Below are 57671 nucleotides of genomic sequence, written 5' to 3' on the forward strand. Positions count from 1 at the left end.
CGTGCCCGGTTATTTCTTGCCGCGATCCCGGCAAGGAGCTAAAGCATATCCTGGAAGCTGCCGATATCATTCTCAGCCGTCGGAACTTTTGATCCAGAGCAGGTTGTCTGCGCTTCGTGAATGGTCGGAGATGCCGTCTTGAAAAAGTTTATCGCCAATCGTGTCAAATTGATCAGCAGAATGGACCGGGATATCGGCGTTCTGATCGACAACTGCCTGGGGTTTCTCTATTCCATCGATCTGGGGCACGACATGCGCAAGGAGACCGCCCGGATCGAATCGGCGCTGTACGACATGGTTTACCTGGGCCGAACGCCAGCCGGCTGTGAGTTCAAGGAAAACCTTTTCAGAACGCGGATACTGCCGCTCATGAAGGTCCTTGCACCACCCGGATATTACTTCGGGATCGATCCGGATAATCAGGGCCTGCTGGGATACTGGCGACAGGCCGATGTCGACGCCGATGACAGTCAGTCGTTGCCGATCGGCTCCGGTACTGCCGGTTGAGGCCGTTTCCATCCCGCGGCAAATTTCTTGACACGCCGTTTTGTCCCATTGTACGTCTAATCGAGGCTGGCCGCTGCCAGAGTCCTTCTTCACCGTCATCGGTTACCATCTGAAAATGGTCAGCAGGAGGTTCACGTCGTGTTCGCCCTGCGGTGTCTGCTTTTTCTAACGGCGACCGTTTTCCTGGGGTGTCTCATCGCCCCCCCGGGGGTAAGCCGTGCCGCTGTGCGTGAACCCGTCTGGGCCGGCAGGTTTTATCCGGCTGACCGGCAGGACTTGCTCCGCTTGATTCGACGCCTCACCGACACGGCCGAACGCCATGCGAGCACCGCTAAACGTCCGCATACCCGGCTGCGCGCCCTGATGATGCCCCACGCCGGATACGCCTACTCCGGTGCAACTGCCGCCCATGCCGCCCTGGCCATTGACCCCGACCGGTTCGACCGGGTGGTTCTGCTCGGGCCCGATCACCGGGTGGGTTTTCGCGATGCTTCGATCACCGGGGCCTCCCACTGGCGAACGCCTTTGGGAACGGTCCCTGTCGGTGATTTCCGCCTCATGTTGAACGACCGGCCGCAACGCTTCGCGACCCTAGCGGCCTCTGATCGGCAAGAGCACAGCCTGGAGGTGGTGCTGCCTTTCTTGCAGTCCCGCCTGACCCGGTTTGAATTGATTCCTGTGGTGCTGGGACCCTGCGATGCCCATGAAATGGGCCAGGCCATAGCGACCCTGCTCAGCAATCCGCGGAGCCTGCTGGTGGTCAGCGCCGACTTGTCTCATCACCTGCCCTATGACGAGGCCGTCAGACGGGATCGGGAAACGCTGGACCGGATCCTTTCTCTGGATCCCCGGTGGCAGCAGGATCAGGACAACCGCACCTGCGGGCGTTATCCCGTAGGGGTGCTGCTGGAGCTGGCCCGGAGGCAACAGTGGAAGCCGGTGCTGCTGCATTACAGCAACAGCGGCGATACCGCCGGTAGCAGGGAAGCCGTGGTGGGATATGGCGCCGTTGCCTTCTATGGAGATGAACCGATGCAAAACCCAACCGATACCCGTCAACCGCTGACCCCTGAGCAGGGGGCCGCCCTGGTGACCCTGGCCCGGCAGACCCTGGTCCGGCATTTCGGTGATACGACCCCATCGGCCGATCGGCAACGACTGGAGACAACGCTTGCGGACCAAGCCCTTCAGTCCCGTTGTGGCACGTTCGTCACCTTGAAAATCGACAACCAGCTGCGGGGTTGCATCGGCAGTCTGTCGGCCACCGCCCCCATCCTCGAGGGGGTGTGCGACAATGCACTGAATGCGGCTTTCCACGATCCGCGGTTCCCCCCGTTGAGCAAAAAAGAGCTGGAACGCGTACAAATCGAGGTGAGCGTGCTTTCCGAGCCGGTCGCCCTGGCCTACAGCGATGCCGATGACCTGCTGGCCCGGTTGAGGCCCGGTATCGATGGGGTGATCGTCAAAAGGGGGGCCGCCAGTGCCACTTTTTTACCCCAGGTGTGGGAGCAGCTGCCCCGGCCGGAACCGTTCCTCTCTCACTTGTGCGCAAAAGCCGGTCTGCCCGCCGAACAATGGCGGAAAGGAGATCTGGAGGTGCAGGTCTACCAGGTTCAGTACTTTGAAGAGGCCCGATGACGGCGGCGTGCGCAGGGTGGTGGTCTCCACGGGCATTGCCTCGGTGGCCGTTCAACTGGTATGTGTCCGTGAGTACCTGGCTCAATTCCAAGGCAATGAGATTGTCATTGCCCTGATCTTCTTCTGCTGGCTGGTTTTCGGCGGTCTCGGCACCTCAGCGGCCAAGGGTTTCGGGAGCCGGGTCGTTCAGCCGTCGCCAACCACCCTGGCCATTTTCTCCTGCCTGCTGGTCATTTTCTCCGTGTGTCAGGTGGTTGCCATTCGCTGGCTGCGGGACCTGGTTTTCATTCATGGCCGGTCAGTGGGGTTTTATCCCACCCTGGTTTATGTCGCCGTCACCCTATTCCCCTATGCGCTGCTATTGGGTTTCGTGCTGCCGTACAGCCTGTCGGTGGCCCGATACCGGTCGGCCCGGTATCCCGGCAACTGGATTTACATGGCTGACAATGCAGGGGATGTGGCCGGCGCGGCGATTTTTTCTTTTGCCCTGGTTCATTGGCTTACCCCGTTCCAGGTCCTGCTCGTGGTCCACCTGCCGCTGCTGGCCTGCCTGCTTGGGTTGGAATCGGCGGTCTCCCGCTGGAGCGCATCCGCCGGCGCCCTTGCAATAGCGGCCCTGGTGACGGGGGCTGTGTTTGAAGACCGGCTGCTGCCGGTCCGGGAAGGCCGTCGAATCCACTATGCGGAGAGCCGCTACGGCCGTATCGAGGTGCTCGACTCGGCAGGAGAGGTCTCTATTTTCAGTGACGGCGTGCCGAGTCTTTTCTCCCAGGACCCCGCCCTGGCCGAGGAGATCGTTCATTTCCCGCTTTCCCAGGTCAACCGTCCCCGGCGCCTGCTGCTGGTCTCCGCCGTGGGGGGCATGATGGCAGAGGTCGCCAAATACCGCCCCGAAAGGGTGGATTATGTGGAGATGGACCCATTGGCGGCCCAGCTGCAGCTTCGTTATGATCTGCTGACACCCATACCCGGTCTGACCGTCATCAACCAGGATGCCCGTGCTTACCTTGCTCGTGCATCGACGCGCTACGATGCCATCCTGGTCAGCCTGCCGGAACCGGAAACCTTTCAGGTCAATCGGTTCTATACGGCCGGGTTCTTCGCGCTGGCAAAGGCGCATCTTGCACCGGGTGGTGTGTTCTGTTTCGGCATCGACCCTGTGGCCAACTACATATCGGACATCCGGCGGCAGAAGTTGTCGTCGCTGGCCAACACGGCCGGTGCCGTTTTCAGCCATGTCACGCTCATGCCGGGCCAGCGGCTGCTGTTTGTCTGCCGTGACCGGCCGATTCGGACCGACATACCGGTGCTTCTGGAACAAAAGGGAATCGACACCCGCCATATCCGCCGGTATTTTGCCGGCGACCTGACCGGCCAGCGGATCCGCCAGATTAACGATGCCGTGGATCCCGGTACCGGCCAAAACCTGGATCTGTCTCCCCGGTTGATGCGGTTGGCGTTCGTTGGATGGCTGGCGCGCCACGGCGAGTCATCCCGCTGGTTCGCCCTGGCACTGGCTGTCGGGGCGCTGGCATACCTGACCCGAATCAACCGTCCTCAGTGGGTGCTGCTGACCACCGGCTGTGTCAACATCGGCGCCGAAATGGTGACCATCTTTACCTTTCAGACGCTTTATGGGTATGTTTATCTTCAGATCGGGGTGCTGGTGACCGTGTTCCTGGCCGGACTGCTGCCCGGTGCCTGGGCGGGCGGGCGGTTTTGCGGCAGCCGTCGCCGGGCATTGATGATCGGTGATCTGCTGCTGATGGTGCTGATGGTGCTGTTTGCTGTGATGTTGGCCGCTGCCCGGCAGGGGATGCCGGCGGCTGTTTTATACGGCTTCGGCCTGGCCGTTTCATTTTGCTGCGGATTCCAGTTCCCCCTGGCCCTGACCCTGTCAGGAGACACCGGTGCCGCCGCTGCGCAAAGCTTTTCAGCGGACCTGGTGGGCGCGGCCATCGGCGTCCTGCTGGTGAGCCTGGTGCTGATTCCTTTTATCGGGCTCCTGTGGGCGACCCTTAGCCTTGCCGGTTTGAAGCTTATCAGTTTGCTGGTTTCAGGATCGATCCATGAAATGCATTAGCCGGCGACAATTCATGCTGACCACCGCGGCCAGCCTGTGCAGCGTGGCGACCAGTCATGCCCGGTGGTCTTTATTCGGCTCCGATGACAGTCCGTTGCCGGACATCCGGGGCACTATCTTTCAAAAGGATGCACCCGCCGCTTTGTGGAAATGGTCCACGGCCGCCTATCATTTCAACCGCCTGGACCAAGGCGCCGTTATCTGTACCTTGTGCCCCAACCGCTGCCGGCTCTCACCGGGAGACCGCAGTGTCTGCCGCAGCCGGGTGAACCTGGACGGCACCCTCTACAGCCTGGCATACGGAAATGCCTGTTCGGCCAACGTGGACCCGATCGAGAAAAAGCCCCTGTTTCATTTCATGCCGGCTACCAGCGCTTTTTCCATCGCGGCCGCCGGGTGCAACTTTCGCTGCCTCAACTGTCAGAACTGGGAAATTTCTCAGGTCCGTCCCGAGGATGTACGCCACATCGACCTGTTTCCCGATGCGGTGGTGAATGCCGCCGTGAAAAGCGGGTGTCGATCCATTGCCTACACATACAGCGAGCCGACTACGTTTTATGAGTACATGATCGACACGGCGCGTATCGCCAGACCCCGTGGCCTTTACAATATATGGGTGTCCAACGGCTTTATCAATCAGGAGCCCCTGCTGGCCTTGTGCCGGGTGCTGGACGGGGCTAACGTGAACCTCAAGTCCATCAGCGATGACGTCTATCGCAAGCTCAATGGCGGGCGGTTGAAACCGGTGCTGGACACGTTTGTCACCCTTCACCGGCAGGGGGTCCATTTCGAGATGACCCACCTGGTGGTACCCGGCTACGGGGACAGCGATCGGATGGTTCAGCGAATGTGCCAATGGATACTGGAGAACCTGGGGCCTGACTATCCCCTTCATTTTCTGCGCTTTTTTCCCCGTTACCAGCTCGACCGCCTGGCGCCCACACCGCTGGCCACCCTGATCCGGTTCCGGGAACTGGCCATGGCCCAGGGGCTCCGATATGTGTATCTGGGCAACGTGCCGGGCCATGCGGGCAATCACACCTTCTGCCACCACTGCAAACGGCTGCTGGTGGAGCGGCAGGGCTACCACATACCCACCTTCCAAATCATCAATGGACGCTGCCGATTCTGCGATACCCCCATCCCCGGCGTGTGGCCGGCAAGTGAAGTGTGATCGGTCGATTGGATCAATGCAACTGTTGGGTGGCGTGGTTGCGGATGAACTGATCGATCAATTCGGTTTGCAGCGTGGTGAGGCTTTCGAAGCGCACCCCGCGGCGGGACTGGCCCGCTTCGGGCAGGGGAAATCCGGGGATGCCGCTGTCGGCGGGGATATCGGAAACACCGTGGCAGTGGATGCCGCTGACGAATATTTCACCGTCTGGCGTCATAATGGCAAGCTGGTCAGATGGATTGCCCGGACCCGATTTCATCTCGTGGCTGTACGCCAGTCCGGACACGCCGATGTCTACCAGGCTGAATCGCTCGTAGGGGTGGGTGCGGGAGATGACGAAGGTACCTTCCGGCGCTCCGAATCGCGGGTTTTTGCGACGCTCCGTTGATGCCGGTGTCAGCACGCTGCGGATGGTATCAGCCAGTTGCTGCATACCCACGGGCTTCATGATCAACGCCTGGATACCCAACGATTGGGAACTCTCCTGGCTGATCTGTTCGTTGAACCCGGTGCATAAAATAATGGGAAGGTCATTGCGCACGGCCTTGACTGCTTTGGCCAGGCCGGTGCCCGTCATCCCCGGCATGGTCATGTCCGTGATCAGCAGGTCATAGAGCCGGGGGCAGTTGAGAAACGAATTGAGTGCCTCGGCACTGTCGGTATGTGCGCTGACCGTGTATCCCAACTGCTCGAGCACCTGCCTCATCATGTCCACGAGCATCTCCTCATCATCCACGATCAGGATATGCTCATGGCCGCCCGGCAGGTGCTGCTGGTTGAAAATTGCCGGTTGCGAGTCGATGGTCGCGTCCACCCTCGGCAGATAGAGGTGAAACTCCGTGAACTGGCCCGGTCCGCTGAAGGCCCTTATGGCGCCGCCACTGCCCTTGATGATGCCATGAACGACCGAGAGGCCCATGCCCGTGCCTTTCCCGGTTTCCTTGGTGGTGAAATAGGGGTCGAAAATCCGATTGATGATATCCTTTTCGATGCCATGGCCGGTGTCGGCGACCACCAGCCTGGCGTAACGGCCCGGGGAGAGATTCGACTCGGCTGCAGCGGCGCTGTCCAGTGTTACGGGATCCAGCCGGATGGTCAGCACGCCGCCACCGGGTTCCATGGCGTGGGCGGCATTGGTGCACAGGTTGAGCATGATCTGGTGAATCTGGGTGGCGTCGGCGATGGTGATGCATTCGGTTGCGCAGATATTGCGTTCGATGGAGATGTTGGTGGGCAGGGAGGCCCGCATCAGCTTGAGCGACTCCATGATGACGCTGTTGAGACGAATCGGCTTGCGGCCGGATTCCTCCTTGCGGCTGAAGCTGAGCAATTGCTGAATCATTTCGCGGGCCCTCAGGCTGGCTGTGAGAATCCGTTCCAGGTTCAGGTGGGCGGCGTGTTCGCCGGGCATGTCGGCCAGGGCCAGTTCCGCATTGCCTAAGATGATGCTCAGCACATTGTTGAAGTCGTGGGCGATGCCGCCGGCCAGGGTGCCGATGGCTTCCATTTTCTGGGACTGGCGCAGCTGGTTTTCCAGTTGCCGCTTCTCGGCTTCGACACACATGTGCTCGCGTTTCATCTGCCGCTGACTCAGCACGTTCTCCACGCGAATAAGCAGTTCGTCCGGCTCGAAGGGTTTTCTCAGATAATCGCTGGCTCCTTTGCGGATGGCCTTGATGGCCGAATCGACGGAGGCCTCCCCGGTGACGATGATGAAGGCGGCATCGCAGCAATCTCGGTCAACGGCGTCGAGCAATTCAAAACCGGTCATTTCCGGCATCATGACATCTAGGATGACCAGGTCGGGGGATTCGGCATGAATCAGCGTCAGGGCATGGCGCGAGCTGTTGGTGGTTCGAACCCGATAGTCGCCGGCGTCCAAGACAGCCTTGATGCTCGCAGTCATCAATGGCTCATCGTCGCAGATCAAGATTCGCGGGCGGTTCTCCATGAAATGCTCCTAAGTGGCTGAGTCAAGAGCCGTTCTGTTTTCCGATTCATTGTCGCTGGCGGGCAGTTCAATGTGAAAACAGGTCCCTCCGCCCGGGGTACTTTCGCACAACAGGGACCCCTTGAGGATGGTTACCGCTTCATGGACAATGGCCAGGCCCAGTCCGTCGTGACCCGTTTTCGAGGTCACGTTAGCTTTAAATAGGTCATTTTTAATCGCTTCGTCAATACCCGGGCCGTCATCGCAGACACTGATTTTGACATGGCCCGCTATTGCTGTGTCGCCCACCGATCTGGTAGGGGCTGTCAACATGCGGCTGATCACCTGAATGGTTCCGCCATCGGGCATTGCTTCTATCGCATTTTTCAACAGGTTAATCAATGCCTGCTTCAGCCGGTCCCGATTCGATGGGATGGCGGGGAGGCGTGCATCCAGATCCTGGGTCAGGTGGATGGACGTATTGGCGGGCAGGCCTTCACGGAACAGCCCCAGTATGTCGGCGATCGTGGCATTTACGTCAACGGGTTCAAGGTCGATGGGCAGACTTCCTGACGGTGATGTCAGGGACTTTATCAGCCTGGATACTCGGTTGATCTCCTCATCGATAATGCGCAGCTCATTCCTGGCCGATGAGTGGTCATCGGTGCGCAGGGTCAGGACCTTGAGATAATTTTTGATGACGCTCAACGGATTGTTGATTTCATGTACGATTTTGCTTGTTTTTGACATGCGCGATGCTTCGCGATCCGCCGCCCGGCAGTCGCTCTGATCCTCGCGCTGTCGTTCTCGGGCCAGGGACCCGGCCACGGCAGCGACAATGGCCTTCAACAGCGTTGTCTGCTTTTCGACCCATGGCCAATCACCGGCCTCGATTCCCAGGAGCAACATCGCCGTGCCCTCGCCGCTATCCGATCGAACCGGCATGCAGACGATGCCGTCTGTCTGCATGCCGGCCATGAGCTGTCTGTCGACGATCGTCAATTTACTCCTTTGGACGGCTGAGAATGAATTCACCATTTCACCGCTGCCATGGCTGATGGCTGGCAGGCAGTCCGATGCCGTCAGGGGGATGCGCAGTCGATCGATGTGGGGCGGGGTGATGTCTCCCGCGGCGAAACATCCGATCAAGAGATTGCCGACGGGGTCATGGTCAAGCATGATCAGGGTGTCGATACCCATATAGACGCTGAGGCTCTGCTGCAACACCCGCAAGACGGCACTGCGGCCGGTGGCCGTCAGCAAATCCCGATATACGCCGGACAAGATGGTGTTGGTTCTGATCGCCTGGCCCAGGGGAATGGTGACTGTGTCGGTGGACCGGCCTTTTTCCGGCACTTCAGGATTGTGGCCGAGTTCGTTTGTCACTGCCAGGGCCTGCTCTTGGACTGCCTGTGAAAGGCGGCTCAGGTGCTGCGCATCTATTTTCAAAAGTGTGGCAACCGCCTGGCAGTCCTCGGATGACGGATGCGGCTCAACGGCCAATCGGTTGGCCGACCACACGATCTGGACCAGAGGGAGGGCATTGACGACGGCTGCCGCCGTGGCCGTGTGGTACTCGGCTGTATCTCCGGCAAACCCGGCGCCGGTGTAGCGCCGGATCAACTGCGCCCCGATTTGGCCGTGGTCTGATCCGGTAACCTGTTCCTCTGCATCGAGCAGTGGGGTCGCCTGAGCCGGGTCGATCAGCATGGGGGCGCATGCTGCCGGGGTTTGGGCAAATAGTGCCAGTTTGCCGATGTCGTGAAGCAGACCGGCGGTGTATGCATCCTCCACGGGACGGTAATTCAGCGCCAGCGCCAGCTCCCGGGCCAGCAGGGCCGTGGTGAGACTGTGCCGCCACAACCATCCAAGTGCCAGCCCCTGCCGGTGATGGATGCCGTTCAATGCCTGATCGGCCAATGCCTGGGTCGTGATGGCATCGATGCCGGTCATTCCGATGCGGCTGACCACGTCGTCAATGCCGGGCGGGTCAACCTTGTGAACTCCGGAACGCATGGATCGGTCGAGGCGCATGGCCAGGAAGCAAAGCGCCGGGTCCATCCTGAAAAGTCGGGATAGGTCGGGCAGGGCCATGGACGAATCATGGCGGACGTGGATGAGACGTTCTAAAAGACAGGGGAAAACGGTAAGTTGCAACCTGCCGGTGAATTCTGAAGCGATGTGCACAGCGACTGCCAGTCCCATTGAAATATCTCATCTGTTCAGCAGGCAAAACCGCGTTTAAACTATGACGATCATGCGCATTTGTCAAAGAGACCCATGTGTGACCCCGGGCGGCGAATAGCCGGCCTTCGAGCGGGTTCAGGACTTCCTTGCCCTGAAAAACTGCCGTCGTGAATGCAAACATGGTTTTCTTATACTGACCATGCTTTCATCGGCGACCGTATACGGTCGCCCGAGATCTGACCCTCACCCTTGTCTCCTGAACCACTCGCGCCGGAATCCAAATATCGAATAAGTATCTAATTTTTATTAACTCTTTTTTAATAGAGCAATGAAGGTGCCAACGAAAGAATACCACCGGTCTTTTTAGTCGGCATGAAAAATATAAAAATAATAACAGTAATTTATATTTAACTGGTTGTCCTTCCGACGGTATTGCGCCCCTCCATGCCGGGGGATTTTATCGGAAGCGTTGTGGTGCGTACTTCACAACCGTTGTTTTACTATGTAATAATTTACATAGGCGATGCATCCCGGCACATGGCCTGCCCATCCCGGGCCAGTGCCCTCAGAATCTTCCGGCTTGCGACCGGTTCAGACTGCACCGAGAGGCAAGTTGTCCAATACGGTCAATGGTGTGGGGTGATGGGTGAAAGAAGGCCAGTTGCGTCCAACGCGGAAAATGAAAAAAGACTCGGTCGAACAAGGGGCGGGAAGGTCAAACGCGGTGCAATCAGTCGGCGTTTTTCTTCACCAGGTCGAATATGGCGCCCCTCAATTTCAGGGAAAAGGTCTCCGGTACCTGACGGCGTTCGAGGTTCCTGCACAAATCCACTGTTTGTTTCAGCGTCTCCAGGCAGACCTGGCAGGGTTTGCACGCCTTGATGTGTGCTTCAATGTCTTCGCAGGTGGGGGCGTCGAGTTCTCTGTCGATGTACTCGGAAAGCCTTTCGAACAGTGCCAGGCAGTTTTCGTGGGAGTGGTGCGGGTCAGTCTGTTTCATAATATGATTTCAATGCGTCTCTGAGAAATAGCCTCGCCCGGTGCAGGCGTACCTTGATGTTGGTGGGGGTCAGGTCCAGGATCTCAGCCGTTTCCTGAGTCGTGAACCCTTCCACGTCCCGCAATACAACAACCAGCCGGTACTTTTCCGGCAGATCCAGCATTGCTTGTCGGATGACGCCTGCCAGTTCCCCGTCAAGCACCTGGTCCAGGGGCTGGGACGCCCAGCGAGGCAGGTCCGTGGCTACGGCCGATTCGTCTGCCGGAAGAAATTCGTCCAGAGAGAGCTCTCTGTCGGGTGCATACTTGGATCGGCGTTTTTTTTTCAGGCAGGCACTGGTGGCGACCCGGTAAAGCCAGTTCCTGAATTTGGTTTCATATCGAAACCCCTCGAGATATTTAAAAACATTCAAGAAGGTGTCCTGCACCATGTCTTCGGCGTCGCTGGGGTTGTCGCACATCCTCAGGCCAAAGTTGTACAGGCTTTTCTCGTAGCGATTGACCAGTTCATAAAAAAGATCCTGGCGGCCGCCGTTGATCGCCCGGACCAGTTCGTTATCCTTATCGTCGTTTTTCGTTTTCTCCGACGGGTTCGGCATGGGTTTTCTTGTCTGTCACCTGACAGGCATCGCTCATTCATGTAGCGATACCCAGTTTTGGCAGGATATAGGCCTGGAGGAGGATCCATACGCCGACCACCGCCAGTAGAATCAATATCTCCCTCATCTTTTTCCCTTTCATATGTGTTTATAAGAGTGATGTCCATTGGTTTTTTACCCCAGGCCTAATGAGACGCGGGGGGTAATTCGGTTACAGTGATCATCGGTCAACGGAATCTTGTGGCTTCGCCGCATGATTCAGGATGATCGACGACATGATACACAGCCACGCTTCACGCGTCGGCGGGCATTCGGTGATGCCGGTAAATTGAACCCTCCCCGCGGCTTGCCGCGGGGAGGGTTCATCGTAAGGAAGATAATCGATTCCCCGTTCGCTCGCTATCGCGGTTAAATATACCGGCGACCGTGGTCTGACCCCCAACTTGCCATTTATGGGTGGATACGACCGGGTTGGGGAGCAGGACCCGGGAGCGGGTTTCCGGGTGGCGGGGAAACGGATTGGTACGAGGGTCAGCGCCTGGCTTTGATGCTTCCGGCGTCGATGCCATATTTTTTGATTTTATAGTGGATGGCCCGCCGGCTGATGCCCAACACCTCGGCGGCCTCTTTCTGAATTCCCCCGGTTTGTTCAAGGGCCCGGAGGATGGTGTTCTTTTCGCTTTCTTCCAGGGAGAGGCAATCGTCGCCGGCCGGATTTTCTGCGCAGGTTTCCGTTATGCCTGCCACATGAAAATCCTCCGGCCGAAGCACATGGTCCCGGCACATGACGATGCCCCCCTCGATGGCGTTTTTCAATTCACGAACATTGCCGGGCCACGAGTAGTCGCAAAGCCAGTCCATCGTTTCTTCAAGGACACGGACCATTTCCACATTGTGCTGGCTGCAGTATTGTCGAGTGAAGTGGTCGACCAGCAGGGGGATATCCGCCTTTCGTTCCCGCAGCGGGGGAATGGTCAGGGTGACCACTCGAAGTCGGAAAAACAGGTCTTCCCGGAATCGACCGGCCTTGATGGCTTCACCCAGATCGGCATTGGTGGCCGCGATGATCCGGCAATCCACGGGGGTCCCCTTTAGCCCGCCGATTCGCCTGATGGTCCGGTCTTCGATAAACCGGAGCAGGCGGATCTGCATTTCGTGGGAGATGTTGCCGATTTCGTCAAGGAACAGGGTTCCGGTATCCGCCGTTTCGATGAGTCCCTTCTTGTCGCTGACGGCATGGGTGAATGATCCCTTGACGTGGCCGAAGAGTTCACTTTCCAGAAGACCGGCGGGCGTGGCCCCGCAATCGACCACGACAAACGGTTTTTTCCGGCGATGGCCCAACTGGTGAATCCGGTTGGCGATGCGCTCCTTGCCCACCCCGCTTTCTCCGAGAATCAGGACATTGACGCTGCTCCGGGCCACCTTTTTTACCAGACCATGCAGATTTTTCATGGCTGGACTTTTGACCTGGTCGTCGGTGTCTGCGTCCGGAACCGGATCGACATCCTGGACCGGTTCTGTGTCCTGGCACTCCTGGAGCATCAGCTGGATCTTTTCGGTCAGGGCTTTGCCGTCAAAAGGCTTTTCAACGTAGTCCACGGCACCCGATTTGACCGCTTTCACCGCATCGGGAACGTTGGCGTAAGCGGTCAGGAAGATAACCGGGAGGCCCGGCTGGATCTGGATGATCTCCGACAACAGCGCCATGCCGTCCATTTCGGGCATTTTTACATCGGAGACCACAAGGTCGATTCGGCGGGTCTTGAGAATCTGCAGCGCCTTGCGTCCGCCATCCGCCTTGTAAACGGTCAGTCCGCAGCTGGACAGCCGGGCATCCAGCACCTCCAGTACATTGCGGTCGTCGTCGACAACAAGGACAGACTGTGGGATGGGTTCATTCATCATTGTTTCATTCACTGGGGGCGGCCATTTCGGTTTTTTTCTTCTGGATGTTCTGGTCAATGGCTTCCAGCGCCTTGATTTTTTCCTTGAGTGATCGGTTTTCGGCTGTGACCGCATCCAACTGGCGCTGCAGTTGAGCCGCATGCGCCTCCTTTTTCTTCAGTGCGGCTTTATCGGCCCGAGATGGCTGGTCGCTCTGTTGCCGTTCTTCCCGGGGCGGGTCGGCAGGCGCTGTGGTTTCGGAGGAAGTCTGCGCCGCAGGGGGATGGATCTCGATCACCCGGATGGTGCTTCTGGGTGTCATGCGAACAATCAGCGGATCGAGCAGGTCCATATCCCAGGCATCATCCTTTTCAGGTGCGGATTTGCCGAATTCATGCCACAGGCCAACGGCGGCGGTGTAGTCCGCCTGGGTGTCCGCCAGCATCAGCCGGCAGCAGATTTCCCCCAGCCAGGCCTTTCGGGCCAGTTTTTCATGGGTCCTGGCCGTCGACAGCGTCCTGAACAGGACCATGGCCTGTTCGTAACTGCCATCCTTATAGACTGACAGCGCATTGTCAAAGGCCGTATAGTCCGACATGAACCGCTTGCGGTTCATCGCGTCGTCAAAATCAGTTAAAACGGACGCACAGCCCGAAAGCAGGCCGCTGACGATGATCAGAACGATCATCAGCCGGTATGGTTGGCTCCATGCAGTTGTCATGTGTTCCCTATATGTATTCAACCACCGTCTTTGAGTAATACCGCCCCTATTTAATCATCATCGCGCGAAAATTCAAGAAAATTCAACGATTGCCGTTATCACACCGTCAAGCCGGCACCATCATTCGGGTGCACTGGGCAGGGTGAATCCGAAGGTGCTTCCCTTGCCCACCTGGCTGCTGACCCACACGGTGCCATGGTGGGATTCGATGATATTTTTGACGATGCTGAGACCCAAACCGACGCCTTCCAGGCGCTCGCGTTCCCGCTGACCGCGATAGTATTTGTTGAATAAAAATGCTTGATCCTCTTCCAGAATACCGGGGCCGTTGTCCTTGACGAAAAAGGAGAGCATGTTTTGCGAACGGTGTTGACGGACACCAACAGTGATACGGGTGTCGGGTTCGGAAAATTTCACCGCGTTGGACAGATAATTCAGCATGGCCTGTTGCAGCTGTTGGCGGTCACCGACGATCGGAGGCAGTTGGGAGGGAACCTGAAGACGCAGATCGATGCTTTTTGCCTCGACGGCCAGCTTGATACTGTTGGCGCATTCGGAGATGAAGGTGTGCGGATCGATGGGCTCCAGCTGCATGTTCAGCAGACCGGGCTCCAGCCGCGACGCCTGCATCAGATGGCTCAGCAGGTCGCTGATCCGGCTGATTTCCGCGCCGGCGATTCCCAGGAATTTTTCCTGCCGGCTGTTGATGGGCCCCATGACCTCTTCCCGGATCATGTTGACCGATTCGCGGATGGATGTCAGTGGCGTACGAATCTCGTGGCTGAGCATTGAGATGAAATCGGACCGCATGCGCTCCTCTTTGCGCAGGCGGTTGGACATTTCGTTGAAGGCGTGGGCCAGCTCGCCGAATTCATCCTGGCTGCGTACCTTGAGGGGTTTGCTGAGCCGGTCCGAGGAGATTTCCCGGATACCATCCATCAGTTCCCGCAATGGGCGGATCATGGAATACGCCAGGTAGCAAATTCCCAGAAAGCCCACCAGGCTGGAGACCGCCAGGCCGATGAGTCCGTTCTTGGCGGAAAGCCGGCCTTTGCGATTGACTTCCCGCGTGGCCTGTTCGATTTCAAGCTCATTTTTAAGCCGTTCGTCGGAAATTTTGCTGATCCAGCTGTTGACGATCGGTTCGGGGATCCAGAAGGTGTTCACGGCCTCAGGATCTTTGACCTTGCCGCTCAGATATACGTAAACTTCTGCCGCGTTGGGATAGGTGTCGTAATCATGACTGATGTCCCGCCACACATCGGAAATGTCATGGCCGAAATCGGTCAGCCGGATCACCTGGGCCAGGTTTTCTTCAAAGGCCCGCTGCGCTTCATTGAAGAAGACCAGGTAGTCATTTTTTTTGAGCAGCAGGTACTTCTGTTTATTTTCCTCCATGCTCAAAAGCGTTTCCATCATCTTTTTCGTCCCCGAGGCAAGGGCATAATTTTTTGCCACGATCGATCCGGACAGTCTGACCACCTGTTGGACATTGATGTATAGGACCAGGATCGTACCATAAAAAATGGCGATGATAACGAGAAACCAGACCAGCAGCTTCCCGGTGATTCCAAATCTCAGATTCATTGGCGCAGGTGCTTTCCAATAAAAAGTGGACCATCTCTTGTGATGCCTGAGGTAACCGTTAACACAACTCACCGAGGCAAATCAAACATCGACGGGTCCCCACGAAAAACGTAATCCGGTGCGCAAAATTCGTAACCGAAGGAAGCCTTCGTGCCACACGGATCGAATAAACGCCCGGTGGACGGATGCCGATAATCGTGGCACGGCCATTGCTCTGAAAAACTGGACAACCCATGATCGCGCGCAAACCCACAAACCCATCCTTGCGCAGTTGTCAGATGAAAGGAAGGTTTAATATGACGATGAAAAGAAACGCTCGTCTGGCCAAAGCCGTTCAGGGAGAGCTTCGGGTTGCCTTTGAGCAGCGACGGTTTTCATATGCCGGCTTCATTCCAGAGCGACGATCAGGCAAGGACCGAAGGGGCGCCGTTGCGTTGGTCCGCTCCGGCGACGCTTCTGCCGCGGTATCTGACCGGAATTGATCCCGATCGGCAACCGTGAAGGGGCCGACGGTCCTTTTTCGTTTGATCCTATCCGGGTCGGTCCACCACCGCTTCCTCCGGGGTCGAGGGCGTCGGTCACGGCGTTCCGGACACCCGGGAGGCGGGGATGGCCGTCAATTCGAGTCGCTCAGGCTTGCCGGTATTCGCGGAAGAATGTCACCGCAAGACCCGGCTTAGCGGGGTGGGGGTGTGGTTTTATTTTCCGGCCTTTTAAGCAAGCGATGATCCCAACCCCGCCGATCCTGCATGAATCAGCAGCGCCAACGGCTAAAGACCGGTCGCTTACTCCTTCGTGATGTTGTCAGGGTGGGGCAGGCATCTGGCCACGATAAATTCAGCGATTGCTTGGATGTCGGCGGTCGCGAACTGGGGAACCGTCACCTCCAGGGGCGTGTCGGAAACCATGGCCATCAGGGTTTCGTCCTTAAGGCAGGCGGGCTGCTGATGTCGTTCCGCCCTGAAAACCTCAATTTTTGGAGCATGGTCGGTTTTAAATCCTTCCGTGATCAGCAAGTCCATATCTTCGAAATAAGGGACCAGATCGTCCAGGCACTCGCCGACCACATCCTTGATCATGGCAAGCTGACCGGGAGAAGCGATCATCACCGTATCGGCACCCGCCTGTCTGTGGCGGTAGCTGTCTTTCCCTTTCCGATCCATATCAAATCCGTGATGGGCATGCTTGACGACGCCGATATGATAACCCCGGCGTTTCAACTCGGGGATCAGCCGTTCGATGAGCGTGGTTTTGCCGGATTCCGACTTGCCCACGATGGAGATAACAGGCGGCAAGGTATACTCCTTTTCCATTCAAATTGCGCAAATGGTCGGCACTCCGGCCATTCGCCCGGAAAAATTAAGCCGTGGGATAGCCAAAGTCAAGACAATTCAAGTTAAGACACCGGTCTGAAAAATGACGGCTGGCCAGCGGTATCCCCGCAGGCAGGAGGCTTTTGGGTGAGTAGAGGATATCCTTGACCAAACTTCCGGATCACGTTACATTCGTTGTACCGTAGGATGCGCAGCAGCTCTGGACCGGGACGATAATACGATGATTACCTGCAGGCATCCCGGGGTTTCCAGGGGCGTTAAGAACCGGGGTGCATTGAAAAAGACGTGAGGTGGGCGATCATACCCAACGTTCAAATTGCTGTGGTGGAAGATGACCCGCTGGTTCGGGATTTTGTAGTCGATACATTTGAGTTCAGCGTAAACCGCAAAGTCCACACCTTTGACAACGGATTTGCGGCCTGGCAGTACATTCAGACATCCAATCCCATTCACATTGTTTTTTCCGATATTCATGTGCCCGATATCGACGGTCTTGAATTGACCGCCCGAATCAAGGCGGCCCGACCCGAAATCGTCTGCATCCTGGCATCGGGCAACCCCGCTGACGAAATGCGGGCGACCGCGGCCGGTGCTGACGCCTTTGTTCTCAAGCCCTATGGTGTCAGTGACCTTTTCGCGCTTGTGCAAACCTTTGTTGTGGCCGACAAGAGGCGATGAGGTTGAACCGCGACAACGAGCGCACTTCCTGCCGCTTGCAACTGGGTTAGCGAGCGAACGGGGAACCGATATCCATCCTTAACGGTGCTGTGCAGCGCTGCCGTTACCGGCAGTACATTCCCCCTTTTCAAAACCGGGTAAGCCGCGGTTTTCAGTGCCGGGGCCCGAAGGCACCGTGAAACGGTCTCGATGAGGATGAACGGCTTGCGGAACAAAGGGGTGCCGATGGCCCTCGGCGGGTTTGGCCGCACCGGTATGCGTGAAAGCGTGTGGCGGGTCGGTCAGACAGGACGAGATGCGTTTTTTCCGGAATCGGCGGGTTCGTGGGTATAGTGCTGGATAATGTCCCTCAGCTTGCGCTTCTGGACCAGGCTCAGACCGTTGAACTGAATGCCCTGGCGGTTGATTCGCCTGTTTTTAAAAGGCAGCGAACCAGTTTCCCTGTCAGACACAATCGTAAAGGGAATATGGTTGATGCCGGTGGGGTCGTCTGTCGTTACTATCCGCAGGGCATTGGCGCGCATGCCCATGGTGAAGCCATGATCCTCGTAGTAATAGGACAGGCCGCGCATATTGATATCACCGATCTGGTTTCTGGAAAGGGTGTTGTCAAATGTCACGTAAAGGCCGGTGCGCGCCTTGTGCCGCCGCCGCTTGCGAAACTTGAACTGTATCAGACGCATCAACCATTCTCTCATGAAAGTACCGTCCACAACATTCCTGATCCGGGTATGGATCGACGGGGGTTCAAATCGCTAACCGGGCAAGATGGGGTAACGGGAGACGTCTGTGCGGGAGATTCAGATCCAGTGCGATAACCGTTTATCATTTAAACCCCATTTCGCGCGGATTGGCAACCTTTTTTTATGGCGCGCCGGTCGGTGGATCGAAGTACAGACGCTAGTATAAAAAAAGTCAGGGAGCGGGCTTTTCACGGGCCGGGCGTGTATCCTCCCCTTCAGGCAGATGGCGGCGGCAGGCCAGGGCAAAATCTTCCGGGTAGTGCCCGTTGATCCAGCGCAGCTGGGCTTCGCTGAATGCTCCGGGGGAATCGGGCAGCCGGGGTAAAAAGGCAATCAGCAGGCGATGGTCCGTATCGCCGCTGACAATGGATTTGGAATATTCGATGGTGGAGATCATGCGGGCCCCCATGGCTGCCAGGACCTTGACGGCCGTCAACATGGCCCGGTCAAGGGAGCTGCGCATGGGCGTGTCGGCCTCAAGGATGCTGCCCACCGGCGTTTTGGGCATCAGGTTCAGCTCCCACTGGGATGTCTGGGCCTTGGGCGCGAACAGAATTACCCGGTCGTCTTCGAAAACCACCAGACTTTGTTCGCGTCGCGCGTTACCATCCATCCGCCGGTTATGCATGATCGCCTGCTGGTAGCATTCAAAAAAGCCTCTCCCTGTTTCATGACGGAATGCCTTTACGAAATCGCCTACCAGATCTCCGCACGCGTATGCCAAAAGGGTCCCTCCGTCCTCAGCCAGCGGGACCTCGGCCGGAATCAGGGCGAACTGCTGGTGGATCTGCTGGTGGGATGCATGCAGGCGGTATCCGCTGGGAGCGTAGTCGAACCCGTAATTCCAGCCCCACAGGGTCCGGTCAAACGCAATGGTTTTTCTTCCCTTCAACTCCCTTAAGATTTTCAACCTGAGCGTCTCCAATTCATCGACGGCCAGGGGGCGCCCGACGGACGCGGGTGGCATACCCAACAAACCGGCCAGGCGGGAATAGCTTCGCTGATAGTAAAGGTGGCGCATACCGGTCATGTCTGGCATCGTCAGATCCTGCAAGCGGTACCGCACGGTGTCGTCGGCCATGTTGGCGGCATAGTGTCCCCAGGGGATGTAGGAGTTTCTGCGCAGGTACTCGAACACATGGCTTTGCGGGCCCGAATGGCTCCATTCACCCACGATCTCGCTCGCTCCCTGGGCGCCGGGGCGAAGCACCATGGCCTGTTGATACGCGTGGGGCAGATAGCGGTTGTTGGCCACGGCCTCGAACAGGCCCTCATCCACAATCACCGCCATGATTCGTCCGTCGGCTCGTCGCTCATAGGCCAGCCCCCAGGGGCGACCGCTGTTTTCATCCATACATAGGGTGCAGGCCATATGGGCCAGGGTACACAGGTCCCGGGCATCGGTGGATGTTACCGCCAGAGCCAGCTTCAGCGGGCGGGGTAATTGGCGGATAGCCTGGGTGGCCGACCGTTCATCGGAATGATCGTCAAAGAAGGAAATCTGCGGTGCTTCCGGCAACGCGATGGCCTCGGGTTTAAGTGCACGGGCATCCGCCCATGCCTTGCCGATGTAGGTGGTGCCCCGGAAGGGGAAGGCGTTGGGAACCTCGAAGATCCAGTCCGCGGCCGGTTCGTGGACCGGGCCGCAAGGAAAATTGGCGTTATTGCGATGACGGGTACCGTCCGGCAGCGTGCCCAGGTCTGCCAGTGCATCCGTCTCACGAAAATTGTCTGCAGTGAAATGGGGTCGGTGCAGACCGACCATAAACCGACCCGCCGGTGAAATACAGGTACGCAGCTTCATGCCCGTTTTCCTATTCCCCGAATTAAAACCGTGTTCCTTAAAAGATACACCGATTGTCAACACGTGTGCCGACGCCGGCCGACAGTGCGACTATTTTATCTCACAATCGCGACCCATTTGCGAGTGCCTAAATCCGGATGGATTGGAAACAACGCTGCCGTTGGTTGGTGATTCGGTCATTTTATAACGATATCTGCTGGTTTTGAAGATTTGGCATGGAAATTTCATGGTTTTATGTGTCTGCATCCATCCGAATCGCCGAGAAGCGCATCAGGTACTGCCTAGCCGTTCGATACAAAATGTAAACGAGAAAGTGAGGGGAAAATGACACACCGGTCATCGCCACCAGCAATTGCTGTGATAGGACTGGCCTGTCGATATCCAGACGCAGCCACGCCCCGACAATTGTGGGAAAATATATTGGCCCGGCGGCGGCAGTTCCGGCGTATTCCGGACTGTCGGCTGCCGCTTGCGGATTACTATGATGCGGACAAAAAAGCGCCTGATAAAACCTATGGGCGCCAAGCGGCCGTCATTGACGGCTTTGATTTTGACTGGGCTGAAAGGCGCATTCCGTTTTCAACCATGCGCACCACGGATATCGTACACTGGCTGGCCCTGGAAACCAGCCTGGCGGCTGTGACCGATGCCGGCTACACCCGTGAGACCCTTCCCGGCGAGCGCACCGGCGTCATCGTCGGCAACACCCTTACCGGCGAGCAGACCCGGGCCAACACCATGCGATTGCGCTGGCCCTTTGTCCACCGGGCGTTACGGGTCGCCGCCCGGGCCCAGGGAATGGATGAGCGACAAATCGACCTGCTCTCCCGGACGCTGAAGGATCGCTATACCGCCGTCTTCCCGCCGGTGGACGAGGACACCCTGGCCGGCGGGCTTTCCAATACCATCTCCGGCCGCATCTGCAATTATCTCAACCTCATGGGCGGAGGATTCACCGTCGACGGGGCCTGTTCTTCCTCGCTGCTGGCCGTGGCCCATGCCGCCTCGCGCATGGTGGACCAGGATCTGGATCTGGCCATCGTGGGGGGGGTGGACGTCAGCCTGGACCCATTCGAGCTGATCGGTTTTGCCAAAACCGGTGCACTCACCGACGGGGATATGACGGTCTATGACCGCGGCGGGAAAGGCTTCATTCCCGGCGAGGGCTGCGGTTTCATGGTGCTTAAAACCCTGGCCGCAGCCCGGCGGGATGGCGACCGTGTCTATGCAGTCATTCACGGCTGGGGCATCTCTTCGGACGGCGGCGGCTCGGGCATTACGGCTCCGAGCGTTTCCGGCCAGGCCTTGGCGCTGGAACGGGCATACCTGCGTGCACCCCATGGGATCGAAGACCTGGATTTCATCGAGGGCCACGGTACCGGCACCACCGTGGGAGACCGCACCGAGTTGGAAGCCATCGCCCGGGTGCTGGGCCAGACACCGGTCCCCCGCGGCCAGTTGCGGCCTTGCGGAATCACCTCCCTCAAATCCATCCTCGGCCACACCAAGGCCGCTTCGGGCATCGGTGGACTGCTCAAGGCCGTGATGGCGGTCAACCGCCGGGTGATCCCCCCAACCGCCGCCTGCACCGAAGCCCACCAGACTTTCGATGCGGAGGCCAGACGTCTCTACCCCGTTCGCCTGGGCCGGCAGGAACCCGCCGACAGGCAACTGTCCGCTGGTGTATCTTCCATGGGCTTTGGCGGCATCAACTGCCACATCACGCTGGTCTCCGGTGACCCACCCGACGACCGACTGGCGTCTCATCTGGATGAAGGGTCACTGCTGGCGCATGCCCAGGAGAGTGAACTGCTGGTGATCGGTGCCGACAACAAGGCAGACATGCTGGAAAACGTGGCGGATCTGATCAAGATTGCCGACGGTGCGAGTATGGCTGAACTGGCCGACCTTGCCGCCGACCTGAGCCGGCGGGTGCCGCCCGACGCGACCATCCGGGCTGCCATTATTGCCGGCCGTCCCGACGACCTGACCGCCCGGCTGAACCAGTTGGAAACGTTTCTTCGGCGAGATGAGGCCGACAGTGACACCGGATCGGCCGTGTCCCTGGGGCCCGACATCTGGCTGGGAGTGGGCCTCGCCAGGCCCCGGATCGGATTCCTGTTTCCCGGCCAGGGCTCCCAGCAGCTCAATATGGCCCGGATCCTGGTACAGCGGTTTTCGTGGGCCCGATCGCTCGTGGAACGGGCAGATCAGATTACCCGCGACCTGACCGGTTTACCGGTCAGCCGACTGATATTCCGGGACACCGACCGGGCACCCGGTCCCGAAGATCGGGATCACTGGCTCAGCGCACTTTCCCGAACGGAAAACGCCCAGCCGGCCATCTGCCTGGCCTCCATGCTGTGGCTTGCCTTTTTCACCCGGCTGGGAATTCACCCCGAAGCCGTTGGCGGACACAGCCTGGGAGAGCTGACGGCCTGTTTTGCCGCCGGAGGGTTCGATGCGGACACGCTTTTGGAATTTTCGGCCCGTCGCGGAATGGCCATGTCCAGTCAAAGCGGTGTCTCGGGAGCCATGGTCGGCCTTAGCTGTGACGAGCCGGCTGCCCAGAACCTGATATCGCAGGTCAACGGGTACCTCACCGTAGCCAACGTCAACAGTCCCCGCCAGACCGTGCTTTCCGGTGACACGGAAGCGGCTCAAGCGGTGCTCCGAATCGCCCGGGAAAACGGGATCAGTGCACGGATGCTGCCGGTTTCCGGCGCGTTTCACAGCAGCCTGTGCGCGGATGCCGCCCGTCAGGTGGCCGATATGGCCTTGCTTTCCAAGGCGATGGAAACAGCGGCATGCCGTTTTTTTTCCAGCGTCGAGGGCGCTGACCTGGAATCGGGGCAACTCCTGAATGAACACTTCTCCAGCCAGATCAGGTCCCGGGTTGATTTTATTCAACTGACCAGAAACATGGCGCAATCATGTGACCTGATCCTCGAACTGGGGCCGGGCCGGGTGCTGAGCGGGCTCACCGGAGATATTCTCGGTGAAACGGGGCCGCTATGCCTGCCAGTGGAGGGAACGGCCGGCGGCACCTCGGATCTGAACCGCGCCATCGGTGCCATTTTTGTCCAGGGTCTGCCGGTCCATTGGGAAATGTTTTTTGAAAACCGGCTGATCCGTCCTTTTGTCCCGGCCGATCAAAAATCATTTGTTGTCAACCCCTGTGAAAACCTGCCGCGTACCGACGGTGAGGACGCCGGAACAGAGAGCGCGCCGACCGATGAAATCCACACCATCCTGGCGGAAGCCTTCACCGGTGTTCCCGAGGCGCTGGTGGGTCGCTATCTGGAATCGCGGGGGGCATTTTTAAATCGGGTGGTGCAGGCGGATCTTGCCTTTTGGGACCCCGACGCCCGGCTGGTGGATGCCGATTCGAGAGGAAAAAGGGAAGTGGCGGACGGACGTTCCATGCCCGTGCCTGTTCAGGCGGCTTTATTCAAACTCGTCGCCGATGTGACGGGTTTTTCTTCCGAGACCCTCCGCAGGGAGTCCCGTCTTCTTGACGATTTGAACCTGGACTCCATCAAGGCCGGCGACTTGATTGCCCGCTTTGCCAAGACCTGTGGTGTGACGTTTCCCGATCCGGCGCTCCTGGCCAATGCCGCTCTATTCGAACTGGCCGACGCCGCCCAGCGGTTGCGTGGCGATGGCCCGGGGACGGATGGTCCTTCGGCCGTTGACCGTACCGAACTGAGCGGGCGGCTGATGGGATTGGTGTCGGAGATCACCGGTTTTCCCAAGGCGAGCCTGGATCTGTCCATGCGGCTTTTGGACGATCTGAACCTGGATTCCATCAAGGCGGGTGACCTGATCTCCCGCCTGTCTGCGGAGGCAGGGGTTTCAGGTCGTGTGGATGTGTCGTCGCTGGCCAATGCCAGTCTGGATCAGGTCGTCGATCGGATCACTGCCGGGCTGGAGTCGATACCGGTCGCGGCAGCAGCGCCCCCGAATGCACTGGCCGAACTGATAGACCAGGCTGCACGCCTCACCGGGTTTTCCGGTGAGGCATTGGATCAGGACCTTCAGGTTGAGCGGGACCTTCATCTGGGACCGGACAAACTCAAAACGCTGGTCCAGCGCACGGCATCGGCCTTGGAAATACAGGCCCATTTAGACTTGGATCCCCTGCGCACACGCAGTTTGCGGCAGATCGGCGAGATCCTGGACCGGTTGGTCGCGGAACAGCACGACACGGTTGCCGGGGTTACCGCAACCGGGCCGGCGATGGCTGCCGGCCAGCCCACCTGGGTGCGCCATTTCAGCATGGACGTAGTGGAAACGCCTTACCCGCCGTTTCCCGACACCTGGCGGATGCGGTCGGAAAACGACTGGCACAAAGCCCGGGTACTGATTCTGCACAGTGAAGATACGGCCGATGTAGCTGACGTACTCGGTGGACATTTTTTTCAGCGGGGAGCCTTTACCCGTGTGCATGCTTTCGACGCTGAAGGCGCGGCAGAAGATGTGCTCGATCCTTCATTTTCCCACCTGGTGGCCATTTTGCCTAAAAACGGTCACCATGAAAAAAATCGATCGGCACTGCTGCATCGGCTGATTCGCATGCGGGCGGGCCTGACATCGGTTCCGCCGGCGGCCAGTGCTCCGAGACGGCGCACCACCGTTGCCTGGATTCAGTTCGGCGGCGGCTTTTTCGGTCGGGACCCGCGCTTTTCTCGGTTGGATCGCTGCGGGACCGTGGCCCTGGCAGCCAGCCTTCACCTGGAACGGGCAGACCTTCGGGTACGGGTGGTGGATTTTTGTCCGGCCCTTTCCGCGGAGACGATCGCCTGGGAGACCCTGGCCGAGACCATCACCCAAGACAGCTTTGCCGCCGTGGGATACGATCTGGACCGTACCCGCCGGACGTTATCTCCACGGCTGGTTCAGCCGGCAACTTTTAGTAGAAGAAACATCCGGTGGTCGGGCGATGATGTAGTCCTCGTCACCGGCGGTGCCAAGGGGATCACGGCTGCCTGCGCCCTGGCCGTGGCACGCGAAACCGGCGTGCGCATGGCCCTGGTGGGGCGGACGCCGCATCCGGACCAAGTGCCGCCGACTGCAGCTTCGCAGGAGATCCGCACCCTTTTGGACAAGTATACCGCCCTGGGACGGATGGCCGATTATTTTTCCTGTGATGTGGCTGACCGCGATGCGGTGGCAAAGATGCTGACCGCAGTCACCGATCGCCTCGGCCCGGTTACCGGGATCATCCACGGCGCCGGCCTCAACCGGCCGCGGCTCACCGGCCAGGTCAAGCCCGAGCAAGCGTATGCCGAAACCGCACCCAAGGTACTGGGTATGCTGCACCTGCTAGACGCCCTCGACGCGACCCCCCCCAAGCTGGTTGTGGGGTTGGGGTCGATCATCGGCATCACCGGCATGCCCGGCAACGGCTGGTACGGATTTTCCAATGAGATGATGGACATCGCTCTGCGCGGTTTTGCTGCCGATCACCCCGATACCGCCACGGCAAATGTGGCTTACAGCATCTGGCGCGATGAAGGCATGGGGGCCCGCATGGGCAGTGTGGACCTGCTGCGCGACAGGGGTATCGACGCGATACCCACAGACGAGGGCGTCAACCGGTTCCTTGCCCTCTTCACCCACGATGCGGGCAGCCTCCAGACCGTGGTGACCGCACGCATGGCGGGATTGGATACCTGGAACCAGGTGCTGCCAGATGTGCCCGAGGGATGGCGATTTTTGGAGAATCGGACCCATCTGACCCCGGGGGTGGAAGCGGTCTTCTCGACGCATCTGTCCCTTGGAAGCGATCCTTACCTGAGCGACCATCATTTCCAGGGGTCCTATCTTTTCCCCACGGTCTTTGGGCTCGAGGCCATGGCGCAGGCCGCCGTTTACCTGTGCGGCGATACCGGACTGTCGCAGGTGCAGGTCCGGGACGTCCGACTCCTGCGGCCGATCACGGTCGATCCCGAAACGGGCGCCGACATAACGATCCGCGCGATACTGGACGAAACACACGCCGACGGGCAATGCGTGGTTCACGCCGGCATCATCAAGCAGGGATCCGGGGTCGGGTCGGACTTTTTTGCGGCCACGCTGATCTTCGGCGCGACAGACCCGGCGCCAATGGAAACCGTTGCCCGCCCGGACACGCCCATGCCCCTGCTGCCCCGGACCGACCTGTACCGGCCCAGTCTGCTTTTCCAGGGATCTCGATTCCAGGGCATCCAGACCATCTGGGACATCCGGGAAACCGGTGAGAGATCAGGGACAGCGCTCTTCACCACCCGCCTGACGCCGGCAGACCAGCTGTCGGTTGCCGCCTTCGGCGAGGAGAACCGCAGCGGCCTGTGCCTGGGAGATGCCTTTTTTACCGACACCCTGCTGCAGAGCGCGGCCCTGCTGGTGCCCCAGGACACCAGCCTGCCTGTGTCCATCGACCGCATGGACCTGTTCCCTGAATTTTTCAGTGCATCCACGCCGGCCACGGTGCGCGTGGAACTGGTGGGGCAGGAGGATCGGGACCTGGTATACCGCGTGGCGGCCATGGGCGAAAACGGAGTGGCGCGCGCGGTGCTGCAGGGTTATCGACTGCGAATTCTCAAGCACCATGACGATTATCCGACGGTGGCCGATCTGGTGTCTCCCGGGGATCGGGATCGCCGAATGGTCCGTCAGGCGCTGGACGAGGCGTGTCGACTGTTATCGCTAACATCACCCCATCTGGAACTGGCCTGTATCCCTGACATCCACGGCAGGAATAAACGGGAACGGCGGGAGGCGGAGGGACCGATGCTGCAGCGGGCCCTTTCTGCCGCAGCCGAGCGATACGAGGTCTCCGAATCACCGCTGTCGATCCAGTGGCAGGATAACGGCAAACCGGTTGTTGCCGATGTGGCAGCGTCCGTTCTGGATGTTTCCGTCACCCACGAGGACCGCACCTGTCTGTGTGTCTGCGGTCCCGGTCCGGTGGGTTGTGACCTGGCTGCCGTCACCGCCAGGGACCGCAAGGGCTGGAACGGGCTGCTGGGAGATGGTCGAACGGACCTGCTGGACAGCCTGATCGACAAGGGAGAGACGTTGGACAATGCCGGCACGCGGGTCTGGGCGGCGGCCGAAGCCCTGGCCAAAGCCGGCGGCCGGTCCGGTGCAACCCTCAAGATGGTGAGCAAGAAGGAAAACGTGGTGCTGTTCGCCGGCGACGTTGCCGGCGGGCAATCCATTCAGATCCTCACCCTGGCCATCCGTCTGACCTGGGGGGCGCCCCAGATCCTGGCCGTCACGGTTGCCGCGCAGGCCGTGCCACGGGTTCCGGCACATTTGTTGACCTCGGACTATCCGGGATACGAACCCTTATATGACACCCGCCCGTTCGAGATGATCGAAGGGGGCCCGCAGGGCCAGCTGGTGTTCGTCCAGCGATTGCCGGTGACCTTCCAGCCCAGCGCCAACTTGAGCCGCACGATCTACTTCTCCAATTTCATCAAGTGGATGGGCAACACCCGCGAGGCATCGGCCTGGCCGGTCTTGGCGGAGATGTCTGACCAGTTCGCCAGCGGACGCTGGGGCGGGGTGACCAACTACGGTCACCTGAAGATCCTCGGGGAAGCGGGCACCAGCGACCAGGTTGAAATTCTCATGTGGGTGTCGGACAACAGCGGGCCGGAGAATTCCACCATGACCCTTTCCTACGATTTCCGCAAAATGGTCAAGGGCGGCGGGTACCAGCGACTGGCTTTCTGCCGGCTCCAGACCACCTGGGTGGAAATCCTGGGGCCGGGGGTGGCCAAGGTGGCTCCCTATCCGGCTTACTACGGCCAGTTCATCGAAGACATGTGCCCGCAGTTCGACGCACCGGACACGCCCGAACCCCTGCCGGAATCCCTGGGCCACCTGTTCGACGTCGAGGATGATCCCGTCCTTTACCTTGCACCGTCCGGGCCCGTGGTGCACCCCATCGTTCGTGAGCAGACCTTTGAAACCACCCTGGCCCATGCCAACCTGGTGGGCAATATCTACTATGCCAACTACTACGAATGGCAGGGCCAGATCCGCGACCGCTTCTTCTTTGAGTTGATTCCGGAGTATTTCTCAGGCATCGGGGAGAAAGGCGAACTGCTGGCCCTGGAGAGCCGTGTGGACCACCTGCGCGAGGCCATGCCCTTCGACCGTGTCGTGCTCACCTTGGCCGTCAGGGAACTGCGCGCCTGCAGCGTGGTCTTCCATGTGGACTACTTCCGGCTGCTGCCGGACGGCTCGCGGGTGAAAATCGCCTACGGCCTGCACCGGGCCGTGTGGACCTTGCGCGATGATCAGGGCCGGCCGGCGGCTGCGCCATTCCCAGACAGGGTTCGGGCGGCCTTTGATGCCGCAGTTGTCCGAAAGGGTTGAACCGCGATAGCGAGAGCCCTCCCCGCGGCTTGCCGCGGGGAGGGCTCAATTTTACCTCTTTTCCTCAAACAAAAAGGGGGACGATCTCAAATCGGGTGACGTCCACCAGCCCTTTGTCCGTCAGTTTAAGGTCCGGGATGACCGGCAGGGCCAGGAAACCCAGGGTCATGAAGGGGTCGGCCAGGCCGGCGCCCAGGTCTCTTGCCGCGGCGATCATTCCGTCCATCTGCCGACGGACGGCCTCCACCGGCTGGTCGGACATCAGCCCGGCCACGGGTAGTGGCAGGTCGGCCAGCACCCTGCCTCCGCCGACGGCCGCCAACCCTCCGCCCATGTCGACCACGGCCGATACAGCCGTCTGCATCTCGGCATCCGAGACGCCTGCTACGATTATGTTGTGCGAGTCGTGGGCCACGCTGGAAGCGATGGCACCGCGTTTGAGCCCCAGGCCGGTTACGAATCCCTTGCCCGTCTGGGCTTGTCCCGAGTAGCGGTCCACGACGCACATTTTGATCACATCCCCGGCTGTATCGGACACGGCAAAACCATCTTTTTCCGTCACGTCCATGATTTCGCAGCGGGTGACCACCTGGTCGGCGACGGCCCGGATGACGCGCATGCGTCCGCCCTTGGCGGGTATCGAAAAATCCAGATCCCGTGGATCCAGGCGCATGGACGGCGGCACGCTCACCGGGGCCGGCCGCTCTATGCCGGGCAGAATGCGTCCGTTTTCAGCAACCGGCCGGCCCATGTAGAACACCTGTTCCGCGCGGATGTCCGCCAAGTCGGAGAAGATCACCAGGTTGGCCTTGCGGCCCGGGGCGATTGCCCCGGCATCCTTGATGCCGAAGTAGTCGGCCGGGTTGATGGTGCCCATGCGGATGGCCGTCAGCGGATCCAGCCCCATGGCCACGGCCTTGCGGATCACCGCATCCACGTGACCCTCGGCCAGAAGGTCGTGAGGGTGGCGGTCGTCGGTGCACCACATCATCCGGCGCCAGGTATGTTCGTCGATGACGGGAAACAGGGCCTCCAGATTGCGGGCGCAAGTGCCCTCGCGCACCATGATGTGCATGCCCAGTTCCAGTTTTTCAAGCGCCTCACCGGCGCTGGTGCATTCGTGGTCGGAAGCGATGCCGGCGGCCGTGTAGGCGAACAGCTCGCGGCCGGAAAGCCCCGGGGCATGGCCGTCCATGGTTCGGTGGTGGCTGCGGGCCAGGGCCAGTTTGGCCATCACATCGGCGTCGGTGAAGATCACGCCGGGGTAGTTCATCATCTCGGCCAGGGCCACGATGCGCGGATGCGCGAAAAAGGGCGCCAGGTCCCCGGCATTCAGCCGCGCACCGGCGGTTTCCATGTCCGTGGCCGGTACGCACGAGGGCAGGGCGAAGAGGCAGTCCATGGGCTGGCCCTCGGCCGACCGAAGCATGTAGTCGATGCCCGCCGCACCCAGCACATTGGCGATCTCGTGGGGATCGGCCACCACGGTCGTAGTGCCGCAGGGGGCCACGGCCCGGGCGAATTCGGCGACGCAGGTCATGGAACTTTCGATGTGGACGTGCGAATCGATGAACCCGGGAGCCACGTAGCGACCCTTGAGGTCCACCGTTCTCGCCGCGTCATAGTCGCCGAAACCGATGATGGTGCCGTCTTTGATGGCGATGCTGCCGTCGATGACCCGGCCGGAAAAAACGTTGACGATCTTGGTGTTGACCAGCAGCAGGTCCACCGGGTCGTCGCCCCGTGCCGCAGTGATGATTTTCGTAAAATCCATTTCTTTTTCCTTATCTTGAAACCTCAAGCATTAAAGGCTCGATCGAATGTTCCGGGCGATAGCGTTAACACGATCGATTACGGCCTCGATGTCGATCGTCAGCAACTGCCGATCCTTCACCACCAGTCTGCCGGATACCAGGACATGGCGCACATCTCCGCCGCCGGCGGCATAGACGATGTGGGACTCCGGGTGGTACATGGGCGTCAGGTGGGGGTGGCGGGGATCCAGGACGATGATGTCCGCCTGTTTGCCGATTTCCAGAGAGCCGGTGCGATCCGCCAGGCCGATGGCCCGGGCGCCGTCGATGGTGGCCATTTTCAGCACGCGGGTTGCATTCAGGGCTGTGGGGTCAAAGGTGGCGACCTTGTGCAGCTTGGCGGCCGTGCCCATTTCACCGAACATGTCCAGGTTGTTGTTGCTGGCGCATCCGTCGGTGCCCAACGACACCGTTACCCCGGCTGACCGCATCCCGGTCACCGGTGCGATGCCCGAGGCCAGCTTCATATTGCTCTCCGGGCAGTGAGCGACGGCGCAGCCGCGATGATTGATGGTGGCGATGTCTGCATCGTCGACCCAGACGCAATGGGCCATGAGCGTCCGCTGGTCGAGGATGCCCAGCCGATCCAGGCGGGCGACGGGGCTGAGTCCTTTTTCCTTGATGGATTGATCGCGCTCGAAACGGGTTTCAGCCACATGTATCTGAAAGATCAGGCCCAGGTCGTCGGCGGTCGCCTTGGCCGCCTTGAGGGTGCCGTCGCTGCAGGTATAGGGCGAATGGCAAAAGATGGACGGCGTGATCAGCCGGTTGCACCCCTTCCATCGTTGGGCATAATTCCGGGCGTGGTCGATGTTCTTCTCCGGATCCGGTACGCCGGGGGCCGGAAAATCGATGACCCCTTGGGCCAGCAGGGCTCGCATACCGGTCTCGGCGACGGCCCGGGCCACCGCGTCTTCGTGGAAGTACCCCCCGCAGCAGCAGGTGGTTCCGGACAGCAGCAGTTCCGCGCAGGCGAGCAGCGTGCCCCAGCGCACCGTTTCGGGATTGACGAAGCGGGCCTCGGCCGGAAAGATGTGGCCCTCGAGCCAGTCCTTCAGGGGCAGGTCGTCGGCCAGACCTCGGAACAGGGTCATGGGCAGGTGGGTGTGGGTGTTGACCAGGCCGGGCATGACGATGCCGCCCTTCGCGTCGATGGCTATCTTGGCTGTTGGCGGCGGCGACTCCGCTGCGGTGGCTCCGATGGCCCGGATGACGTCCTCATGAATGCCGATCCATCCGTTATCGATGATTCGCGCCCGGTCATCCAGGGTCACCAGGGTCCCATTGTGGATCACCACATCGATGTCCATGCTAGTGTCCCCGGATCGCTTTGGCGATCTGCCGGGCGTCGGCCAATATCTTTTCCAGGTCCATGTGCATGAGTCGGCGGTCTTTCATCAGCATCCGGCCATTGATTACAGTGGCGCACACATCACTGCCGCCGACCGCATAAACCAGGTGGGAGGCCGGATGGTACATGGGGGTCAGGTGGGGTTTGCGGGTGTCGATGACGATGATGTCGGCTCGCTTGCCGGTCTCGATGCTGCCGGTGATTCCGTCCAGCCCCAATGCGCGGGCCCCGTCGATGGTGGCCATGCGCAGCACGGTGGCGGCGTCCATCACCGTGGGGTCCAGGCGGCTGGCCTTGTGCAGCTTGGCGGCCATGTCCATTTCGGCGAACAGATCCAGGTTGTTGTTGCTGGAGCAGCCGTCGGTGCCCAGGCCGGTGCACACCCCCCGTTCGACCAGATCGGCCACTGGTGAAACACCGGAGGCCAGCTTCATGTTGCTTTCCGGGTTGTGGGACACCTTGACTTGGTGAAGCTGCAGCATGTCCATGTCAGCGTCGCTCAGCACCACGCAATGGCAGGCCAACAGGTTGGCGCCCAGCACGCCCAGGTTGGCCAGGTGACCCACCGGCGTGGCGCCGTATTTATGCTGAATGTCGTGGACTTCCTTTTGGGTCTCGGACAGGTGGATCACCAGGGGAAGGCGGTACTTCCGGGCGATATCGGCGGCTTCGGTCAACAGCTCCGGTGCACACAGGTAAGGGGAGTGGGGTTCCACGGCGATGGTGACCAGCGGGTCGTCGCGCCAGGCCTCGATCAAGTGGCGGGTGTAGTCGAAGCCTTTCTCGATGGGACCGTAGTTGGGCGAGGGGAAGTCGTAAAGCACTTCCCCCACCACCGCCCGCATACCGGCGCTCTTGGCGGCGCGGGCCACGGCCGCTTCGAACAGGTACATGTCGCAAAAGCAGGTGGTCCCCGAAAGAATCATTTCGGCACAGCCGAGCAGCGTGCCGGCATGCACTTTCTCCTCGTCCAGCAGGGCTTCGGCCGGGAAGATATGCTCATTGAGCCAGGTCATCAGCGGCAGGTCGTCGGCCAGGCCCCGGAAGAGGGTCATGGCGGCGTGGGTGTGGGTGTTGACCAGCCCGGGCATGATGATGCCGCCGGCGGCATCGATCGTTTCCCTTGCGGCCATGGACCCAATCTCGGCTGCCGACCCTACCGCCGCAATGGTATCCCCACAAACCGCTACCGCACCATTTTCAATAACGCGGCCCTGCGGATCCATGGTCATGACGATACCGTTGGTGATCAGCAGGTCGACGGCCGTCGTCATGGCAGCGCGCCCTTTTGGATCTGTGCCACCACGGCCCGGATCAGTCGGTTGAGACTGGGGGCGGCCTGTTTGGCGGCGGTCACGATGGCCTCCACGGATGCCGGCGCCGGACGGTCCGGGTCGTTGATGTTGGTGATGGTGGACAACCCCAGCACCCGCATGCCGGCGTGCACGGCGACAATGGATTCCATTACCGTTGAAAACCCCACCGCATCGGCACCGATGGCTTTCAAGTAGCGGATTTCCGCCGGTGTTTCCAGAGACGGCCCTTTCAATCCGGCATAGACGCCGCTTTTCAACGCAATGCCCAGACTGTCGGCAGCCCGACGGGAAAGCTGGACCAGGGATCGATCGTAGGCCGCCGTCATGTCCGGAAATCGGGGCCCCCATTCGTCAATGTTGGCCCCGACCAGCGGGTTGTCGCCGGTGAGGTTGATGTGGTCGCGGATCACCATCAGATCCCCCTGGCGAAAGGCGGGGCTCATGCCGCCGGCCGCATTGGAGATGATCAGGTGCCGCACGCCCAGCGCCTGCATCACCCTCACGGGAAAGGTCACGGCCCCGGGGGAATACCCTTCGTACAGGTGGACGCGCCCCTGCATGACCATCATCGGATGCCCGGCCAGCGTCCCGGCCATCAACCGCCCCGAATGACCGACCACGGTGGATACGGGAAAGTTTGGGATCTCTGCATAATTGATTGTCAGCGCGTCATCGAGAGGGCCGACGGCTTCGCCCAGTCCGGTGCCGGTGATCACTCCGGTGTCAGGAGCGTGGTCCAGTTTCGATTTTAAAAATACAGCGGTTTCGCGGACTTTTTCCTTCAGACGGTTCAAGGGCGGCCTCCAGTGTCTGCTGCGCGGGTTATCCAAACCATTTCGATCCGTGTACCAACAATGTTATCACCATCCCGGCGTTTGGGTTATAGACCAGCTATTGCAGCCCCGTCAAGCGCTGTCAGGCGCGGGCGGACGGCCATGATAGCGTTGACATTTATATATAATTATGAAATGTTGCCACGCGGTCACCGGTGATCCATTGCCATTGCGTTACAGGCAGCCGATTCGTCCATTCAACGCGCATTCAAAGCCGCTGCATTTTTACGATTCAAGGAGCGTTTCAGACATGACCCTGATCCACCACCCGCACCATGCGGACATCAACGACGACATGTGGTCGCAGATCGACGCGGTCATCCAAAAGAACAGGACCATATCCGGGGCCGTCATCACGGTGCTCAGGGAGTGCCAGGACATCGCCGGATACCTGCCTGTGGAATTGCTTGACTACATCAGCCAGGGCCTTAACCTGCCCGCCAGCAGTGTTTACGGCGTGGCTTCCTTCTACTCCCTTTTTTCCATGGTGCCCAAGGGCCGCCACACCATCAAGATGTGCCTGGGGACGGCCTGCTACGTCAAAGGCATCAAGGAGGCCCTGAGCCGAATTGAAAATGAATACCAGCTGAAAGAGGGCGGCACTACCGACGATCGGCGGTTCAGCCTGGAAGCCGTTCGCTGCCTGGGTGCCTGCGGCCTGGCACCGGTGATGGTGGTGGATCAGGACACCCACGGCGACGTGAGTTCGGACAAGGTGCTTGAACTGCTCGAGGCCTATCTATAATCGTAATGGTTGTAAATCCCGTAACCCCTTTTGCGTTTAAGACAGAGCGATCATGAAAATCTCCGAAATCAAGGACATCCTCAAAGGTACCATGCTTTGCGGTGAGGACCAGATGGACACGGTCATCCCCGCCGGTGGTGCGTCGGACCTGATGGACGATGTGCTGGCGGCCGCGGCCAAAGGCTGTGTCCTGTTGACGGGTGTCACCACGGACCATGTTATGCGAACGGCAAAAATCGTCGGTGTCGGTGCCATTGTCATCGTCAGGGGCAAAAATCCGCCTGCGGCATTCGTGGAGATGGCCAAATCTTTCGAAATCCCGTTGATGGTCACCGACTATTCGTTGTTTGTGGCCTGCGGCCGACTTTACATGAATGGCATCAGGGGGCTGGACGGTTCCTGGTAAAACCAGCTGGAGACGGAATATGGCGAAATTGACCACTCAGGACCTGGAAGGCATCAGACGTGCGCACCAAAAACGGCTGGCATTCAAGGACAAGACGTATCTGCTGATCTGCGGCGGCACCGGCTGTCACGCCACCGGCTCCATCCGGGTTAAGGATGCCCTGCTGGCGGCCATCGAAGAGAAGGGCTTGGGCGATGCGGTCCAGGTGATCGAGACCGGCTGCAACGGCTTTTGCGCCATGGGCCCCCTTTTGGTGGTTCACCCCGGCGACGTTTTCTACCAGAAGCTCAGCGTTGAGGATATGCCCGAACTGGTGGAATCGCACTTGATCAACGGCAAGCCGGTGGAGCGGCTTTTATACAAAGACCCGGTGTCGAAAGCCAAAATCGCCGTTCAGACGAAAATTCCCTTTTTCGCCCACCAGATGCCCCGGGCCCTGCGCAACAAGGGGCTGATCGATCCCGAGTCCATCGACGAATATATCGGCCGGGACGGGTATATCGGCGTGGCCAAGGCCCTGTTCGACATGACCCCCCAACAGATTATCGAAGAGATGAAAGCTTCCGGCATGCGGGGGCGTGGGGGCGCCGGGTTTCCCACGGGTGTGAAATGGGATTTTGCCAGCAAGAGCGCCGGCGATGTCAAATATGTGCTCTGCAACGCCGACGAAGGTGACCCCGGGGCGTTCATGGACCGCAGCATTCTGGAGGCGGATCCCCATGCGGTGCTGGAAGGCATGATTATCGCCGCCAAGGCCATCAACGCGCACAAAGGATACATCTACGCACGCACCGAATATCCCCTGGCCATCAAGCGGCTGGCCCTGGCCATCGAGCAGGCCAAGGATTACGGGCTGCTGGGCGACAACATCCTGGGATCGGAACTCTCCTTTGATATCGAGATCTACCAGGGTGCGGGCGCCTTCGTCTGCGGCGAAGAGACCGCCCTGATGCGATCCATCGAGGGCAAGCGAGGCATGCCGCGTCCGCGACCGCCGTTTCCGGCCCACAAGGGGCTGTGGGAAAAACCCACCATCCTCAACAATGTGGAGACCCTGGCCAACGTGGCCCAGATCATGGTCAAGGGCGGCGCCTGGTACGCCGGTGTGGGCACCGAGACCAGCAAAGGCACCAAGGTGTTTGCCCTGTCCGGCGATGTGAACAATATCGGCCTGGTGGAAGTGCCCATGGGTACACCCCTGCGCACGATCATCTACGACATCGGCGGCGGCATTCCCAACAAACGTAAGTTCAAGGCGGTTCAGCTGGGCGGCCCGTCGGGCGGGTGCATTCCCGAAGCCTACCTCGACACGCCAGTGGACTACGAGGCTATTGCCAAGGTGGGTGCCATCATGGGGTCCGGCGGCGCCATCGTCATGGACGAAAAAACCTGTATGGTGGATATGGCTCGTTTTTTCATGGAGTTCATTCAGGACGAGTCCTGCGGCAAATGCACGCCCTGCCGGGAGGGCACCCGCCGCCAGCTCCAGATTCTGGAGAAGATCTGCGAGGGTCGCGGAGAGCCCGGCGATCTCGACATCCTGGTCGAGCTGTCGCAGACCATCCGCGAGACCGCCCTGTGCGGCCTGGGCCAGACAGGCCCCAACCCGGTGCTCTCCGCCCTGCGCTACTTCAGGGATGAGTTCGAGGCGCACATTCACGAAGGGCGATGCCCGGCCAAGCGTTGCGTGGCGCTTCTGCGGTTTGAAGTGGAGCCGGACGCCTGCACGCGCTGCGGCATGTGCTTCAGGGCCTGTCCGGCCGATGCCATCGTCTGGAAAAAGAAGGAATTGGCCCGCATCGACAAGGAAAAATGCATCAAGTGTCTGACCTGTTATGACAAATGCAGGTTCGACGCCATTTTTTAACAGGAGCATTGAGATGACTATAGCGATTATCCTCATGGGCGGGTTGGGACTGGTGGTGGGCATCGGCCTGGCGCTGGCTTCCAAGGTCTTTTACGTTTACGTGGACCCCAAAATCGTATCCGTCGAAGAAGCCCTGCCCGGAGCCAACTGCGGCGGCTGCGGTCTGCCCGGCTGCAGTGCCAATGCGGAAGCCATCGTGGCGGGCAAGGCCGCACCCAACTCCTGCGTAGCCGCCGGCGAAGACGTGGCCCTGGCCATTGCCGCTATCCTCGGCGTGAGCGTCGAAGCCAAGGAGCCGGACATCGCCCTGCCGGGGTGCACCTACGGAGTGGCCGACGCGGATGTCAAATACAGCTATGACGGCATGAACGACTGCCGGGCCGTGGCCCTGCTCTCCGGAGGAATGAAGGTGTGCAACATCGGCTGCCTGGGTCTGGGAACCTGTGCCGCCGCCTGCCCCTTTGACGCAATCGTTATGGGGCCGCAGGGACTTCCCGTGGTGGACGAGGTCAAATGCACCGGTTGCGGGACCTGTGAGCGCATCTGCCCCAAGCACATCATCACCTTGTCATCGGTGACCCGCAGGATCCTCAAGGAGTACACCACCGAAGATTGTACGACGCCCTGCCAGCGCGCCTGTCCGGCGGGGATCAACATCAGCCGGTACATCCAGCAGATCGCCGAAGGGGACTTCCACGGATCGGTTCAGACGATCAAGGAGCGCAATCCCTTTCCCACGGTGATCGGCAGAATCTGCCCCCGACCCTGTGAAAACGACTGCCGGCGCAAATATGTGGACGAGCCGGTGGCGATCAATTTCCTGAAGCGGTATGCCGCCGACTATGAACGCACCCAGAAGGAACGCATCCAGCCATTCAAGGCGCCGGATTCCGGCCGCCGCATCGCCATTGTCGGTGGCGGGGTCCAGGGACTTTCCGCAGCCTTTTTCGCGGCCCGATTGGGCCATGGGGCCACGGTGTTCGAAGGCACGGACCGACTGGGCGGCCTGCTCAATACCGCCATCGCCAAGTGTCGCCTGCCCGAAGCGATCCTCAAGTGGGATATCGACGGTATCCTGGAAATGGGCGTGGACGCCCGAACCGGCCAGATGCTGGGCCGCGACGTGACCGCGGCCGGCCTGCTGGAGGATGGATATGAAGCCGTGTTTCTCGCCTCGGGCGGCTGGGACAGCCGGTTGGCCCGAGGTGCCGAGAAAACGGTGGAAACGCCGCTGCCCGGCGGATATCTGCTGCTGGACCTGCTGCGTTCCGGCAAAAAGGGACACGGTACGGTGGCCTGCGCGGGTCACACGGTGATTGTCGGCGGCGAAGGACTGGCCGGCGAGACCCTGGCCAAGGCCCGCTCACTGGGCGCCGAGACCGTTACCTTCATATTCCGCGACAGCCTCGACAACGCCACCGTCTCGGCGCTGACCGAAGCCGGCGCCAACGTACTTTTACGAGCCGGCGTCACCCGCCTGATCGGTGAAGGGGAGGCACTTTCCGGAATGGACGTGTTGAATCTGGACACCGGTGAAACGCGGCTGCTTGAAGCCCGGACCCTGGTCTTCTCTTCGGGAAGATTCCCCGAGCTGATTTTTACCCAGCCCAAGGGGGAGGATGACGCTGAAAACCGCCCGGGAGCCTGGACGGCCGTCCCCCCCTATAAACAGCCGGAGCATGCCGAGGATGCCGGTTTGTTTGCCAAGGGTGACGCCCTGACCGATTTCAGCGGCGCCATCAAGGCCATCGGCGCCGGGCGACGCGCCGCCGCGGCCATCCATCGGGTCATCTATGATATTCCATTGGATCTGCCGGAAAACGTCCTGAAGCCCGATGCGGCCATCCAGAACGTGGACCACGTGGAAGCCGTGGCGACCAGTCAGCGGCGAATCATGCCCCTGGCCGACAGCCGGGACCTGGCACAGCTGATGGAACTGGAAAAGGGATTCGACACGGAGGCTGCACTGGCAGAGGCTTCCCGGTGCCTCAATTGCGGTCTTATCTGCTATAAGAATGCAGAAAACCAGCGGCCGCTGGAAAAGATCAGGGACGCTGTCAACGCCTGATCCAACTTCCTGCGGACCGATACAACGATATGCTGAGACGTGCCAATGGCTACTGAAGAAGGTGTCGTGTTTAAAATGGGACGTCCAGGTGAGGGGACGGCATGGGTTAAAACGACCCGCTCCAGCGCCTGCGCCTCCTGTTCATCCAAGGACGCCTGCCAGGGTGGCGGTGCTGGCAAAGAGATGGAAGTGGAAGCAATCAACTCGGCCGACGCCCGGGTGGGGGATCAGATCGTTTTGAATATCAAGACGGCCTCCTTGCTAAAAGCCACCTTCCTGCTTTATGTCTTCCCGATCCTGGCCATGATTGCCGGTGCGGTCGTCGGGCAGAAGGTGGCTGTCATGCGCGGCACCGATCCATCCGGTCTTTCCGCCCTGTTCGGTTTCCTGTTTTTCGGGCTGGCCTTCATCGTCATTCGCATCACGGGCCGGCGCCTCTCCACCCATGCCAGCTACAAACCTGAAATCATCAAGGTCAGGGGGCACCATTCGCCGCCGGGAGATGCTGTGGTGATGCCTCAAACAGAATGGTAATATTATGGAACAGACCGTTTTCATATCCAAAAACAACACCGCCACCTTCCGTTGTCCTCAATGCGGTCATTCCAAAACCACGGATGTGAGCCAATATGCTTCGTCTGACAAGAAAATTTCGGTCAACTGCACCTGTGCCTGCGGCCATCAATTCCGCTGTCGACTGGAAAAGCGCAAACAATACCGCAAAGGTGCCGATTTGCCTGGAAAATTCACCCTTCTGGGGAAAAACGGACCCGAGGACACAGGGCTGGCAAAGGTGGTCGATCTCTCGACCACCGGATTGAAATTGAAAATGACCGTACCCCGCAACTTTCCCGTCGGCGCCAAGCTGCTGGTGGAATTTCACCTGGACGATCGCAAACGGACGCCCATGGAGAAGCGTGTGATCGTCCGCAACGTCAGCGGGCTCTACGTGGGTGCCTCCTTTCACCCCAACGAGCCGGACGACCCCGCCCTTGGATTCTACCTGATGCGTTGACCGGTTTTCCACATGAATGCCGACCGGCCATTTCCACAGACGCGAACGATCCACACCCGACAGCCGTGGCGCTAACGCTTGTTTTTCCATAGCGAAACCCGCCGTGCATTTCAATTCGTGCCCTGCCCGGAAAACTGTGATATAGGGTCTCTTTTGCCGACAAACAGGTCTAAAACAGGCTGTAAACAGGAACACACCGTGGAGACGCTCACCCATCCGATTATAACCAGTCTTGAACGCGGGGTCGCCAATGGTTGGCAGGGTTTTGTCTGGATGGGCAAGATCATCCTGCCGGTCTCCTTTGCCACCTTTCTGCTGGATTATTCCGGCTGGCTCGACCCCATAGGCGGCTGGCTGGAACCGATGATGGGAGCCATCCATCTGCCGGCCATGGCCGCTCTGCCGTTGCTGGCCGGCCTGCTGACCGGTATTTATGGCGCCATCGCCGCCATGTCCGTCCTGCCTTTCACGGTCGACCAGATGACGCTGATGGCGGTGTTCCTGCTGATTGCCCACAGCCTGATCCAGGAAGGGCTGGTGCAGCGCCAGTCCGGATGCCCCGTGTGGCTGGCCACTGCCGTTCGGCTGGCCGCTGCCCTGCTGACCGTCTTGGCGCTGGGGTGGATGGTGGGGCCGGAAACGGCTGAGAAAGCGGCAGGGAACCCGTTGACTTCGGCCCGGACGATGTTTTGGCCGGCTATGCGAGGGTGGGCTGCTGCCATGGCATGGTTGAGCCTGAAGATTCTGCTCATCATTACCGGTTTGATGATTTTAATGGAAATCCTGAAGGGCTACCGTCTTATCGAAAAGGTGGTGCGGATCATCGAACCCGTTCTGGGTCTTCTGGGTCTGGATCGGCAGGTGGGCGTGCTGTGGATGACGGCTGCGGTGTTCGGTATTTCCTACGGCGGTGCCGTGATCGTGGCCGAGACCCGTGAGCGTCGTCTTCCTCCGGATCAACTGAAAACCCTGCACGTCTCCATCGGAATCAATCACGCCATGGTCGAAGACCCGGCACTGTTTCTGCCCCTGGGCATTCACCCCTTCTGGTTGTGGATTCCCAGGCTGGTTGCCGCTGTGGCCTTCACCCAGGCATATCGGCTGTGGTTGTGGATGAAAAACCGCCGCCAACCCATTGCCGGTAACCCGGTCCCTATTGACGGCAACTGGGAACCGTGTATGACGGAATCGGGATTACACGCAGATGCTCGGCTGCTAAAAACCCGTTGAATGAATCGCGGGTTGATCGACGGCCCGGTTGAGATCGGTACTATCACGGTATCGGCGGATACCTTCGTTTTTAATTACACGTGAACGTATGCAAAAGTCATCATGCAGAGAAAAGCAGCCACAGGTCATCGGCCGGTAGAGCGGGGCTGGATCAAGGCGGCCGAAAGCCCCTACGGCACCCGCCGGGCTGCCGCCGTGTGGGTCGTCGTCTGGCTGTTTATTGCCGCTACGGCCTGGTCGGCCGATGCTCCTTTTCCCACCCGGGCGTTCCGGCCGGGTGAACGATTGACCTTCATCCTCAAATGGACCATCATCCCGGCCGGGGAGGCGGTGCTGGAGGTGCTGCCCAAGGAGCACATGGCAGGGATCGATGCCTATCACTTCGTCCTGACGGCCCGGTCCAACGCCTTTGTGGACGCTTTCTACATGGTCCGGGACCGCATCGACGCCTGGGCGGACAGCGGCATGCGTCAGTCGCTGTTGTACCGAAAAAAGCAGCATGAAGGCAGCACCCGCCGGGACATCACCGTCTCCTTCGATTGGGAGGAGATGACCGTCCAGTATGTCAACCACGGCGAGGCCCGGGAACCGATACCCATTACCGTCGGCACCTTCGATCCGCTGTCCATTTTTTATTGGTCCCGTTCGGCGAACCTGGTTGCGGGGGGCCGCATCCAGCGATCGGTGACCGATGGGAAAAAGCACGTAATGGGGGTGGCCGATGTGGTCCGGCGGGAGACCGTGACGGTGCCGGCGGGTACATTCGACACCTTTCTCATCGAGCCTGACCTGGCGCACGTGGGCGGGGTCTTCGAGAAGAGCCCGGACGCCAAGATCCAGCTGTGGGTGTCGGCCGATTACCGTCGCCTGCCGGTGAAATTGAAAAGCAAAGTGGTCGTGGGCAGTTTTTCCGGAGAGTTGGTGAGCCTGACGGGGGCCGGCCCGCTGCCTTCAGGGGACCATTCAGGAGAATGACATGCAGGACTATCATCGGCAGCGGCTGTCTCGACGGCCAATGCAGGAAGTGTGGCATGCCGTTTTTGCACCTGATGCATGAAACCGTTCTTCAGCGTAAACCCTTACTGACCGACATCAGTGTTTTTCTGATCGGCCAATTTCAGGGGCACAACCGCCCCGCAACCCTTCAAGGAGAAATCGATGACCGTTATTCAACCCAATAGACGTTTCGCCGCAGTCGCCGCCATATTGGCGGTCCTCCTGCTTACCCCGGCAATTGGTGCCGCCGCGGACGCTCCTGCCGGACAGATTGCCCAGGTCAATGATACCGTTTTGCTGCGCCAGGACCTGGACCGTGAGATGAAGCTGGTTTCCCTGAAGCTGGCCCGCCAGGGACGGCCGGTGGATGCCCAGCTGCTCAAGCGGTACGAGGGTGAGATCCGTGATACCCTGATCAACCGGACCCTGTTGCTTCAGCAGGCCCAATCCGCTGGGATCGATGTCAAGGACAGCGCCGTGGCAAAAGCCCTGGATGAGTTCAAGGCCGCATTCAATGATGAGACGGCCTACCAGAAGGCATTGACGGAAATGGGATTTAGCGAAGCGATGCTCAAGAGCCAGATTGAACATGGGCTGACCATCAAGGCGCTCATCGACAAAGAGGTGCTTCAGAAGGTATCCGTTTCCGACCAGCAGGTCCGCGCCTACTATGACGACAATCCAAATTTGTTCCGCAAGCCGGAGCAGGTCAAAGCCTCCCATATTCTGGTTCAGGTTCCGGCAGATGCCCCTGAGGCCAAACAGGCAGAAGCCCTGGCCGCTATCCAGGCGCTGAAGCGGCGTCTCGACGATGGTGAGAACTTTGCCGCCCTGGCACAGGAGAACTCAGACTGCCCCAGCAAAACCAAGGGGGGCGATCTTGGCTTTTTTGGCAGAGAGCAGATGGTTCCGCCTTTTTCCGAAGCCGCTTTCGCCCTTCAACCGGGCCAGACGAGCGACGTGGTGCAGACCCGTTTCGGATACCACCTGATCCGGGTGACCGAGCGCCAGGCTGAACAGACCATGGCGTTCAACGAGGTAAAAGAGGCCATTTCTGCCCGTCTGCAACAGGAACAGGAGGGGAAAATGATCGACGCCTACCTCGAAAAGTTGAAGGAACATGCGGATATTAAACGATTTCCGCTTTAGTTTTTTTCTTGACAATGAGTATTTCATTGGCTAAATATTTTTTCTGGATGATAATTTGGCCAATGCAACACCTGATCTGACATCTTCTGAGCGGCAATCTTCCATGTGCCGGAGTATCGTCTGCAAAGGCAAAGGGTCATTTTGGAGGAGAACAATTGAGAAGAGGAGGTCAGTGCTTTGGCGAACGGTACAGTAAAATGGTTCAATGACAAAAAGGGGTATGGCTTCATCAATGAAAACGAAGGTCGGGACGTCTTTGTCCACTTTTCCGCCATCGACATGACGGGATTCAAGACGCTATCCGAGGGAGACACGGTTATTTTCGATGTGGAGGAGAGTGACCGTGGACCTGAAGCCAAGAATGTAAAACGAGCAACCTGACAACATCATTTCGAATCACAGCCGGGGCATTCTGCCAGCAATGGCGGGGCGCCCCGGTTTGTTGCGACACCCTGCCTTTTTTACTTGCATACCCGGAAGGCGCTTCTCTACCACGCGGGTGTCTCTCCCTTCAGGCTTAAATGATTCTATGGATAGGCGTTGATCTTCAGCAGCAGGAAATCGCCATGCAGATGGCGTAATGCCCAGTGCGAACGGTTGTCCATATTGGCTTTATGGCGAGTGGACAGCGATGTGCTTTTTTAACACGATCGCAATGGACTTGCCATCCGGCGGTATTCAGTCCGACCATCAGGCAGGGGATATTTGTCCTTTGATGCATGGCGCTGGGTTTTGATTAATAAATTGATGGCTTGGAATGATCCGCCCTCACCGTTGACTCGATTTTTATGGATCGTCAACTTGCTTTTCAGGCGGATACCATTACCATTGAAATAATTTGATCCGTATCAAGGCCTGATGTCTCCGCCACTTCGCTTCCAACCCATCGGCCATGGGTGGGGCACCACTGCTGCACCGCTGCCAGGCAAGGCTGATCCACGCGACCATATCCAGATGAAGAGCCTTAGGGGCGCTATCCCTCACCGGGGTCGATACGGGCAATTGGAAATTAAACCAAAGAGAGATCGCCTCGTGTTAACCGCGCAAACGGTCTCTAAAAACCATCTACATCTTAATCAGGAGGGCGTTGTCATGGGCATGATGAAAGAGTTTAAGGAATTTGCCGTCAAAGGAAATGTTATCGATATGGCGGTTGGCATCATCATTGGCGCGGCATTCGGTAAGATCGTCTCTTCCTTTGTCGCCGATGTGATCATGCCGCCGATCGGATTGCTGGTGGGGGGCATCGATTTCTCCAATTTGGCATTGACGCTCAAAGAGGCCAGTGGAGATATCCCCGCTGTTGTGATCGGATACGGCAAGTTTATTCAGACCGCGGTCGATTTCACGATTATCGCATTTGCAATTTTCGTTGCCATCAAAGGCATAAACGCGCTTAAGCGCAAAGAGGAAGAAAAGCCTCAAGCGCCACCCGAACCCTCGGCCCAGGAAGTGTTGCTTACCGAAATAAGAGACTTGCTGAAGAATCGAACCTGAGCCGTTTTCAGGTGCACGTCCAAACAGAAAGCAACACGTAGTCAACGGGAGGTTGATCATGCGCTGGCGTGGCAATCGTAAAAGCGGCAATGTGGAAGACCGGCGAGGGGTGCGGGCCTCCGGCCAACAAGGTTTCAGCGGGGGGAGCGGGATGTTGCGTCTGCTCCCCGTGATTTTCAAGTTTTTGGGCGTCAAGGGCACCCTGATACTGGCGGTATGCATCGGTGCTTACGGTCTGTTTACCGGAACTCTCGGCAATATGCTCGGTGGCCTTGGCCTGCAGCAAGACACGACCGCCAGCAGGCCAGCCGTGCCGTTTCACGAAACCGCGCAGGAGAAAGAGTTGGTGGATTTCGTCTCGGTCATCCTGGCCGATACCGAAGATACCTGGACCACCTTGTTCCGGCAAAAGGGGAGAACCTATCAGGAACCGCGTCTGGTGCTGTTTCGTGATGTCGTCCATTCCGCCTGCGGAATGGCTCAATCCGCCATGGGACCCTTCTATTGCCCGGGTGATCGACAAGTCTACATCGACCTTGGTTTCTATGACCAGCTGAAAAATCGTTTCAACGCACCGGGCGACTTTGCCCAGGCTTATGTGATTGCCCACGAAGTGGGTCACCATGTCCAGACCCTTGTGGGTATATCCGACAGCGTTCAGGCGGCCCGCAAAAAACTGAGCAAGACAGACGGCAACCGGCTTTCCGTTCGTCAGGAGTTGCAGGCTGACTGCCTTGCAGGCGTATGGGCCTACCACGCCCACCACTCCCGGCAACTGCTCGAAGTCGGTGATGTCGAAGAAGGCCTGGATGCTGCCAGCGCCATTGGTGATGATACGCTGCAAAAGCAGTCTCAAGGATACGTCAGCCCGGATTCCTTTACCCATGGCACTTCGGCGCAACGGGTGAAATGGTTTAAGATTGGATTGACAAGCGGCGACATGGACAGTTGCGATACCTTCAACACCTTTTAGGACCGGGTCCAATTTATTAAGCTGCCGGGGAGGCCCTCCAAAATGAAAGTCAGGTTCTGGGGTACAAGAGGATCCATTGCCAAACCGGGGTCATCGACCGTCCGCTTTGGAGGAAACACGTCGTGTGTCGAGGTCCGTTCCGCTTCCGGCACGATGATTGTCCTCGACTGCGGCACCGGGGCACATGGGCTCGGCCAGGTCCTCATGGAGAGCGGCGTTCATCCCCTGCGCGGCCATATCCTCATCACCCATACCCATTGGGACCACATCCAGGGTGTCCCGTTTTTCGACCCCCTCTTCGTACCCGGTAACGAGTGGGACATCTACGCCCCCCGCGGCCTCGGATCGTCCCTGCGCGAATCCCTAGCGGGCCAGATGCAGTACACTTATTTTCCCATAACGCTGGAAGAACTGGGGGCAGCCATCCGCTATCACGACCTCGTCGAGGGCGTCTTCGACATCGGCGATATCAAAGTCCGGACACGGTATCTGAACCATCCTGCCCTCACGCTGGGATACCGCCTGGAAGCCGACGGGGTTTCGGTCGTTTATGCCTGTGACCACGAACCACACTCCCGCCAGTACGCTCAGGGCACCGGCAGGATGAGCGAACAGGATCGACGCCACATCGAATTCATGCGAGGGGCCGATCTGGTGATCCATGATGCCCAATACACGACGGCGGAGTATCCGGACAAGTTCGGCTGGGGACACACCCCGGTGGCTTGTGCGGTTGACATGTGCCGTCTTGCCGGCACCAGGCGCCTGGCCCTGACGCACCACGATCCGTGCCGGAGCGACGACCGTATCGATGCGCTATGCGAGGACGTGCAAAACAGCCTGCCCCGGGCGGGGAGGCCGATGGAGGTCTTTGCCGCTGCCGAAGGAATGACCGTCGAACTGAAAGCCGCGTTGCCTATCAAAGCGGACAGAGGCTCCGAGCGTTTTTCGGCAGTCGCCCCGATCGAACCCGCACTTCAGGACCATCAGGTCTTGATCGGCATCGCGGACGAAACATTGGCCGGGAAAATTCAACAGGCCGCTCAGGCCGACAACCTGCGAATATTGCGGGCCGGGACGTCCCGGGACGTCCTTGGGATTGTCCGCTCGACCCGACTGTCCCTGGTCATTCTCGACGACGGGCAAGTGGGCGGTGATACCCTGGAAACCTGTCGGGCCATAAGGGAGATGGTCACCGACAATGTCCGCGATTTGCCGGTGGTCGTCGTTGCCTCTGCGGAATCTGACGCCGGTGTCGGTGCCGGCGTCACGGACTGGCTGATCCAGCCCTTTACCGCCGAGTATGCCCGTACACGGGTGCGTGCATGGGTCATGCGAAGCATGTGCCGCTGGCGTCGGGCGCCGTTTCCGCAGAATGAGGGGCAGCGGATCGAGGCGCTCAACGGGCTGCAGCTCCTCGATACCAAAAAAGAAGAGCGCTTTGAACGAATCACCCGGATCGCCGCCGCCGCCTTCGATGTTCCCATCGCCCTGGTGACCCTCGTCGACCGGGACCGCCAGTGGTTCAAATCCCACTTCGGCTTGAGTACCACCGGGACGCCGCGGGACCAGGCATTCTGCGCCCATACCATCCTCGACACGAATGTCATGATCGTTCGCGATACCCTTCTCGACCCCCGCTTCGCAGACAATCCGCTGGTGGTTGGAGAACCGCGCATCCGCTTTTATGCCGGATGCCCCTTGACCCTGCCCGACGGAACCTCTCCCGGCACCTTGTGCCTGATCGACACTCGGCCTCGCGACCTGGACGAGGAGAAAATCAACTTGTTGCGGGACCTCGGGAAGCTGGTTGAGCGGGAGATGGCCGCACCCCCGCGCCCATGAAACCTGGCCTGGAGCCGGTGGTTTTTTGCCGATGCCGTCAAATGGCGAATGTCCTTTGTTGACCAGCCGGCTGGCATCTGCAAACAATTCATTTTGTGCATAAGTCGACCTGTTCTGGACAGCTTGTCATTCCTTTGATCGTCAGATTCAGGATATGAGACGGATACTATGGAAGCCGTATTCAATTCGAATAGAAGCAGAAGAATAAATATAAGGAAAAAATATCAGAAGGAGGTCTTCTATTCTACGGGATCGATGCTTTTTCCCGCAAAGATAAAAAATATCAGCATGGGCGGCGCACGGGTTGGCAGCGGAAACCTATCAGGATTAACAAAAGGAATAGAGATATTTATTGCCATTCCTTTTCCAAAGAAACAGGGCTACCTGAAAAGGAAGGCAATTGTTCGGTGGATCGACAATGATCAATTTGGCATAAAGTTCAACAGAAGAAAAAATGTGAGGAAAAACTACCAAAGAGAAGCGTCATTTTTTTCTGACTCAATCATATTTTCCGCACCGCTAAAGAATATCAGCATGGGTGGGGCACAAGTTGATTGTATGTATGTATCTGAAATAAAATATGGGTTGGAATTATATGCGATCATCCCTTTTGCGATAAAACCAGGCTATCTGACAAGAAAGGCAATCGTCAGGTGGGTCGGAAAGGATCAATTTGGAATTCATTTTATTTAAAATAGATCCTTCAGGCAGGCTAACCCAACCTGCTTATTCAGCAAGCCGCTTCGCCAATTGCCGGATGTGACGATCGTCAGTGCCACAGCACCCCCCCAATACCTTCATACCCAGATCATTTTTAAGCGCGCCTACGGCCTGACCGAAAATTTCAGGTGCTTCAGTGACCAGGTTCTCACGCTCATCCAGCTCTTCAGGCTTGAGCGCGGCCGTATTTGCCAACAGGCCGTCGATCCGCTCCCTCACCAGAGGAGAAGAATTGACATCATGGAAAAGTGCCGCCCGGAAAATGGAGGCATGCGTGCAATTGACAATAAAGGCAAGCGGCTTCGGGCTGACTGCGGCATCGATTTCCTGGACGGCATCCTTCAGTGGTGTGCCGTCAATCAACGTGCCTTCCGGACGCGCAACGAAACTGATGATATAGGGCATTCCCGTTTCGGCAAGGGCCGCTGACAAACCCATGGCCTCGCCCAGCGTGGGCAGGGTGGCCGCCAGCAGGAAATCGACCCCGGCCCGGGCCAGCCGATCAGCCTGCCAGGCATGAAACGTCCGGGCTTTTTGTGCTGGAAGCGCTTCATCCGGGTTGAAGGCATCCCCCCGGCAGCTCAACAACCCACCCACGGCAACCTTTTTCGCATAGGTTCCGTATTGGTTGCGTAGGGCATCTATAAATCGGAAGTTGTCCCCATTCACGTCCTTACCCGCACAACCGGCCTTCGAGATCCGCTCCCGGCTGGCACGCCAGGTCGGGGTGGAAAGGATGAGCGGCAGGTCGTAGTGGCGGCCGATGTCCAGATACTGCCGATAGATGGCCGCCAAGGACCTGCGTTGCGGTTCGTCATAGATGAACGCGGAGTTGACGATGTAAGGATCGAGTTTGACGTCGCTGTTTCTGCACAGGCGTTCGATGATCGCGCCTTCGCCCAGAATGCAGGTTGAACGCTCGTAAAATGTCTGAAACGCGGTCGATGTCATGCATTGCTCCTTTTGACGTGCATGCCCAGGTCATGGAATATCTGGTTTGCCCGGTCTGCATGCTCGGCGGAAAGCGCTTTCTGTCCGGATCCGGTATAAAGCTCACCCAGGAATAGATGACCCAGGGCCAGCTCGGGCTGGATGTCGAGTTCTCCCAAGATTTCGATTCCCTGGCAGATGAGGCTGGATGCGGCTTCATGCGACTGCGGGTCAAGTCTGAATTGAATGCGACCCAGCCAGGTCAGTGTTTTGCCGGACACGTACCGCTGACCGGATTCCATGGACAGAACATGGGCGTCGTTCATTGCCTGCATGGCCGGTTGATATTCCGCCAGGATGAATCGGCAGACACCCAGATTGAAAAGCAGCTCAGACCTGCGCCACTCGATTCCTATTTTCCGGTTTTCCGCCAAGGCCTTTTCTATATGTCCCAGGCCCGACTGGGGGTTGCCAAGAAAGGTTTGGGCAAGGCCGAACATACTCCGGCAAAATGGCAGATGCCAGTAAAAGTTGGCCTCCTCAAGGTGACGGACACCGTCACCGATAAAATTGACTGCCGGCCCATGGCTGCCTTTGAGCAGATGCAGGCTGCCCAGCTGAACTTCGCAAACCCCTATGGTTTCGGGTCCGGCAAATCTGACAGCGCAAGCAAGGGCGTTCTCGCAGACGGCCAGCCCGTTGGTGAAGTCTCCCATCACCCCCATGCTGTAGCCGATAAAGCCCTTTACAATAGAATAAATATTGGTCATCCCGCCGAAATAATCGGACTCGCGGCCCGCATTTTCAACGGCCTCGATAATTCGTGTGGCGACCTGGATCGTTTCCCTGAACTTTCCGGCATTCATCAAGTCCTGGCACAGGTCGGGACCGGTTTGCGCCATGGCGTCCACATCGCCGATGCGCTCGGCGGTTTCGAAGGCCCTTTGGGTGTATGCCGTCCCTTGATCATAATCGCCGCGATTCATGTAAAAAACGCCGATGTTGCCGTAAAATCGAGTCATGCTGCTGTGATCATCCAACGCCGTTGAAACCCTGACGCCCTTTTCGAGGTAGGCCAGGCTGTCCTCGGGCAGCCCCAGGGCGATGATGGGGATGACCATCAAATGGAGTACCTCGAGTTCCTGTTGGCGGGGATTATCCGCATGGGGCAGGCGATCCAGCGCCCCCAGTGCTTTCTTGAAGTAGTCGTATGCCTCCCATAAGAAATGCGTGCGAATGGCTTTTTCGCCTGAGAGTCTCAGGTATTCATATGCTTTAAGCGCATCTTCGCTGCGGTCATAGTGATAGGCCAGGACGTCGTATGATTCCTCGATCCGTTGGGCATAAAGCCGTTCAATCGCAGCGGCGACATCTGCGTGATAGCGCGCCCGTTTCCGGCGCAACAAACTCTTGTAGGCCACCTCCTGGGTCAGCGCATGTTTGAATGTGTAGGTCAGCTCGGGATAGCGGTTTTTTCGATAGATGAAACCCATCTCCTGAAGGGTTTCAAGGCTGGCATCCAAATTTTGATTCTGCCCGGTGATGCTTTGCAGTACCCGGTGTGCGAAATCGCGTCCAATCACCGCCGCCAGCTGGCCAACCCGCTTCACGTCGTCTTCCAGGCTGTCCATGCGGGCGGCAATGATGCCGTGGATGTTTTCGGGAATTTTTGTCGTGTCAGCGGTCTTATCCAGCCCGTAGCGTCCCGACTCCAGGCGTATCGATCCGTTTTCCAGCAATGTCCGGGTGAGCTCTTCCATGAAAAGCGGATTGCCGTCCGTGCGTTGGAGCACAAAGCGGATAAGCGCTGGTTCGACATCGGCATTGCCGAGGATCGAGCCGATCACTTCAGTTCCCGATTCTTGGGGAAGCTGTGCCAGCGTGATCTCGCGAAAATCGGGACGATTCGCCCAGTCATGGCGATATTCCGGCCGATATATCAAAAGCAGCAGGATGGATGTGCCGTTCAACGCTTCGATGAGAAAATCCAGGAAGGCTTCAGAGGCGTTGTCAATCCAGTGTAGATCCTCCACAACCAGCATAAGGGGATCTATCCGGCTTGCATGAAGCAGAAATTCCCGAAGCGTCTCGAAGGTTCTATCCTTTCTTTCTTTGGGAGACAGGGCCGGCCAGGTCCGGGATTCCACCGGCAGGGCGAGAAGATCCTGAAACGCGGCCAGGGCGTCGTCAGCCGCCAAACCAAGCTCTTGGATATGATGCCTGATCTTATGGGCGACGGATTGAGGGTCGTCGACCTCGCTGCTATCGAGATACGTGCGTAAAATATCCCTGAGCGGCAAAAAGGCAATCGGCTTGCCGAACTGAACGCACCGGCCTTCCAAATAAAGAAGTCGTTCGCCGATGGAACGTCTCAGTTCGTGGATCAGCCTTGATTTACCCACACCCGGATCACCCTTGACCCCCACCACCTGCCCATTCCCGGAAAAGGCTTTTTCGGACGATTCCGTCAAGACTGCCAGTTCTTCCCGTCGCCCGGCATACGCAGTCAATCCTTGTGCGGCTGATGCCTCCAGCCGGCTGATCAGGCGACTCGCCCCGCTTAACTCGAAAGTCTCCTGGGGCTGCGTTTTTCCCTTCACCTGCGTTGCTCCCAGGGCCATGAACTTAAAATGCCCCCTGACGAGCTGGTACGTATTCCGGGAGACACGGATCGTGCCCGGTTCGGCCAGGCTTTCCATCCGGGCGCTCAGGTTGGTGGTGTCCCCGACAGCCGTGTAATCCATGCGCAAGTCGTCACCGATCGCTCCCACCACCACCGGGCCGGAGTTGAGGCCGATACGCATGCGGAACGCCACGCCGAAGCGTTGTTGGATCATAACGCTGTAGTCCTTGAGCTCCTTTTGAATGGCCAGCGCGGCATAACAGGCGTTTTGGGCATGGTCCTCATGGGCCAGCGGCGCACCGAACAGGGCCATGATCCCATCACCGGTAAACTGATTGATCGTGCCTTCGAATTTGTGGATTTCGTTCATGAGGATGGTAAAACAGCCGTCCATGATTGCGTGCATCTCTTCGGGATCGAGCTTTTCGGACATGGCCGTGAAACCGGCCACATCGGCAAAGAGCACGGTGACCAGTTTTCGTTCTCCCTCGATGGACGCGTGGCTGGTGAGGACCTTGTCGGCCAGGAACTTGGGTGTGTAGGCAGTGGGTTGACGCGTTTGCCGGGCAGAGGCTGCGCGGGAACCGTTCAATCGTTTTCCGCATTGGTTGCAAAACCGGCTGTCGGGCGGGTTGGGCCGGCCGCAGGCCGGGCACAGCGCCGCCATCGGACTGCCGCACTGGTTGCAAAACCTGGCCGGTCCCGGATTGTCTGTCTTGCAGGCTGAACATTTCATAAGCGGCGTTTCACATGCATGTGCGGTAATCCTGCTAAAAATAAGATGCTTTTTATGGTAAGCAAAGCGGCGTCGAAACGATCGCCCCGGCTTGAAAGCAGGATGGCTGACTGCCACGGCATACCTAATTATTTGGTCCCCGCAACCATTCAGTCTGAATTGACGGGCTGCCGTTTGGCGGAATTCATCGATGTATCGATCGGCTGGTCCTGGGGCGAGATCAGCAGCGTCAAATTGTTTATGCCCCTGATAATCGTTACGCTTCCCGGAAGACAATATTGATTTGTTTCTCAATCTCAGGTCAATTGACAGGATTCTACCATACCCAACCTCTTTACGGAATGGAAACCCAATCCTTTTTCGGAAGAGGCTAATCGACAATCAGGTGCCCGATGGTCAACACCATTGCCAAGGCAATCAATACCAGCGGTTGGGTGTGAGTCCGGTAAACACGTTTTCGAAGCGGTTTGGGGCACAGCCTGTATTTCAAGATCAGCCCCAAAGCAATCAGGGAAACCATCATGACCAGTCCCCACTCCGGCAGCGCCGTGGACCTGCAGCGGGAGGACAGCCAGTGCCACAGGGCGATTCCCAGTGCCAGCGGGTTGAGTAGATAGTGCAACCGCATGAGATGCTTTTTCTGGAACCGGTTGAGCTGGGCCACTACATCTCTTAATCCATTTCCCATCGGAACAACCTTATTGATCCATTTGATCAGCACACTCAAGACGACGGGCAGGTTGGCTGCCACCAGCAGCCATGCAGCCATCTGGCCTGCCGCTTCGTTGCCCTCGTCATCCCTGCCGGAAGGTGACGGGTGGAGAGCGCTCTCCCGTTCGAACCATCCTTTTCCGTTGCGGCGGTCATCGGCCCGGCATGTGTCAGTGAACAAGAAACAGCCGATCATCAAGCCAATCACGATGAAACCGATGCGTGTTATCCCTGCTCTATTTTTTTCGCATGCCCATTTTCCGTGTGAGTGTAAACCGCATTTCCCCCTTTTGCACCGAACGATAGACGGTATTCGGTTAGATATAGTCTAACATATTTATATTTAATGAAATATATAATATAGCCGGGAAGGTTTCTTCACGAACGATTAATCGTGGAACAGGTCGAATCGATTGCTGCCGCATCAAGTTGCCAAAAACTGCCACCACGACCCTTTCCAAGCATGTTTATATTGCCCGGATAATCATAATAAAAGCCCGCCCTTTTTTTTGATTGGAAAATACAACCGTCCTGCTTTATGAAAAACCGGACTGGCAACATGACTGATGGGGTAGCAGAGAAGAAAAAAGCTCAAAGCAATGGCGGCGCTGCGTCATCGTCGGCCGACATGGTCTTTTTACAGCATGATTTGACAGGCGCTGCAGTCGTGGATTAGTTTCAATGTATCTGATCATTCGTAACTGAAGACGAACCGCGATAAGTGGAACACTCGCTTTACCAATTTTAGAAAAGACGATTCCTATCAATGAAACAACCTATTTATCAAAAAATTGGGTGAAGGGCATGAAATATAAATTACTGGGAAATACAGGCATCCGGGTCTCACAACTGTGTATGGGCACGATGACTTTTGGCCGCGAAGCAGACAGGTATGCATCTGAAGCGATTTTCAAGCGCTGTCTGGACCACGGCATCAATTTTTTTGATTGTGCAAATGTTTACGGTGACGGTGTCGCGGAAACCATTTTGGGAGAATTGATCGCCGATCATCGGCAGCAGCTCATCGTCACTTCGAAATGCGGGGCGCAATTTGAATCCGGGATTAACTCTCAGGGCGGATCACGGCGCAACATTATCGCATCTGTCGAGGCCAGCTTACGGCGACTCAAAACCGATTATATCGACATCTATTTCCTGCACCGATTCGATGACCATACGCCGCTGGAGGTGTCCCTGCGCGCCCTGAATGATCTGGTCGTTCAGGGCAAGGTGCGCTGCATCGGCGTCAGCAACTTTTCCGCCTGGCAAACCATGAAAGCCTGCGGGTTGACCCGGCAGAACGACTGGGCCCCGGTAGACTGCATTCAGCCCATGTACAACCTGGTCAAGCGGCAGGCCGAAGTTGAGATTTTGCCAATGGCCAGGTCGGAAAACCTGGGAGTCATGACCTACAATCCCCTTGGCGCAGGCCTGTTGGCCGGAAAATACGGCCAGGATCACACGACGGGTGAAGGCAGACTGGCGGTCGACGACATGTATCGGAAACGGTACCGTGAAAGCTGGATGTTTGACGCGGCAAAGCAGTTTGGTGAGTTCGCCGTTGATGCAGGATACCATCCGGTCAGCCTGGCCGTCGCCTGGGTCAGCCGGAACAAAGCCGTCACCGCACCGATAATCGGGGCCCGCAGTGTCGAGCAACTCGACGATTCCTTGCGGGCTGCAGACATCGACCTGACCGATCAGCTCTATGATGCCATATCCCGGATAACACCCCGCCCGCCATCGCCAACCGATCGGTCGGAAGAACAGATAAAAGCGGACAATGACAATAATTAGCTCCATTTCGAACCGCGACGGCCAGCGCATTGCCCGTCGCTTGCCGTGGGATTGGCGAGCGAACGGAGAATCGGCATTGACCCTTGCGGTTCCCTGCCTCTTGACCACCGCAAGGAATCTATTCTATTCATAAATATTGGTATCTGTTTAAAGCCTCCTTCCTTAATTCAAGACCTTAGCGACAGTTGCGAATCTCCTGAACCTGACGCCGGTGAACTGCAGTTCGACCGATGCTGATCGGCGATCCTTTTTTTTGGCTGTATAACCCAATGGCATTGAGGTGCTTCATGGCTGACAGCGGCATCAAAAGGCATTTGAAAGCCATCTTCAGCGCCGATGTCAAAGGCTACAGCCGGCTGATGGGTGACGACGACGAATCCACCGTCAGCACCATCACCAAATACCGGAAAATCATCTCAGACCTGATAGACAAGCACGAGGGGAGGGTCGTCGATTCTCCTGGTGATAACATCCTGGCTGAATTCGGCAGCACCCTCAATGCGGTCAACAGCGCCATTGCGATCCAGCATCACCTGCAAACCGAAAACGGGAAACTGCCCGACAGTCGTCGAATGGATTTCCGCATCGGCATCAACTTGGGAGATATCATTCACAAGGGCGACAGGATCTATGGCGACGGCGTGAATGTCGCTGCCAGGATCGAAAGCCTGGCCGACCCCGGCGGTATCTGCATTTCCCGGGGGGTTTACGATCAGGTCAAGAAAAAGGTCCGTCAAGGTTTTGAATATCTTGGTGAACATGCGGTCAAGAACATCGCCGAACCCGTAAGGATCTACCGCGTTCTGTTGGCAAAAGAAGACGAAGGCAGACTCATTGGGGAGCCTGCAGTCCGGTCGACCAAGATGGGTAAGCCAGCAACGGTTGCCGTTGCCATGCTTTTGGTTGCCGGTATTTTGCTGCTGTGGATGTATTATCCGCGGCCTGCCGATGAAAGACCCGCCTCGGAGGCACAAACAGCCGCACCGTTATCGGAAAAGGCCTCCATTGCTGTACTGCCATTCGACAATATGAGCGACGACCCGCAGCAGGAATATTTTAGCGATGGTATTTCCGAGGACATCATCACGGATCTTTCCAAAATTTCCGGCCTGATTGTCATCGCCAGAAACTCCAGCTTCACCTACAAAGGAAAGTCGGTAAACGCACAGCAAATCGGGCAGGACCTCCGGGTCCGCTACCTGCTGGAAGGCAGCGTTCGCAAGGCCGGAGGCCAGGTAAGAATCAACGCCCAGTTGATCGATGCGACAAGTGGCCATCACCTCTGGGCCGAGCGCTACGATGGGGACATGAGCGACATCTTCGCTCTGCAGGATAAGATCACCCGCAAAATCATATCCGCTCTGGCGTTGAAACTTACAGCAATCGAAGAAAAGACCGTAACCGACAGGGGGACGGAAAACCTGCAGGCTTACGATTCGTTTCTCAAAGGCTGGCAGGGCTATCGTAGGATGACAAAAGAAGGCTTCGCCGAGGCAAAAATTCATTTGGAAAAGGCCGTGGAAATCGATCCTGAATTTGCCAGAGCCTATGCAGCGTTAGCCGTTTTGTATTGGAAAGCCATTCAGACAGCATCACCCGAACTTCGGGAAGGACTGGGAATAAACAATCGTGCTGCAAGAAATGCTGTTCGTAATAAACCGCACTTCCTGGTCAAAAAGGCCATGGTCAAACCAACAGCTCTGGCCCATGGGCTGATGTCCCAATTTTATCTTTTCCGATACCAGCATGATGAAGCACTCTCTGAAATCGAACAAGCTGTGGCGATGGACCCCAACGACCCAGAACTTTATGCCTGGATGTCCCATATTCTATGGCTTACAGGCAAAAACAAGGAAGCCATCGAATCTGCAAAAATGGGTCTGCGACTTGATCCAAACAATCCTACGGTTTACCTAATTAATCAGGCAAGAGCCTATTTGCCGGATGGAAATCTCGAAGAAAGCTTGCTGCTAGTCGAGAGAGCTAAAAGGCTGAATCCGGAATTATCTGGAACTATCGCGCTTACTGAATCGATCATATACGGAATTCAAGGCAGGGACGAGGATGCTCGTATTGCATATGGCCTATTAATAAAAAGTAGGCATACTCCGGTTCGCAACCTGAATGATCTTCTGCTTTATTTTCCCTTCATAGACCCCAAAAAACTGGATCGTATCGCTGAAGCCCTGATCAAGGCCGGGGTACCGGGAAAGCCCACTGATTATTACAGAATATTCAAGGAAAACCGAATCGACGGACAGGTGGTCAAGGAGCTTCTCTTTGGCCAAAAGATTACGGGAACCGCTATGTCAACTGGCAAGCAATATTGGTGGGAATGGGATAAGAATGGCAAGTTTAAAATGGATCTGCAAGTTTTTAAAGACACAGGGAAAAGCTGGGTTGAAGGGGATATTTTTTTCATCCAGTTCGATAAATTTCTTGGCGGCCTCCCATATGGTACGGTGATTTACAGAAACCCTGATGGGTCGATGGAGAGTCAGAACCAATATTTGATGGTTAGTGACACGGGGTCCATCACTCCTTTTGCACCCATCGACTGAAGGCCCGCCGCATCAGCACAATTTTCATAGCCCAAGAGAACTATGCATCGTTGGGCTGTAAATGATTGCTCAAATTAATGGAGCCGCCAATGAAAAGCTACAGAAAAGAACTCTGGTTCGAGATCCCCACCCGCCGCGCCTTCATCAACATCACATCAGACGTGCAGCAGTGCGTCGACGAAAGCGGTGTCAAGGAGGGCCTCGTCCTCGTCAATGCGATGCATATAACCGCCAGTGTTTTTAT

Annotated in this window: 40 protein-coding genes and 1 pseudogene (1 of these 41 only partly in view); 23 read left to right on the forward strand and 18 right to left on the reverse strand. The window is 58.2% G+C overall.

The features are described 5' to 3' along the window. Positions 1-138 precede the first annotated feature (138 nt). The 4 genes from ACZCED_RS05470 to amrS all read left to right on the forward strand — a co-directional run bounded on the left by ACZCED_RS05470 (position 139) and on the right by amrS (position 5402). The gene (locus ACZCED_RS05470; RefSeq protein ID WP_462971766.1) at positions 139-507 is read left to right on the forward strand and encodes a hypothetical protein; all 369 of its coding nucleotides are present in this window, start codon (positions 139-141) and stop codon (positions 505-507) included. A 138-nt stretch (positions 508-645) separates the two neighbouring features. Beyond that, positions 646-2145 (forward strand): AmmeMemoRadiSam system protein B, encoded by a 1500-nt coding sequence (amrB, locus tag ACZCED_RS05475; protein WP_464860385.1) that lies wholly within the window; start codon positions 646-648, stop codon positions 2143-2145. Next, complete coding sequence (locus ACZCED_RS05480; RefSeq protein ID WP_462971768.1) at positions 2129-4228, forward strand: spermine/spermidine synthase domain-containing protein; 2100 nt, start codon at positions 2129-2131, stop codon at positions 4226-4228. Before amrB ends, ACZCED_RS05480 begins: the two co-directional genes overlap by 17 nt. Next, on the forward strand, positions 4215-5402 hold the full coding sequence (amrS, locus tag ACZCED_RS05485) for an AmmeMemoRadiSam system radical SAM enzyme (RefSeq protein ID WP_462971769.1): 1188 nt from the start codon (positions 4215-4217) through the stop codon (positions 5400-5402). Before ACZCED_RS05480 ends, amrS begins: the two co-directional genes overlap by 14 nt. Before the next feature lie 13 nt (positions 5403-5415). On the opposite strand, the gene ACZCED_RS05490 is transcribed toward amrS, so the two are convergent. The 8 genes from ACZCED_RS05490 to mobB form a co-directional block, all read right to left on the reverse strand. Then, complete coding sequence (locus ACZCED_RS05490) at positions 5416-7353, reverse strand: response regulator (RefSeq protein ID WP_464860386.1); 1938 nt, start codon at positions 7351-7353, stop codon at positions 5416-5418. A gap of 9 nt (positions 7354-7362) precedes the next feature. Further along, positions 7363-9537 carry an HDOD domain-containing protein gene (locus ACZCED_RS05495; RefSeq protein WP_464860387.1) on the reverse strand — a complete coding sequence of 725 codons (2175 nt, stop codon included), beginning with the start codon at positions 9535-9537 and terminating at the stop codon, positions 7363-7365. A 712-nt stretch (positions 9538-10249) separates the two neighbouring features. After that, positions 10250-10519 carry an anti-sigma factor family protein gene (locus ACZCED_RS05500; protein ID WP_462971772.1) on the reverse strand — a complete coding sequence of 90 codons (270 nt, stop codon included), beginning with the start codon at positions 10517-10519 and terminating at the stop codon, positions 10250-10252. Beyond that, positions 10506-11117, reverse strand: a complete 612-nt coding sequence (locus ACZCED_RS05505; protein WP_462971773.1) for an RNA polymerase sigma factor — start codon at positions 11115-11117, stop codon at positions 10506-10508. The genes ACZCED_RS05500 and ACZCED_RS05505 overlap by 14 nt, the downstream gene beginning before the upstream one ends. Before the next feature lie 531 nt (positions 11118-11648). Next, complete coding sequence (locus ACZCED_RS05510) at positions 11649-13022, reverse strand: sigma-54-dependent transcriptional regulator (protein WP_462971774.1); 1374 nt, start codon at positions 13020-13022, stop codon at positions 11649-11651. A 7-nt stretch (positions 13023-13029) separates the two neighbouring features. After that, on the reverse strand, positions 13030-13725 hold the full coding sequence (locus ACZCED_RS05515; protein ID WP_462971775.1) for a hypothetical protein: 696 nt from the start codon (positions 13723-13725) through the stop codon (positions 13030-13032). Between the two features lie 120 nt (positions 13726-13845). Further along, on the reverse strand, positions 13846-15312 hold the full coding sequence (locus ACZCED_RS05520) for a sensor histidine kinase (protein ID WP_462971776.1): 1467 nt from the start codon (positions 15310-15312) through the stop codon (positions 13846-13848). Between the two features lie 785 nt (positions 15313-16097). Next, positions 16098-16607 carry a molybdopterin-guanine dinucleotide biosynthesis protein B gene (gene mobB / locus ACZCED_RS05525; RefSeq protein ID WP_462971777.1) on the reverse strand — a complete coding sequence of 170 codons (510 nt, stop codon included), beginning with the start codon at positions 16605-16607 and terminating at the stop codon, positions 16098-16100. A 324-nt stretch (positions 16608-16931) separates the two neighbouring features. On the opposite strand from mobB, the gene ACZCED_RS05530 reads away from it, so the two are divergent. Further along, positions 16932-17324 (forward strand): response regulator, encoded by a 393-nt coding sequence (locus ACZCED_RS05530; protein ID WP_462971778.1) that lies wholly within the window; start codon positions 16932-16934, stop codon positions 17322-17324. Positions 17325-17605: 281 nt separating this feature from the next. Here ACZCED_RS05530 and ACZCED_RS05535 read toward each other — a convergent pair whose 3' ends face one another. Together ACZCED_RS05535 and ACZCED_RS05540 are read right to left on the reverse strand one after the other, a co-directional pair. Further along, a complete protein-coding gene (locus ACZCED_RS05535) occupies positions 17606-18022 on the reverse strand; it encodes a hypothetical protein (protein ID WP_464860388.1) in 417 nt (138 codons plus the stop codon). A gap of 217 nt (positions 18023-18239) precedes the next feature. Further along, positions 18240-19871, reverse strand: coding sequence for a hypothetical protein (locus ACZCED_RS05540; protein ID WP_462971780.1), 1632 nt, complete (start codon positions 19869-19871; stop codon positions 18240-18242). Between the two features lie 357 nt (positions 19872-20228). Here ACZCED_RS05540 and ACZCED_RS05545 point away from each other — a divergent pair, with 357 nt between their 5' ends. Continuing rightward, positions 20229-28244, forward strand: coding sequence for an SDR family NAD(P)-dependent oxidoreductase (locus ACZCED_RS05545; RefSeq protein ID WP_464860389.1), 8016 nt, complete (start codon positions 20229-20231; stop codon positions 28242-28244). 64 nt (positions 28245-28308) lie between these two features. On the opposite strand, the gene ade is transcribed toward ACZCED_RS05545, so the two are convergent. Genes ade through ACZCED_RS05565 form a run of 4 tightly spaced genes read right to left on the reverse strand, consistent with a single transcriptional unit; the run spans position 28309 to position 33519 of the window. After that, positions 28309-30018, reverse strand: a complete 1710-nt coding sequence (gene ade, locus ACZCED_RS05550) for an adenine deaminase (RefSeq protein WP_464860390.1) — start codon at positions 30016-30018, stop codon at positions 28309-28311. A 30-nt stretch (positions 30019-30048) separates the two neighbouring features. Then, the gene (locus ACZCED_RS05555; RefSeq protein ID WP_464860391.1) at positions 30049-31368 is read right to left on the reverse strand and encodes an amidohydrolase; all 1320 of its coding nucleotides are present in this window, start codon (positions 31366-31368) and stop codon (positions 30049-30051) included. Position 31369: 1 nt separating this feature from the next. Further along, complete coding sequence (locus tag ACZCED_RS05560) at positions 31370-32683, reverse strand: amidohydrolase (protein ID WP_464860392.1); 1314 nt, start codon at positions 32681-32683, stop codon at positions 31370-31372. Beyond that, positions 32680-33519 (reverse strand): purine-nucleoside phosphorylase, encoded by an 840-nt coding sequence (locus tag ACZCED_RS05565; protein ID WP_464860393.1) that lies wholly within the window; start codon positions 33517-33519, stop codon positions 32680-32682. Before ACZCED_RS05565 ends, ACZCED_RS05560 begins: the two co-directional genes overlap by 4 nt. Positions 33520-33808: 289 nt before the next feature. Between ACZCED_RS05565 and ACZCED_RS05570 the strand changes: the two genes are divergently transcribed. The 14 genes from ACZCED_RS05570 (at position 33809) to ACZCED_RS05635 (ending at position 48042) form a co-directional block, all read left to right on the forward strand. Then, the gene (locus ACZCED_RS05570; protein ID WP_464860394.1) at positions 33809-34303 is read left to right on the forward strand and encodes an NADH-quinone oxidoreductase subunit NuoE family protein; all 495 of its coding nucleotides are present in this window, start codon (positions 33809-33811) and stop codon (positions 34301-34303) included. Positions 34304-34355: 52 nt separating this feature from the next. Then, positions 34356-34709, forward strand: a complete 354-nt coding sequence (locus ACZCED_RS05575; protein WP_464860395.1) for a hypothetical protein — start codon at positions 34356-34358, stop codon at positions 34707-34709. A gap of 19 nt (positions 34710-34728) precedes the next feature. Further along, positions 34729-36576 carry an NADH-quinone oxidoreductase subunit NuoF gene (gene nuoF / locus ACZCED_RS05580; protein ID WP_464860396.1) on the forward strand — a complete coding sequence of 616 codons (1848 nt, stop codon included), beginning with the start codon at positions 34729-34731 and terminating at the stop codon, positions 36574-36576. 13 nt (positions 36577-36589) lie between these two features. Continuing rightward, on the forward strand, positions 36590-38644 hold the full coding sequence (locus ACZCED_RS05585) for an RnfABCDGE type electron transport complex subunit B (protein WP_464860397.1): 2055 nt from the start codon (positions 36590-36592) through the stop codon (positions 38642-38644). Between the two features lie 45 nt (positions 38645-38689). Continuing rightward, positions 38690-39178 carry a SoxR reducing system RseC family protein gene (locus ACZCED_RS05590; RefSeq protein ID WP_462969073.1) on the forward strand — a complete coding sequence of 163 codons (489 nt, stop codon included), beginning with the start codon at positions 38690-38692 and terminating at the stop codon, positions 39176-39178. Positions 39179-39182: 4 nt separating this feature from the next. Further along, positions 39183-39659, forward strand: a complete 477-nt coding sequence (locus ACZCED_RS05595; RefSeq protein ID WP_462969074.1) for a PilZ domain-containing protein — start codon at positions 39183-39185, stop codon at positions 39657-39659. Positions 39660-39857: 198 nt separating this feature from the next. Beyond that, complete coding sequence (locus ACZCED_RS05600; protein ID WP_464860398.1) at positions 39858-40889, forward strand: nucleoside recognition domain-containing protein; 1032 nt, start codon at positions 39858-39860, stop codon at positions 40887-40889. A 102-nt stretch (positions 40890-40991) separates the two neighbouring features. Next, positions 40992-41864 carry a DUF3108 domain-containing protein gene (locus ACZCED_RS05605; protein WP_462969076.1) on the forward strand — a complete coding sequence of 291 codons (873 nt, stop codon included), beginning with the start codon at positions 40992-40994 and terminating at the stop codon, positions 41862-41864. A 183-nt stretch (positions 41865-42047) separates the two neighbouring features. Further along, the gene (locus ACZCED_RS05610) at positions 42048-43034 is read left to right on the forward strand and encodes a peptidylprolyl isomerase (protein WP_464860399.1); all 987 of its coding nucleotides are present in this window, start codon (positions 42048-42050) and stop codon (positions 43032-43034) included. A 177-nt stretch (positions 43035-43211) separates the two neighbouring features. After that, positions 43212-43415 (forward strand): cold-shock protein, encoded by a 204-nt coding sequence (locus ACZCED_RS05615; protein WP_410288868.1) that lies wholly within the window; start codon positions 43212-43214, stop codon positions 43413-43415. Between the two features lie 711 nt (positions 43416-44126). Further along, complete coding sequence (mscL, locus tag ACZCED_RS05620) at positions 44127-44531, forward strand: large-conductance mechanosensitive channel protein MscL (RefSeq protein ID WP_464860400.1); 405 nt, start codon at positions 44127-44129, stop codon at positions 44529-44531. Between the two features lie 58 nt (positions 44532-44589). Further along, on the forward strand, positions 44590-45504 hold the full coding sequence (gene ypfJ, locus ACZCED_RS05625; RefSeq protein ID WP_462971098.1) for a KPN_02809 family neutral zinc metallopeptidase: 915 nt from the start codon (positions 44590-44592) through the stop codon (positions 45502-45504). A gap of 42 nt (positions 45505-45546) precedes the next feature. After that, a complete protein-coding gene (locus ACZCED_RS05630) occupies positions 45547-47349 on the forward strand; it encodes an MBL fold metallo-hydrolase (RefSeq protein WP_462971099.1) in 1803 nt (600 codons plus the stop codon). A 168-nt stretch (positions 47350-47517) separates the two neighbouring features. Further along, positions 47518-48042: a PilZ domain-containing protein gene (locus ACZCED_RS05635; protein WP_464860401.1), complete on the forward strand. Its 525-nt coding sequence runs from the start codon at positions 47518-47520 to the stop codon at positions 48040-48042. A 33-nt stretch (positions 48043-48075) separates the two neighbouring features. Here the strand turns inward: ACZCED_RS05635 and ACZCED_RS05640 are convergent, their stop codons facing one another. From ACZCED_RS05640 to ACZCED_RS05655, 4 genes and pseudogenes are all read right to left on the reverse strand, one after another. Further along, complete coding sequence (locus ACZCED_RS05640; protein WP_464860402.1) at positions 48076-49020, reverse strand: homocysteine S-methyltransferase family protein; 945 nt, start codon at positions 49018-49020, stop codon at positions 48076-48078. Further along, positions 49017-52214 (reverse strand): ATP-binding protein, encoded by a 3198-nt coding sequence (locus ACZCED_RS05645; protein ID WP_464860421.1) that lies wholly within the window; start codon positions 52212-52214, stop codon positions 49017-49019. Before ACZCED_RS05645 ends, ACZCED_RS05640 begins: the two co-directional genes overlap by 4 nt. A gap of 3 nt (positions 52215-52217) precedes the next feature. After that, a pseudogene (locus ACZCED_RS05650) lies at positions 52218-52358 on the reverse strand (double zinc ribbon domain-containing protein); the annotation flags it as partial. Between the two features lie 370 nt (positions 52359-52728). Beyond that, positions 52729-53250, reverse strand: coding sequence for a hypothetical protein (locus ACZCED_RS05655; protein ID WP_464860403.1), 522 nt, complete (start codon positions 53248-53250; stop codon positions 52729-52731). Between the two features lie 623 nt (positions 53251-53873). Here ACZCED_RS05655 and ACZCED_RS05660 point away from each other — a divergent pair. The 3 genes from ACZCED_RS05660 to ACZCED_RS05670 form a co-directional block, all read left to right on the forward strand. Continuing rightward, positions 53874-54866 carry an aldo/keto reductase gene (locus tag ACZCED_RS05660; RefSeq protein WP_462971103.1) on the forward strand — a complete coding sequence of 331 codons (993 nt, stop codon included), beginning with the start codon at positions 53874-53876 and terminating at the stop codon, positions 54864-54866. A gap of 230 nt (positions 54867-55096) precedes the next feature. After that, positions 55097-57427: a tetratricopeptide repeat protein gene (locus ACZCED_RS05665; RefSeq protein ID WP_464860404.1), complete on the forward strand. Its 2331-nt coding sequence runs from the start codon at positions 55097-55099 to the stop codon at positions 57425-57427. An 89-nt stretch (positions 57428-57516) separates the two neighbouring features. Further along, on the forward strand, positions 57517-57671 hold the start of the coding sequence (locus ACZCED_RS05670) for a secondary thiamine-phosphate synthase enzyme YjbQ (protein ID WP_464860405.1). It continues 262 nt past the right edge of the window; 155 of the gene's 417 nt are visible here — the first part of the coding sequence; it begins with the start codon at positions 57517-57519; its stop codon lies off the right edge, out of view.

The sequence above is a fragment of the Desulfosarcina sp. genome, from assembly GCF_055467485.1.

Bases quoted from the DNA above. Each gene is read 5' to 3' on its own strand.
- ACZCED_RS05610 (WP_464860399.1), top strand. From the start codon at position 42,048: ATGACCGTTATTCAACCCAATAGACGTTTCGCCGCAGTCGCCGCCATA.
- ACZCED_RS05635 (WP_464860401.1), top strand. From the start codon at position 47,518: ATGGAAGCCGTATTCAATTCGAATAGAAGCAGAAGAATAAATATAAGG.
- ACZCED_RS05595 (WP_462969074.1), top strand. From the start codon at position 39,183: ATGGAACAGACCGTTTTCATATCCAAAAACAACACCGCCACCTTCCGT.
- ACZCED_RS05500 (WP_462971772.1), bottom strand. From the start codon at position 10,519: ATGAAACAGACTGACCCGCACCACTCCCACGAAAACTGCCTGGCACTG.
- ACZCED_RS05570 (WP_464860394.1), top strand. From the start codon at position 33,809: ATGACCCTGATCCACCACCCGCACCATGCGGACATCAACGACGACATG.
- ACZCED_RS05605 (WP_462969076.1), top strand. From the start codon at position 40,992: ATGCAGAGAAAAGCAGCCACAGGTCATCGGCCGGTAGAGCGGGGCTGG.
- ACZCED_RS05535 (WP_464860388.1), bottom strand. From the start codon at position 18,022: ATGAGAGAATGGTTGATGCGTCTGATACAGTTCAAGTTTCGCAAGCGG.
- ACZCED_RS05575 (WP_464860395.1), top strand. From the start codon at position 34,356: ATGAAAATCTCCGAAATCAAGGACATCCTCAAAGGTACCATGCTTTGC.
- ACZCED_RS05585 (WP_464860397.1), top strand. From the start codon at position 36,590: ATGACTATAGCGATTATCCTCATGGGCGGGTTGGGACTGGTGGTGGGC.
- ade (WP_464860390.1), bottom strand. From the start codon at position 30,018: ATGGATTTTACGAAAATCATCACTGCGGCACGGGGCGACGACCCGGTG.
- ACZCED_RS05490 (WP_464860386.1), bottom strand. From the start codon at position 7,353: ATGGAGAACCGCCCGCGAATCTTGATCTGCGACGATGAGCCATTGATG.
- ACZCED_RS05505 (WP_462971773.1), bottom strand. From the start codon at position 11,117: ATGCCGAACCCGTCGGAGAAAACGAAAAACGACGATAAGGATAACGAA.
- ACZCED_RS05590 (WP_462969073.1), top strand. From the start codon at position 38,690: ATGGCTACTGAAGAAGGTGTCGTGTTTAAAATGGGACGTCCAGGTGAG.
- ACZCED_RS05660 (WP_462971103.1), top strand. From the start codon at position 53,874: ATGAAATATAAATTACTGGGAAATACAGGCATCCGGGTCTCACAACTG.
- ACZCED_RS05540 (WP_462971780.1), bottom strand. From the start codon at position 19,871: ATGAAGCTGCGTACCTGTATTTCACCGGCGGGTCGGTTTATGGTCGGT.
- ACZCED_RS05520 (WP_462971776.1), bottom strand. From the start codon at position 15,312: ATGAATCTGAGATTTGGAATCACCGGGAAGCTGCTGGTCTGGTTTCTC.
- ACZCED_RS05555 (WP_464860391.1), bottom strand. From the start codon at position 31,368: ATGGACATCGATGTGGTGATCCACAATGGGACCCTGGTGACCCTGGAT.
- amrS (WP_462971769.1), top strand. From the start codon at position 4,215: ATGAAATGCATTAGCCGGCGACAATTCATGCTGACCACCGCGGCCAGC.
- mscL (WP_464860400.1), top strand. From the start codon at position 44,127: ATGGGCATGATGAAAGAGTTTAAGGAATTTGCCGTCAAAGGAAATGTT.
- ACZCED_RS05640 (WP_464860402.1), bottom strand. From the start codon at position 49,020: ATGACATCGACCGCGTTTCAGACATTTTACGAGCGTTCAACCTGCATT.
- ACZCED_RS05510 (WP_462971774.1), bottom strand. From the start codon at position 13,022: ATGAATGAACCCATCCCACAGTCTGTCCTTGTTGTCGACGACGACCGC.
- ACZCED_RS05560 (WP_464860392.1), bottom strand. From the start codon at position 32,683: ATGACGACGGCCGTCGACCTGCTGATCACCAACGGTATCGTCATGACC.
- ypfJ (WP_462971098.1), top strand. From the start codon at position 44,590: ATGCGCTGGCGTGGCAATCGTAAAAGCGGCAATGTGGAAGACCGGCGA.
- ACZCED_RS05495 (WP_464860387.1), bottom strand. From the start codon at position 9,537: ATGGGACTGGCAGTCGCTGTGCACATCGCTTCAGAATTCACCGGCAGG.
- ACZCED_RS05515 (WP_462971775.1), bottom strand. From the start codon at position 13,725: ATGACAACTGCATGGAGCCAACCATACCGGCTGATGATCGTTCTGATC.
- ACZCED_RS05630 (WP_462971099.1), top strand. From the start codon at position 45,547: ATGAAAGTCAGGTTCTGGGGTACAAGAGGATCCATTGCCAAACCGGGG.
- ACZCED_RS05665 (WP_464860404.1), top strand. From the start codon at position 55,097: ATGCTGATCGGCGATCCTTTTTTTTGGCTGTATAACCCAATGGCATTG.
- nuoF (WP_464860396.1), top strand. From the start codon at position 34,729: ATGGCGAAATTGACCACTCAGGACCTGGAAGGCATCAGACGTGCGCAC.